Here is a 57671-nt window from a genome sequence, read left to right as displayed (position 1 = left end):
TGAGGGCTTACAGGTAACAGAGATTTCATCAGGGACAATTGTGATATTTGATAAAATTTCTCCTGAAATAACAACCTATTTCCCAGCGCATCAGGCAATTAATGTACAGCCTGTAGATAATCTTGTATTAACATTTGATGAAAAGATCTTACCTGTAACTAGTAAAAATATTGTCATAAGAAATGCTACAGATAACCAAATTGTCGAAACAATTGCTGTTACACAAGCAAATGTTTCTATCACTAATGAAACTGTGACAGTAAATCCTACATTGGATTTAGCCCATAACACCACTTACAGCATTCAAATTGACGCAGGTGCATTTACTGATGTAGCAGGTAATGCGTATAAAGGTATTACTAATAATACTTCCTGGAATTTTACGACTAGTGCACTGCAAACATATACGGTTACGTATGACAGTAACGGGTCTGATGGGGGGATAGTACCAACAGATTCAAAGCAGTATAAAAACCAGGACACTATTACAGTACTAGGCAATACGGGTAATTTAATGAAAGCAGGCTATACATTTGTAGGATGGAATACGAAGGCTGATGGAAAAGGTGTTACTTATAAAATTGGGCAAACGATTCAAATGGGGAAAGGGAATTTGATATTGTATGCTTTGTGGTCTAAAAACAATGTACCAGGAGATGGAGGATCATCAACGCCTAGTCCTACACCAACACCTGATCCTGTTGCACCAAGTAATCAGCTAAAGATAAATGTTGTAGATCAAAGTATGCCAGATGATGTGCTCCTCCAAACCGTGTTAACACGTGTATTGAGTAACGGTAGCTTTCAAGATACAGTAAACTTTACAGTTGCAAATGCAAACGAGTTTCTTCGGATATTAGGGAATAAGGAAGATAAAAGATCTCGACTTGTGATCCCTAATATGGAACCTCCAGCAAGTGAAACAAAGGTGATACTTGATAGAGATGCTGCTAAGCGATTAATAGAGGGTAAATCACATTTTAGTATAGCTATGGGAATGGTCAAAATAGATGTTCCTTTTACTTCAATGAATGATTTCAATGAAGACATTTACTTCCGAATTGTACCGATTAAGGATGCATTGCGGCAAAAAGCTATTGAGGATCAGGCTAAACAAGCTGAAATAGTTTTACAACAGGGTAATGGCGCTAATGTAAAACTCGTTGGTCAGCCAATATCTATCGACACAAATCTACAAAACCGTCAAGTAACATTGCTACTACCATTACCAGCGAATCTCACATCAGCTCAACGAGAAGATATGATGGTCTATGTAGAGCATAGTAATGGAACAGTTGAAATAATACGTGGGCGTTTTGCAGAATTTACGAGAGGGCAAACAGGTATAGTCTTTGATGTAGAGCACTTTTCTACATTTTCTCTACTTTATGTAGAACAAGCGCAGGAAGAAGTGCCACCAGAGAAAGAACCAATAGAGGTAGACAGCACATTTGCTTCCTATATTCACGGCTATACAGATGGCACTTTCCGTCCGAATGTAAATGTCACTCGTGCCCAAATGGCAGCAATGTTGGCAAGAAACCTAAGTGACAATCATGTACCAGAAGCGTCTAACCTATTTTATGCAGATACAGCTACTTCATGGGCAAAAAACGATATTGAATATATTCGTACAGAAGGAATTATGCAAGGACGTCATGATCGTTCATTCGGGCCGAATGAAATGATTACTAGAGCCCAAATGGCGGTTATTGCTGTGAGATGGATTGATAAACAATGTGTAGAAGGGGCTACAGATACCTCGTATTGCGAAATAAATACAAGTGGAGAAACATATCGTGATGTGGCGGTCACACATTGGGCAGCAAAAGAAATCAATCGCATAAGTGCGATAGGTATAATGGTTGGCTCAGGCAATGGTGAATTTAGACCTGAAGAAAAACTAACACGTGCACAGGCAGTAAAGGTACTGAATCGAATCTTTAATCGTCCAATACCAACTGAGGACACAGAACAAATCTTCAAGGATATACCTAAAGAGCATTGGGCTTACTTTGAGATTCAAGCCGCGGCAAAATAAGATTAATAGAATAAGCACGCTAGGTGGATAATGCCTAGCGTGCTTTTAATTCGTTTGAAGAAATCAATTAATTTCTTATTTAAATTACCAGATGTAGAAGTTTGAATATAAATTCGATTGCCATCAATGGTATATACAGCTGGCTTTCTCTTCCCGAACTCATGGATTCGAAGCATGCATGCTTTAAAGACGTTCTTCTGTTTGAGGATCAAAGAAATGGATCTTTTCTTCTTTCATAAATAGGAAAACCTTGTCGGATGGATGAAAATTGTTATCAGCCTGTACTCGAGCAATAAAATTCTGATTTACTAAAGAACAATAGAGATAAGTTTCTGCTCCTAGTAATTCTGCAACATCAATCGTTGCAGTGAAAGTGTAAGGGGAAATAACATCTGTCATTTGTAAATCCTCAGGTCGTATACCCATAATAATCTCTTTCCCTAAATAATTTTTTTCCTTTAACAATGGTAAATGCATGGATGGGATAGGGAAGCTTTGCTCGCCTAAAAGGATCTCGGTATCTGTTAGACGACAGTGGAAGAGGTTCATGGATGGTGAACCAATAAAGCCTGCCACAAACATGTTAAGTGGTGTATTATATACTTCTTTAGGTGTCCCAATTTGTTGTATAAGGCCATCCTTCATCACTACCAGACGGGTAGCCATCGTCATAGCCTCTGTTTGGTCATGTGTGACATAGATCGTTGTCGTTTGAATTCGTTGATGGAGCTTCTGGATTTCTGCTCGCATTTGTACACGTAATTTGGCATCCAAATTAGAAAGAGGTTCATCCATTAAAAATACCTTAGCATCTCTGACAATTGCTCTTCCCAGTGCTACACGCTGACGTTGTCCACCAGATAGAGCTTTTGGTTTTCTTTTTAAATAATCCTCTAATCCTAAAATCTTAGCAGCTTCTTTAACACGACGATCTATTTCCTTTTTATCAACCTTTCGTAGCTTTAAGCTAAATGCCATATTATCATAGACTGTCATATGTGGATATAAAGCATAGCTTTGAAATACCATTGCAATGCTACGATCTTTTGATTCCACATCATTCATGAAAACATCGTCAATGTATAGTTCTCCCTTTGATATATCCTCTAAGCCAGCAATCATACGTAAAGTTGTGGTCTTACCACAGCCAGAAGGGCCTACAAACACAATGAATTCTTTATCATGGATATGCAAATTAAAATCAGTTACGGCCTGGATATTTTTATCGTAAATCTTATAGATATGCTCTAACCGTAATTCCGCCATACATACTGCACCCCTTTACTAGTCATATTTTCATTGTAAATGACTTTAGAATAGAGTGATATGGAAAGCTTGCACAGTGTTGAAGGCATAATTTGTGCAGTTGGTCTTAAAGTGATTCTAAGAAAATAATTGCGAGATAAACTTCTAGCCGATGGGAAAATTGCCGAATATCCTTTTGCGTCATTTGTTGAAATTTTTCTAAGCGATTTTGTAAGGTATTGCGGTGCATATACATTTTTTTAGAGGCTAATGTAATGTTTCCATCGCATTCAATCAATTTCTTAATTGTATGGAGTAATTCTGGCTGAGAAGTGGCTCTTTTTAGGATAGAGGAGATAAAACTTTCTTTCGCTTGATAGGCTAGATGCTGCGTTATATAAGGCACTAAAAGCTCTTGCTGTGTGAGTACATGCTTTGGTGTATAAGTCCAAATGGATGGTAGAAGGTGAACATACCAGTTAAATCGTTCCTTGGTTGTGGTGATGTTGTGTATAATATCAGAAACAAAAATTTTAAAATGAGTCTCTAAGTCTGCCATTATGGGATTAGCATAATGAGTCAAATCTAAAAACTCCTCATTGTAGTCGATACATTCGATTATGACAAATAATTGTGGCTGAAGCGATAGCAGTATAATATCCTTCCCAAGTAAAGCTTCGAAGACTGAACGCAATAATGTAGGTGTTGAAAAGTCTTTATCAAAGTGAAGAAATAACAAACGATGCATAGGAAGATTAGTTGGAGCAATATCTGTTTTATCTGTAAAATAATCAAGCCAAATCATATCATAGTTATCGTATAAAACAGTGGGGCCTGAGAATATTCGCAATAGCTCATATTCATTTTGTGTCATTGTGTGTATGGGAATTTCGTAAAGCTGATTGTCAAAATTAAATACATAATTTCCATCAGTTTTACCTGAGAAGGGGCTTAATAATGGGAAACGTTTCTGTAATTTTTGAAGATCCATGCATGCCACTCCTTATTTAAATAGAATGTAATAAGGTCAATTTACTATAATTATATGATGAAATGCTTATAGTATTAATATAAAAAACACGGACATGAGCAAGTATGACAATCATACCTAGCTAATGTCCGTGTTATCTATTTAGGCATCTTTTTTAAATAACTTACCTGGCCAGAAAGCATATTTACCTAGTACTGTTGTGATGGCTGGTACAAGTAATGGCCTTACAATAAATGTATCGAGCAATACACCAATGGCTGTCACAACACCAAATTGAACAAGCACTTGAATCGGTAATGTTGCCAGTACCGCAAATGTACCTGCTAGGATGAGTCCAGCAGATGTAATAACGCTTCCTGTTCGGACAACACCTTCTTCTACAGCTGATAAATGGTCAGTGGTTTTACGCTTTTTCCAAATCTCTGAGATCATAAAGATATTATAATCCTCTCCGAGAGCTACTAAGAACACAAAAGCATACAATGGAATAGCTCCAGAAATTGCTTCGGCCCCCATGATATGATGTAAGATTAACCATCCAGCGCCTAATGCCCCAAAATAAGAAATTATAACAGTTGCTAATAGATAAACAGTTGCTGTAATAGAACGTAAATAGACAAATAATAATAATGCGATTAAGGCAATCATGGTTGGCATGATTACTGTTTCATCTCGCTTAGTTATTTGTTGTGTATCATATTGACTAGCTGTTTCTCCACCAAGCCAAACATGTTTTTCAGCGTTGTTGAGACCTTGTGCCTCTAGTATTTTAATAACCTCTTTTTGTAGTTCAGGAATATGAGCTAATGACTCCTGTGCATAAGGGTTGGCATTGAAATTGAGTTCATACAAGTGTATATTCTTATTTTTTTCGCCAATTTGTACATCTGCCACACTATCAATATAAGAGATAGCTTCTAGTTGTTGCTGGATATTAATATCAGTACCCTCTGTGTCTATTACTAATTGAACAGGTGCTAGTTCTCCAGGCGAAAAATTCTCTTCTATTAATGTAAATCCTTCTCTAGACGGCATATCTTTTGGGAAGGATGAAAGCAAATCAAATGTATATTGAATTCGCGGAACAAATGCCGCCAACCCTCCAAGTAAGATTACAGTTACAGCGATAACGACCCAAGGTTTATGGGTAACAAAATGACCAATTTTATGACTAACCTTATGTGAAGGCTTATGCTGTTTCTTGCCCTTTTTATTGGCCATTTCCTCCGTTCGAGGAGTGAAGGGGAAGAACGCTACTCGCCCAATAAGGACAAGAATTGCTGGTAGGACAACAAGTGCTGCGACCCCCATGACAAGCACACCAAAACTAAATGGTACAGCAAAGCGTTGAAATGCGCCATAATGGGCAAGACTAAGGGTCGCTAAACCTATAACCACTGTTAGGGCACTCATTAAAATAGCACCACCCGTTTCTTTAACAGCTAGCTTCATTGCGACCGTCTTATCCTCAACATCAAAGAGTATTTCTCTATATTTTGAAATTAAAAATAAACAATAGTCAGTACCTGCACCAAATAGTAAAACAGTCATAATGGAGACTGCCTGTGAATCTTTATCTATCCATCCCTGTTCAGCAAAAAAACCAAGTGTCGGGCTAATCACACCATAGGCAAGCCCTACAACAATTAAAGGAATAATAGCTAGCAATGGAGAACGATAAATAATAATAAGTAATACTAAAACGAGTAATACAGTTGCGATCAATAGCTTCACATCTGCTTGTGAAAATAAACTGACAGCATCAGTGGCAATTCCCACTGGTCCAGAATAGCGCACATGGAGTGCATCGCTTGATAATTTATCATCTAATTGGACTTGATAGCCTTCCATTATTTTTGACAGCTTATCTAAACTATCCTGTAGCATATCTGTTGCGACACCTTTTTCAAAAAACACAGGTGTAACAATTGTTGAACCATTTTCAGAAGCGGAAGCCATTAAAGCCTGAGGTGGCATTTGATCAAATGGTGGAACCATTGTTTGATGGGCTAAGGGCTTTGCTTGCAACTCGTTGTATACACCTTGTATAGCCGAAAAATCATCAGGTGTTAAGCCATTTTCACGATGCCACACCAACAATAGAGGTGTTCCAGCATCATTAGGAAATTGCTCTGCAATAATGGACGCAGCTTGCTCAGACATTTCGGTATTAGGTAAGTTTTTGCCTGACTCACTTTCTATACTATTGATTTGTGGCCAAGCAAATGAGAATACAACTACTAATAGCACCCAAAAAGCTAGTGCTAATAATCTTCCCTTTTTACTTGCAACCATTGAGCCCCATTGCTCAAGTGGATGTTTTTTCATCAAAAGACCCCCATTCATGTAAGTGATTTAATTATATATACTAGAAGGTTAATTAATCAATCCATAAATATTAATATGTTATAATATGTGTAAAAAGAATGCTTAATTAAGGAGGCGAACTTGTTGAAACAATCACCGCGTGTTCTCGGGAGACCTCGCCATGATGAAAATGCGAAACCTACAAAAGATATTGTCCTTGAAACGGCCACAAGACTTTTTATTAAAGAGGGCTACAAAAATATTTCAATGGATGATGTAGCAAAGGCTTGTAACGTAACAAAGGCGACTGTCTATTACTACTACCCAACTAAAGGGGATTTATATACATCTGCTTTAATCGCTATGATGGATCGTATCAAGCTATCTATTCTACAAATTTTAGAGCAGCCTAAACCATTTAAAGAACGACTCGAACAGCTCGTTGAGGTTCATTTATCAGCCACTATCGATATTGATATGAAAAATTTTATGAAAGAGGCTACCATTAATTTATCGGAATCGCAGCTGAGACAAGTTCAAGCATCCGAAAATGGTATGTATCAAACAATAGAGCAGGCTATGCAAAAAGAGATGGAAAAGGGCACAATTCGAAAAGGAAATGCAAAGTTTTTCGCTCATAACTTTATGGCATTGATGACTGTAGGGTATTTTAAAGATGGGGATGGTAAAACTTTGCTAGGCTCAGTAGATGTGACGGCAAAGGAAGTAACAAATTTCTTCTGGCTTTCTGTTGAAAAACGTTAACACAAAATAGGTTTGTAAGAGGAGCTATCTCATTCATTTGGGATACTTCTTTTTTAGTGATGTAAGTCACAGACAATTAGAGTGATTCTTCATTATAGTGGGGGTGTGGCCTAAAAAGTAGTGGAACATCGTAAATCAAAAGAACCTATAATAGCATAAAAACAGTTTAATGGAGGAATGACAATGACAATTATACCAATCCAAGCAATGCTAGAAGAAAAGTCAAAACATATTGGTAAATTAGGGAGTATCGCTGGTGCAGATATTTTGAACATTCAATTGCGTGCAGGTGAAAAAATTCCTGAGCATCGTGCGGACAATGAAGTGCTAATTATTGTTCAATTTGGTGAAGTTCGCTTTATTGTTGAAGGTGTGGAAGAAATTTTAACACAAGATACAATTTTAACTTTAAAACCATCTGAAAAGCACAGCTTAGAAGCAGTTACAGACGTTCGTGTTATTGTCATTAAACTAAATTAAAATAAAGAAAAGCTCCTATATTCTAAAATCTGCTTTGTTAGCCAAGAGTGACACATTTCTATTGACACTAACAAAAAAGATTTAGCGTCCTTATTGAATATTACTAGAGAAATCTAAAGCCGTCGTTTATCTGCTCTCCAAAGAGAAGGGGATATAGAGATGACAGGAAAAGGAATTATCAATAAAAATTATGATGCGTTGGAAAATTTATTATAGCAAGACAGTTAATAGTTGATGAAATCAATGAATTTTGAAAAGATTGTCGAAATTGTGATATAGCTCATTGAAATAATGTACAAACAGTCTTATAATGAAGGTTGTAATGTCACCAAGACAAGATAAGGATGGTATTATGATGCGCTTTTTGCGATTTAAAGTAAACATTGTAATAACAAGTCATACGAATCGCTATCCAGCCCTTGTGACTGGTGATTGTGTAAGATATACGCTGTAACGACTGTTAAGTTTTACCTTAATGGTCTTTTTTACATGTAAGCAATAAAAAATAGTACTAGTGATGGCAAAGGAGAGTTCAAAATGTCAGAAACGAATAACCAAACACAGGCTGAACAAGTAACTGTGAGTAAAGAGCAATTAGATGTACTAGATCAATTATTAAAGCCTGAAGTTCAAGAATCACTAACAACTTTAGTTGAGCAATTACCAAAGTTAACTGAAATGATGACATTATTAACGAAATCATATGAGTTTGCTCAAGCTGTTGCAACAGACGAAGTGCTTAAAAACGATACTGTTGGAGCAGTAACAGAAATCGCTGGTCCTGTAGTGGGCTCTGCGAAAAACCTTGCAGCAACTGCAATTGAAGCGAAAGACCGTGCATCTGAAAGCCATGAGGTAATTGGTTTATTCGGTCTTGTGAAAATGTTAAAAGACCCTCAAGTTCAAAATGTTTTCCGTTTTGTTAATGCTTTCTTACAAGTAAGCTCAGAACGCAAAGCCAAATAAGACTCAAGGTAAATTCAATTCGTAAGGACGGAGGATTAATTAATCATGTCAAAAGAAATCGTCATCTTAGGTGCAGGTTACGCTGGCGTTTTAACTGCATTAACAGCACGTAAGTATCTATCAGCTGATGAAGCTAAAATTACTGTAGTAAACCAATTCCCAACACACCAAATTATCACTGAGCTTCACCGTTTAGCTGGTGGTACAATTGCAGAAGGTGCTGTTGCATTACCACTTAAAAAAATCTTTAAAGGTTTAGATATCGACCTACACATTGCGAAAGTATCAAAATTTAATGTAGATACTAAAAAAGTTGATTTAGATAATGGTTATACATTAACTTATGACACACTTGTAGTATCTTTAGGTAGCCAAACTGGATTCTTTGGTATCCCAGGATTAGAAGAAAACTCTATGGTTCTTAAATCAGTAAATGATGCCAATAAAATCAACAAACATATTGAAGACCGCATTAAAGCATATGCACAATCTAAAGATGAAGCAGATGCAACAATCGTTATTGGTGGTGGCGGTTTAACAGGTGTTGAGCTTGTTGGTGAAATCGTGGACAACTTCCCGAAAATCGCTGCAAAACATGGTGTTAATTTTGCTGATCTTAAAATTAAACTTGTTGAAGCTGGTCCAAAAATCTTGCCAGTTCTTCCAGATACACTTATCCAACGCGCTACTGAAAGCTTAACTAAACGTGGCGTAGAATTTATTACAGGTACACCAGTAACAGGTGTTGACGGCAACGTTATTTCTTTAAAAGACCGTGAACCAATTGTTGCAAATACACTTGTTTGGACAGGTGGGGTAGCTCCACTTCCAATCGTAGGCGAATCAGGTCTAGCTGCTGATCGTGGAAAAGCAACTATTAATGAATTCTTACAATCTACGTCTCACGAAGATGTCTTTGTTATTGGTGATGCATCTGTTGCACTACCAGCTGATGGAGGTCGTCCACTATACGCTCCAACAGCACAAGTTGCATGGCAAATGGGTGAATGTGCTGGTTATAATGTATTTGCACAATACAAAAACCAAGACATGAAAGCATTCTCAGCTGTAAACTCTGGCACACTTGCAAGCTTAGGTCGTAAAGATGCTGTTGCTACAATTGGTGCGAGCAACACAGAGCTTAAAGGCCTTCCTGCAACATTAATGAAAGAAGCTTCTAATATTCGTTACTTAACACATATTAAAGCTTTATTTGGTTTAGCCTATTAAAAAACAAAACACTCACTACTATCACGCTATGTCGTTGTTAGTAGTGAGTGTTTGTTTTTTTCTAAAGATGTATATTAATTACTTTAAATCCAGTAAAATAAATACATATTCAATATTCTATTTTCTGAGGTGATGGCTGTGTTAACAATGTTCCAATCAAAAAAAGTAGATATAGAGCAATTTAAGGCTAAAATTGATGAACTGAATGCAAAGCTGGATAAGAAAGATCATGAATTTCAAATTTTTTTAAATGAGTTACATAAGGAAATCATTGAAACTATTGAACAACATAACAAGGTAAATGACCAGCATACTATTTTAGGAGAAATGGTCGCAGATATTGTAGGAGAGTTTAATAAAGTTGAGGATAGCACAATTCACTCCAATAAAATTTCTGAAAATGCCCTAGATAAAGGAAATTTATTAATCTCTTCCTCGGATCAAATGATGACATTATCGGTTGAAAGCAAGCATGCTGTTCAGGAAGTAGAGCATTTGATTGATGCGTTGGGAGAGCAGTCTCAAAAAACGTCTTTAAGCATGAGTAATTTAAGTGAGCGCTCAAAGCAAATAGCTGAAATTGTAAATGTTATTGGAGAAATATCAAATCAAACCAATTTACTAGCTTTGAATGCATCTATTGAGGCAGCAAGAGCAGGGGAGCATGGTAAAGGCTTTTCGGTTGTTGCCGAGGAAGTTCGCAAATTAGCTGAAAATACGAAAACAAGCACAGAAGATATTGCTAATTTAACAAAGAAAATCGAAGAACAAATTGGACTTGCTTACGAGGATAATAAAAATAACATGCAGCTAGTAACGGAAGGCATTGATAAAAGTGCTAAAACATCAGTAAAAATTGATCAATTACTGCACATTATGACAAATGTTCAAACGGGAATAAATGAGCTATTAGCTTCAATTAAAGATCAGAGGCTATCAAACGAAGATGTTATCCATAAATTTAATAGGACGACAGCCTTATTCGATGAAACAAATCGCGTTCTAACAAGCCATATTGATGAATCAGAAATTGTAACAAAAAAATTATTAGAGGCAGTTGATCAAGTAAAGCATTTCCCAACTGAAAGATAGAGATTTTAACTTCATTCTATGGAAATTTAAAAAGCAAGAACCCTGCATAGCAGCAACTTTTCAACTTCTTAGTGACTACTACAGGGTTCATTTAATTATTTCAAGTCGCCAACTTTTTCTTTTAATGCGGCTAATTGATCTGGATAGTTTTTTTCAGTTATTTCATTCCACAATTGTGCATCTTTAATTCCACATCTTTCGGGAATAAAGACTGGGTCAAGCCCCAACTTCTTTTGCTCTTCATAATCTCTTAATGTAGCTATACCTGGCTTTGTTAATAAAATAATAGCAATTAGGTTTAACCATGCAAGTGTACCTACACCGATATCAGCAAGATTCCAAGCAGTTGATGAGGAACGAATCGTTCCAAAAAAGATAGAGATAACTAGTAGTACTTTTACGACAATAGCAATAGTAGCAAAGTTTTTATTGTTTCTAAATAAGTAAGCAACATTACTTTCTGTGTATACCCCAAAAGCAAGCATAGTAGTTATTGCAAAGAAAAATACAGCGATAGCAATAAAAGGACTTCCTAAACCAGGAATGAATGAGTTAATTGCTTCTTGTGCAAATGCAGTACCTGCTTCAACTCCTGGTAGATTCTCAACTAAAAATCCCCCATTAGGATGGGCAATATTGTAACTGCCTGTGGAGATGATCATAATGGCTGTAGCTGTACAAACAAGTAGTGTATCTACATAGACCGAGAATGCTTGGACAAGCCCTTGTTTAGCAGGATGAGATACTTCTGCGGTACCAGCTGCCTGTGCCCCAGTACCTTGACCTGCTTCATTTGAATAAGCCCCTCTTTTTACTCCCCACATAATTGCATTTCCAAAAACAGCACCAAATGCAGCATTTAAATTAAAGGCAGAGCTGAAAATTAAAGCAAATATTGCAGGTACTTCTTTTATATTGATTAATAAAATAATGAATGCAAGAAGTATGTAAGCAGTTGCCATAAACGGTACAGCATATTCAGCAACTTTTCCAACCCTTTTAATACCACCAAAAATAGCAAATCCAAATATTGCAGAAACAATAATACCTGTAATTATTGGTGAAATCCCGAAGGCATTTTTTGTTGAATCAGCAATATTAAAGGCTTGAACACCTGAACCAGTGAAACCAGTTGCTATAATTGTAGCGATAGCAAATAATATAGCAAATGGCTTATTTTTTAACCCTTTCTCAATATAGTATGCTGGCCCTCCACGATACTCTCCTGCGATTTCTTGTTTCCAAACCTGGGCTAACGAGGACTCAATATAGGCAGCACCAGCTCCTAAAAAGGCTATGACCCACATCCAAAAGATAGCCCCTGGTCCTCCAAAATAAATTGCAGTAGCTACACCAGCTATATTCCCAATTCCGACACGTCCACCCAATGCCATTGCAAAGCTTTGAAAAGATGAAACGCCATTTGCCGAAGTTTTTCTATTAAATAATTGTTTAATCATATCTTTGAAGAGACGCAGCTGTGGAAACCTCATAATAAGCGAAAAGTAAACGCCAGCTCCTAAGCAAAGATAAACTAATGCGTTACTCCAGATAATCCCTGCTATTTTACCTGTTAAAGCGGCAAAATCCATATAACAACCTCTTTCTATTTTGTACTGTGTCATCTTAGATTATTAGGTAACAATTTAAATGAGAGGATATGAAAGCTATTTTGAATGAAGTTTCTTTTATTTAAAATAAACTTTTAATCAATGTATCAATCATAATAGGCATCTCTTTAAACGCACTATCCACATGCAATCGCTCTGTTTTTTGATGGGCATCCTTACCAAATGGACCGACATTTAAGACAGGACCTTGTAATGCCGCCATCTCTTTGAATGGAATATGATACGTATCGCCCCATACAGGTGTGTTCCGTTCAAATGCTAGCCACTCATTGGATGCATCTGAATAATTGACATAGCTTAAATCACAAATTCCGTTAAAGTAGTGGATCTGCTCCACCTCAATATCAAATGTTTGAGCTGTTTGCTTCATTAATTCAATCGACTGTTTCACTAATGGATGGTTGGATGAATTAATGGCTGGATAGTAAGGTGGTGCATATAACAGAACTGTGGCAGGTGCTAATTCCTGACAGCGAATCATGAGCTGATCCACAATACGAATGGATTTTTCACGATCATCCCATGCAGGATGCTGCTGAACCTGGTGCTTAATCGCTTGTACTTCCTCAGCTCCTAACTTATGGATCGCATGCTCCAATAATGCCTCGTAGCGTAAGACCTTTACCTTGCCCACACCCTGAACATTTTCGCGTGTACAAATGTCCTGATAGTGCGCATTGCAAGCAGCCATTGCCTGTAACGCAACTTCCTCAAAAATAGCCATCACCTCAGCCGCTGTACGTTTTAACAAAAAGACATTGTAAAGTGCCGCCGCACGGTATGGTGTTTGTGTAGAATACTCCATTTTTAAATCTTTTAATTGTAGAGAGACGGGTAATGGTGTGCTTTCGCCTAAATCTGTTTCACTGAAAAGGGGATTCCACTCCATATGCTGTGTCATATAGGAAGCGATAAAGGGAGCCGTCATCCCTTTTAATGGCTCACCAACATGTGTCTCTTTTCCGTAGAACAAAGCAGCAGGCATGATTTTACCAATTGTACCTGAATAAATATATTCATTCGTATCCGAAGGCCCTTGTGAAAACGATGGCTCACTATTTAAAAATAATTTATAGGTTAAGCCATGCTGTCCCCGCAGTCTCACCAGTTCCACAACAGCCGCTCTCATACCAGCAGAGTTGACTTCCTCATCAGGAACCGTAGTTAAAATTAAATTAATCGGCCATTGCTCAAAGCTTGCCTTTTCAATCAACTGCATGTGTAAGGCAAGACCCATTTTCATATCCATTGTGCCGCGTCCAAATAAATAATTCCCAGACGCCAAATCAATGCGAGCTGCCTCTGGTAAATCTTTTAGGTATTTAGGTTCCATTAGCTTTTTCGTTAGTTCTTCTGGAGAAAAGGCTAACGGCTCTAGTTCACCATATTCCTCTGTATGCACGGTATCGAAGTGACTGATTAACACAACGGTTTCAGTTGCGGTTGGATGCTTATAGAAGGCTGTCACTGCATTTCTGCCAAGTCCTGCATCATGTAATTCAATCAAGTCTGGGTGCTTCTCAAAATATGGAAGCGTTAACAATTTATCTTTTAGTCGAAAGGCAAATTTATTTTCACCCTCCGTTAATGTTCGGCTTTCCCAGCTCACAAGTTCACATAATAGGGCACGTAGTTTTTCGGGTGTATCCCACATAAAAGTATTCATGATTTTTTCTCCTTTTATAGAAAAGTTTTTTATTTTCAAGATGATATTAATAGATAATTAGTAGAGAAATACATATTTTTACCGTTATATATTTTTCACTATATGAAATTAAATCTACATAGCGGAATATAAATTCATCGTAAATGCAAAACAACAAATTGTCAATTTTAATTTTTGTGAATACTCGTAATTTTCTGCGCTAATTGAGTGGAACTATGTATATATTTCATGTAGCATCTATTTATATGCATAAAAATTAGTTAAAATAAAATGAAACTACATTTAAAAGCAGGGCTACATGTAAAAAATTGAAGGTACATAAAAATTTGATAATTTGCATGAATTTTAATTTCATAATGATCCTAGTTAAAGCTAAATGGATCTATAAAAACCTTAAGATAGTGATCATATGGGGAAATGAAAGGGAGTAATTGTAATGATTCAATCAATCGAAAGAGCAATGTTAGTTATAAATATACTGGCGAAGCATCCGAAGCGTTTTTTTACTGTGCAAGAAATTTTTAATGAAACAGACTTGCCTACTAGCACAATATACAGATTATTATATACATTAGAAAGTTTTGATTTAGTAGAGAGAAATGAGAATAAAAAAGAATTTCGATTGGGGTATACATGGCTGCAACTTGGCATGAAAATGTATCATGAGACGGATATTAGAGAAAAAGCGCATCCTCTATTAGAAAACCTTGCATATAATGTTCGAGAAACAATCTATTTAAGTATTGCTAAACAGTTTGCATCCATTATTATTGATCGAATTGATAGTCCTAAAAATGTCCGTATTATTGATATGATTGGTGAAAAAATTCCATATCCTATAGGAGCTCCAAATAAAGTATTACTTGCGTTTTCTAAAAGCGATGTACAGCAACAATTTTTCCAACAACTTGAGGAGCCTGAGAAAGAAAAATTGATAGAGAGCCTCAATGATGTAAGAGAAAAAGGCTTTGCCATAAGCGTTGGAGAAAAAACAAAGGGGACAGTATCCATAGCAGCACCTATATTTGATTCAAATAAACAAACAATTGCAGCCATTAGTGCAGAGTGCTTTGAATATGATACAGATGCTGAAAAATTAGAAAGTATAACACAGGAAGTCCTTAAAACTGCACAGCAGCTATCCTTTGAATTAGGGTATATATAAAATTGCTTATTTCGATAAAAAACCATCTAGTGTCAGTAATTAGTAGACATTAGATGGTTAATTTTTATATGAAAAGTGAGATTACTGTTGCTTGCTACTTATCAACCTTTTATAATAGTGGCTTTTCGAAGGTTTTATATTTAGCCATAGTAGAATGACAGCTACAAATGCCATCATAAAGGATGCACTAATGACAACTGAGCGTATAGTAATCCATTCAGCGAAAATCCCAAAAATAGTAGTAAAAATAATAATAAAAAGTGCTTCAAAAAATCCATAAATACTTCCTATACGACCCATGCTCTCAGAGGGAATATTATTTTGATAAAATGTATAAAATCCTGTATTCGCAAAGGCAGTTGCAAAGGATAATACAAAGCAACCTATAGCAGCTATAAGAAAGGAAAAGGATGAGGTAAATATTAAATAGCCCAGTGCTGTTACGAGAGACCCCATACCTATTAACCAAGAAGTTGGTATTTTTTCAACAATAACAGAGTTGGTTAGCGAGCCAAATAAAACACCTACCCCTGCGATACTGACTAAAATCCCATATTCTCCTTCGGATAAAGCTAATATCTGTGTTGCAAAGGCAGCCTCCAAAGAATCAGTAGCTGTCATCAAGATGATGATAGCACTAAACAACAAATAGACTACCATAACATAGGAATTTTTTAAGCTAAAGCGTATGACCATTTGCCAATCCAGAAGCAATACTCGAAAAAGGGATGCTTTTTCTGTACGATTAATAAATTTTTCAAGGGCTTCAATGTTCGGCATTTTGAACGTTATACAGGCTGATAGAAATAAAGCAATCGCGTTTAAATATATGGCCATATAGGGTGTTCCGACTGTGAACAAGAAACCTGCGATTGCTGGTCCAGTTAGAAATGCACCAGAGTCGAGTAAGCTGCGTAATGCATTAAAACGTTTCCTTTGTTCGACAGGAATTAACTTAGTGATATAAGTCATAGATGTCGGCTGATACATAGAGCTAGCTACTGTAATGAGAAAAACAAGGACATACATCCACAAGAGGCTAGAAAAGCAGGGGAGTATGACAATGAGTATAGATTGAACCAAATTTAGAAAAATCATTAGCTTTTTCTTATTAAAACGATCGATTAGGCTTCCTGACCAAAAATTAGTGAACAAGGAAGAGATCGCTCTTACAATATATAATCCAGAGACAGCCAGAGCAGATTCTGTGAGGTTTAACACAATTAAATTTAAGGCGATAAAATAAATCCATTCGCCAACACTTGAAACACCAATACTACATAATAGGATGGCAGGATAACGCCAGCTTTCTAAAGCTTTTCTCATATAAATTCCTCCTTAAGCAAAGTGACGATTTGCAAAATAAAAAACCCCACCTCCAAGACGATTAGTCTTAGGGACGAGGTTGTAGAATTTATATACTCACGTGGTGCCACCCTAGTTCACTATTATGTCACCATAATAGCCTTTTCAGTACGGCATAGAGCCTATGCTTATACTGTAACTCTATAACGGGAGTTCCCGTCGCACCATCATTCAAACAAAATCCAATGCGCTACTCCGAGGCTTGTTTCAATAATTCGTTCTTACTCGTTTTCAGCAATCCGAGCTCTCTGGGAAGAACAGCCTTATTTACTCTTCTCTTCAATGTATTTTTGCTAGTGTAGCATATGTACACGATTTTGGTAAATAGTACTATAAAAATATTACTAATTATTTTGTAGGAAGATTTTTAATTGTGTTATCAGCGATTGGCAGTGCTGTATGGATAAAACAGCATTCAAAGGAATTTCAAGTGAATGATTAAGGTCCTCAAAAACAGCAAGCTGAAGGGTAGCAAGTTGCGCTAGCTTCTCCTGTGAATAATGAGGGTCCGCTGTACCAATTGCCAAAAATGCATGTTTGTCTAATAGATTTGTCATTGTATGTTGAAGAGAAAGTAATGGGGTGAAAAGTACATAACGAGCAGGAATAGAAGGAGTCTGCTGCATATAATAATCGACAATAGGCATAGTACCTAAAGATTTTCCTAGATAAACGACTTCTCTATAAGGCTTTGATTGCAAGCTATTTTCTACAATAGGGTTGGCAACACGATAGACCATTTTTGATATGGCTTGGGAGTCCTGTTCGAATTGCTGTTGCTCAAATGTATAATTGATTTGGACGACATCATAGCCAAGTTCTAACAGTAATGCCGTAGAATAATAAAGTATAGGTTTATCATAGGTATAGCCCGTGCCAGAGAGCATAAAACATACCTTATCGCTTGTTCCATCAAAAAAATTGTAGGATATACCATTGTACATGGCGTGCTTAGGTTTGATTTTCATGAATATTCCTCCATCATTTCTATATATAGTATATAATTTTACCATAGCAAGGAGGGAGAAATTTATGAAGGCTATTATTATCAATGAATTTGGTACATCGGATGTTTTAACTTTTATTGATTGTCCAAAACCGACTATTTCTGAGGGTGAAGTCTTAATAAGGACAACCCATACAAGCGTAAATTTTGCAGATATTAAAAATCGCACAGGTAATAAAGCTAAAGCAAATTTTCCGATGGTTCTTGGTTTAGATGTTGCAGGGGTAATTGAAGAAGTTTTTAATGATAGCAGTGGTTTTCAAAAGGGTGACCAAGTTATCGCATTCCCGAAAAACGGTGCTTATGCAGAATTTGTAGTAGCAAAGGAACAACTAGTTTTTAAAATTCCTAGTGGGGTACCAATCGAGAAGGTAGCAGCTGTACCGACAGTTTTATTTTTATCATATATGTTAACACATCAAATAGCGGCCATTGGTCAGCAGGATGCCGTCTTAATTCATGCTGCTTCTGGTGGGGTAGGGACAATGCTTGTCCAAATGGCCAAAAGGCTCGGAGCTAAACAGATTATAGGTACGGTGAGTAATTTAGAAAAAGCCCCAATTGTTTATCAGCTTGGTGCGGATCATGTACTTACATATGATCAATTTAGTACAAATGTCAATGAACTTACAAAGGGTCAGGGTGTTGATATTGTGTACGATTCTATTGCAGGAGCTATCACCGAGGAGAGTTTAACTTGTTTAGCGCCTTATGGCACTCTTGTCCAATTCGGGAATAGTGGAGGAAGAGCAGGAAATATAAAAACAGCAGATTTACACAATAGCTGCCGCAATATAAAAGGATTTAGCTTAGGTACGACAAGAGCTTTGAAGCCAGAACTGTTACAACAGGTGGCGCAGGATATTTTCTCTTTAGTAAACGAAGACAGTTTTCAGGTGCCAATTGCTAAAATATTTGCCTTAGAGGAAATGAAAAAGGCTCATGAATTTATGGAAAGTCGTCAGCACCAAGGAAAAATACTTATTAAAATATAAAGCACAAAAAAGATGACACCCATATTTGGAGTGTCATCTTTTGTCGATCAACAATCTAGTTCAGTAAGTTTTTCATAAATACGTCTTTTACGATAAAGCATAATACCAGTTTCGGCTACATCCTGAATCATGCCTTTATTAGCATAGGCTCCAAAAACCATCCCTGCGATAGGGATCATTTGAAACAGCTTTTTCCAGCCTAGCTGATCACGGTATGTGTAAAATACCTCCTGCCATCCTTGAAGCTGAGAAATCATGTTATCTGAAGCCTTTTTTGAGCTATTTATAGTAGAAAGCTCCTGTAAGATTGCTTCTTTACCAACAATATCAGCAGAGGTAAATTGTAGACATTTTACAATAAAAATACGTTCCATTTTATCGTTCGGATCATAGCCATGAATAATTGCTATTTCTTGCAAAGTTTTTAGTGCAGTCCCTAAAATCATTGGAATATCAATAGCTAAAGTAAAGATGCCTCCAAAGCCAGTAGAGACTCCTTGTACAGTAGCAAATTTCACACGTTCATTTTGTAATTTGTCACTGAGGGAGATCATGTCCTCTAAAGGAATCTGACCAATATCAGATATAGTTATAATATGCTGAGTGGAAGAATGGTCACGAATTTTTTGTATCATGGCTTGTTCATTGATTAAATACTTTCCACCGGACTGAATATAATTGCCTAGTTCATCTACCAATAAAGCAATTTTATTTTGGAGAAAGGCAGGTGTCATTTTATCTAATAATTTAAATGGTATTCTACCTAATTTCTCCCAAAACCATAAATCTTTTTGATCTTTTTCCCACACTTGAATCTCTTGTAAATGCTGCTCTAATAACTCTCGATTCTCCATTATTGTCTTATCCCCTTATGTGTCCATTTAACTTTAAATACGAAAAAAACTATATAAAGTTTCGCTTTATTTAAATGAGATTTCGACAAACTAATGAATCACATGCTATTGCCAAACGGACGCAAGGAGTGCAATTCCTTCATTTATTTGCTGAAGTGTCAGTCCACCATACCCTATAATGATCATGTTTTCATTTGTTCCATTCTGATAGGAGGTAGAGCATGGATAGACTTGAACCCCTACCTCTTGAGCAAGCTGGAGCGCTCTACTCTCGGTGAGATGTTGTGGTAGCTTGATGACTATATGAAGTCCGGATTTTTCACCGATTACTTGAAATTCATTTGAAAAATGTGAAGAGATGGCGGTCAATAATGCTTGTTGTTTTTTACGATAGATTGTTCGCATTTTTGCCAAATGCTTATCGAATAGACCTTGTGCAAGAAAGTCTGCTAAGACAAGTTGGTCTACTTTGGAGACAACCGATTTTTGCTCAGAATGAAAAGTCATAAACGGCACTACTAAAGACTTTGGAAGGATCATATAACTAATGCGTAAGGATGGAAGCAATGTTTTCGAAAATGTTCCGAAATAAATGACACGCTGAAGCTGATCCATTTTTGCTAAAGACGGGATTGGTAGCCCCTTATAACGAAATTCGGAATCATAATCATCTTCAATAATAAGCCCCTCGTTCGAGTTAGCCCATTGTAACAATGCCACTCTTCTTTCTTTGGTCATAATCATGCCTAATGGAAATTGATGAGCAGGTGTTGTGTATAACATGTGAATTGGTGTTGCAGGGAGTGTAACCCCTGAATAGTCCACAGGAATCGCCTCTGTGGACAATCCACATTGCTGTAAAACGGCACGCACTCTTTTAAATCCTGGCTCCTCTAACCCAACGCGTATCGCAGACCCAAGAAAATGACAAAGAGCCTGAAGCTGGCTTTGTGTACCACTGTATATAAATACCTGTGAAGCATCACAGCTAACCCCACGAGAACGCTCTACATAGCGGGCAATCTCTGTGCGTAAAGTTGTCTCTCCCTCCCAAGGGCTTGTTGATAAGTTGTTACTATTAAAATGCTTTTTTATAAGCTTGTGCCAAGCAGCATAGGGAAAAGCCTCGTTATCCACATGTCCATTTGTAAAATCAAATTGTATATTGTTAGGGATATTGTTACTTGGAACAGATACATGCCGGGGTACTTGCTGTAGCCAATCAAATTCAAAGGGCGCAATAAAATAACCAGAACGCTCTTTACTATAAATATAGCCTTCTGCAAGTAACTGCTCATAGGCTTCCTTTATGGTGTGTACACTCACATTCAATGTTAGGGCGAGAGCTCGTTTAGAAGGCAGTTGTTCATGAGCAAGTAATTTTTTAGTAATAATCTTATGCTTTATTTCTTCATAGATTTGAATGTATTTCGCTAGATTGCCTGTAAATATAATGGAGAGCTCCAGATAATTTCCTCCTCCTCTGGTATGGTTGATTTTTTAGTAATTGGTTATATATATCATATCAATTTTACCGTTAAATAAGTAAAAAGGAGTGAAGTGTAATGGAATTTATAACATTAGAAAATGAAGTGGTTAAACTAAAGCCTTTAGAATTGAGCGATTTACCAGGAATTTTAGAGACAGGAAGTTATCCAGAAATTTGGTCACATATGTCCACAACCATAGAAAAAAAGGAAGATGTGAATAAATTTGTGGAAAACGCATTAAAGGCAAAAAACGAAAAAACAGAATTTCCATTTGTGATTGTGGATAAACAATCAGGGGACATTATCGGGTCTACACGTTTTATGGATATTGATGACAAGCATCAGCGATTAGAAATTGGCTATACATGGCTAACACCCGCATACTGGCGTACAGCTATTAATACTAATTGTAAGTATTTGCTATTACGATACTCTTTTGAGCATCTTCATTTACAACGTGTACAAATAAAAACGGATCATGAAAATATTCGTTCTCAAAAGGCAATTGAGCGAATTGGTGCTACAAAAGAGGGAATATTGCGTAACCATATGATTCGCAAAGATGGGACAACTAGGCATACCGTTATGTATAGCATTACAATAGAAGAATGGCCACAGGTGAAAAAGCATTTAGAAAGCCTATTAGTGCAATTGGGATGTTAATAGGTATAAAAAGGGATTTATATAACCCGTAAAACCCTTTTTTCTTATAAAAAGTGTCAAAAAATAAAGGGGAGGGTAGAGTAGAGTACCGAAAAATTGAAAGAGGGTAATCTACTTGAAACCTAAATACACGTTAAGACAAATTTATGGTGATAATGCTGTGTATACACCAAGAACACCGTATAGCGATAATCCGTGGATGATGGATGATCCTCATAAGCTAGATGCTTTAACCTCAAGAGAAGTTGCTATTGCTGATATCCCCGTGCTAGTACATCGAGCAACACAAACAGAAAAGGCGCAAGAGCTTCATCAATTAGCAGGATTACCATGGGTAGAACAGCCTTATAGTTATGAGACTCAAGAGGAATATCTGGCACAGATCCAAACATGGTGTAAGGAAGGGAAGACCATTGTATGTCAATATATACACGACCTGGAGCATATGGATCGTCAATGTTATTGGATGGATGCGGAGAAATTTAATGAGTTGAATACAAAAGCTTATATTGATCATTTAATCGATAGTAAATATGTGCCAAGTCGTCTAAATGTGGAGACGTATAGACTTTCAGATGCCATTAAAAATTGGCAGCCCCCTGTAGTATTAAAGCCTGGTGATGATTCGCCAACCTCGGGAGGATATGGCGTTACCATTTGTCATAATAAAGATGAATTGACGGAAGGTTTACGACAATTTCGCATGACAGGAACTGAAAGTATAATTATTGAGGAGCTTTTACAGACAAAGGACAACTATAGCTGTCAATTTGTTTACTCAGAGGAGCTAGGGATTCAATACTTAGGAGCTTCCCAGCAAATTACGGATGATAACGGCATTTACGAAGGGAATATCATTGTAGATAAAGTACCCGAAAAAGTAATTGAAGTAGGAAAGCATATTATGGAACGTGGCGTTGAGGAAGGCTTTGTAGGTGTGGCAGGCTTTGATTTAATTGTCACGGAAGCTGGTGATGTTCAAGCAATAGACTTAAATTTCCGCCAAAATGGTTCAACCTCAATGCTGATGTTTCATGATGCTTTAGGAAAGCCCATCAATAAATTTAGCTCCTATTCATCACAAAGCCCACAACAGAATGATCATTTCTATCAAACAATTAAGAAATATATAGAAAAGGGTATGTTATTTCCTTTATCTTTCTATGATGGTGATTATTTTGAGGAGTCCGTCCCTTCAAGATTTGTCGGTGTATGGTATGCAGATACGTTAGAGGAAATTGAAAAACGGGAGAAGGAATTATTACCTGAAGAAAAGAATGGTCTTTAATCGACCATTCTTTTTTTATAGATAATTGCTGCGAAAATCCAAGAAAGAAGAGACCATACAATTATCGTAATCATAGGAATAAGAACATCTGCCATAGAATACTTACCTTCTAACGCCTCTGCTAAAAGTAATAACTGTGAGCTTGGTAGCCATTCAGCTAATTTTAAGATTGGGTATGCCGAAGATAGAGCTAAGGCCAGAGGCCCAAATGAGAAGATAACCATTACAGGCAACACAATAATAGATGCTTCCATAATAGATTTAGCAAATAAACCGCATATTGTACCTAGAGCAATATAAAACACAGCAGAAAGCAATAATGCAATTGCTAAGATAAAAAGGTTTGCAGGTTCGTAGCCAACTAGAAAAATAGCCATTGTTACAGATACAATTGTAACAATTAGAACAAACAGGCTTTTACCAATTAAAATATCTCCAAGTGAGGCAGGGGAGAGCATAAGACTGCGAAGAGTGTTTTTTTCCTTTTCTTCTGCAATTAAACTACATTGTACGTAAGTAGTCACTATGGAAAATGTCATGTTAATTGGTAGAAAATACATGCTAATAGTATTTGCACCTAATCGATTATATAAAAACGCCATTATAAGTGGTAGTAATACCATAGTTGATACGGCATAGTTCCGTGAGAATTCCTTATAATCCTTCATCAATATAGCTTGAATACGTGTCATTGAAATATTCATACTAAATCACTCCCTGTTATTTGCATAAAAATGTCACCTAGTGTTGGCTCGTTTGTATAGATACGTGTAACTTGATCGGATTGCATCCATTGAAATAACTTCTCTGCATCTTGAGAACCATTTTCTATAATTTCCTGTTCACCATTTTTAAGCTCTACTGTAATAGTGTCAGAGCCAAATTCTTTTTTTAGATCTTTTGGAGCGCCGATTGCTCGGATTTTCCCTTTATGCAGGAAAGCAACACGATCACAAAGTATTTCTGCTTCGCTCATATCATGTGTTGTTAAAAAAATTGTTGTACCCATAGCATTTAATTTTCGTAAGCCATTATATATATGTTGGGTATTTACTGGGTCCAAAGCAGAAGTAGGCTCATCTAAAAATAATAATTCGGGCTTGTGCATAATTGCACGAGCAAGTGTAACACGTTGAATCATTCCTTTGGAAAGCTGACTGATCTTTTTCTTACGTTCTGCATATAAATTGACAAAGTCCAAAGCTTCTTTTACAGCAGATGGAGATAGCTGATATAAATTACTATAAAGTATTAAATTTTCTTCAATTGATAGTCTCGTATACAAGCCACTATTATCTGTTAAAATACCAAAACGTTTACGATTTTGACTTTGCTTCATTTCAGATGCATGCTGCCCAAATAATAGAACATTACCAGCCGATTTATCTGTTTGTGCGGTTAATATTTTAATTGTAGTAGTTTTACCAGAACCACTTGGGCCAAGAAAGCCGAATATTTCCCCTTTTTTAATGGTAAAGGAAACATCCTGTAATGCTGTTTCATTATGAAAAATTTTTTTCAAATGTTGCACATCAATCACTGCGTTCATGTGTAACCTCCTGTTTGTTGTTGATGTCTACACTATAAACAACAAGGGTAAGGCTCACAGTAAAAATCATGTGAATGGCAGAAAAAGGACCTTTAATGGAATTTTATTAAAGGTGACAGGAGTCGATTATTTCCTGGGAAATCTACTAAATTCCGAGTATTTCCTTTAAAGTGGCCAATTTATTTTTCGACAGTGGAACAACTGTCTTTTCTGTACTGTTGAGTGCTAAGCTATAGCTATTGCGTGTCCAAGTAATAATCTCTCGAACCTTTTGTAGGTTCACAATATAAGAACGATGGCTTCTAAAAAAGCCGAATGGTGTCAATTTTTGCTCTAACTCATTTAGCGATAGAGTACATGGATAACCTTCACCTGCTACATAAATAGATACTTCTCCTTCAACACTTTCAATATAATCAATTTCGGGTGGATTAAATAAAATAATCTTTTCATTTTTCTTTGTTGGGATTTTATCTAGTCGAATTGGTGCATCTTCAAGAGGCTTTGGAGCTTGCTCAAGGCTACCCTCTTTTACGTCTAAAGTATGTAAGTCTGCCCCATCTAATCGATGTATAGTTGTACTTGCAACCATTAAGTCTTCTAGATTATTTGATAATAAAATGATAATTTTATGCTCTTTTGCGAGATTTTTTAATAACTGTTGGATAGTTTGCTTTGAAAATTCATCTATATTTTGAAAGGGTTCTTCTAAAATTTGAATAGATGCCGGATGTAGGTACATATTCAATAGTTTTAATCGCTGTTTTTCACTATTAGAAAGCTTACTAATTCTATTGTTTTTTTGTTCAGTAAGTTTAAAAAGCTTCAATATGTTCTCTGATTCATTAGTTGGACGGTTAAAAAGCTTTAAAATGAACTGGATATACTCGCGCGCTGTGAGTCGCTCATATAACGAGCTTTCACGAAAAGAAGTATACGTATCATCTCGTTTCATAAACCATTGCATTAATGTATGTATTTTGGAAACATCTGTATAGATGCCTATAATCGTGCCAGGTTGTAGAGAAAGATGGAAGCTTGGATAAATAACATTGCCTGCTTCAATATATGGATCAACCTGAATATCAATATTTTGTTCCACGTTTATTCCTCCTATAGCTTGCTAGCTTGTAAAAAGTATTGAATGTCGTTGAGTGCTTGCGAGTGGCTCAACTGACAGTAGTTTGAGTTAGAGGCATCCATAAAGCCATGTAAGCCTTGAAATTGTTTGATTTGAACATTCGGTATGCTTACAAGAGTATCCTTCAATGATTGAATATCAAAGCTATCTTCATGGCTAGGTAAAACAACCAAAGTTGGACAAGATGGAATGTTATCAAGGTATTGGCGGATCCGTGAGCCATATACACAAATAACACGGTGTAGGGGGAGTGTAGTTAATCTCCAGGCTAAAGTTGCACCTACACTATATCCAATTAATATTACCTCGTTGTAGTTTTCACAAGCCTCCAATATTTTTGGGGAAAGCAACTCAAGAGGAGCATCAAAGCCAACTGTCTGTAAGAAAAAGTCATAGGCTTGTTTTTCCTGGTCATATGGAAAGGAAAGCCCTTCTGGATAAAGTGAAATAAGGGAAACGGCAGTGTCCTCATCGCTGTATATTTGTATTTGTTCTTCAATAAAATGATTAACTCCATAGATTTCATGTAATATAAAGATTTTTCTTTTCATTGTGCCCTCGATCTTTTTTCCAATAGTGTATCAAAAAGTAAGTAAAACGTATAATCTGCTTTTAGAATGAATAGTGCAAAAGCATAATGATGAAAATTTTTAGGGACAAATACATAAATTTATTTTTTTACTAATTACATAAATGAAAATATTAATAAAAGGTGACCACATCTGTTATTAATATCATGATTTGTTATAATTTTATTTGATAATGATTATCATTATCGTATAATGGAGTTAAGGAGGATTTTCCAAAGCAATATTTACATTTAGACATTTACGATTGAGCTGTTATGCAGTACGAGCTAGTCCAATTGTTGAGATAGTAATGACCAAATGAAAGGTGTGTTAGGAATTGTTAGAACAAGAATTGTATGATGTAACCATTATTGGTGGTGGGCCAGCGGGTTTATATTCAAGCTTTTATTGTGGTTTACGTGAAATGAAAACCAAGCTAATTGAATCACAACCACAGCTAGGCGGTAAAATTCATGTTTATCCAGAGAAAATGATTTGGGATGTGGGAGGTGTAACGCCTATATCAGGGGGGCAACTAATTAAACAATTAGTTGAGCAAGCCTTAACCTTTAATCCTTCTATTTATACAAATGAAAAAGTGCTGTCCATTGCTAAAAATGAAGATGGTATATTTGTCATCGCAGCAGAGTCAGGGAATATTCATTATTCCAAAACAGTTATCGTTGCTATTGGTGGTGGCATCCTAAATCCTCAAAAAATTGAAATTGAGGGGGCTGAACGCTTTGAAGTATCTAATTTAAATTACACAATTAAATCCTATGAAAAATTTAAAGATAAGGCAGTTATTATTTCTGGTGGTGGTAACACAGCGGTAGACTGGGCATTAGAATTAACGGAGGTAGCATCCAAGGTCTATTTAACTTATCGAAAAGATACATTGTCTGCACATGAGGCTCAAATTACAGAGCTTGCAAATAGTTCGATCGAATGCCATTTCAATTCTGAAATTACTAAGCTGATTGCAGACGATCAAGCAGGAATGATTAAAGCTATTGCTTTAACAAATCATGAAACTGGGACTGTAACAGAAATTCCTGTTGATGAAGTTGTTATTAGTCATGGGTATGTGCGTGATAAAGAATTGTTAGATAATAGTCCATTAGCCATTGAGCGCAAAAATGATTATTTTATCGCTGGTACGATTAATAGTGAATCATCGATCCCAGGCCTTTATGCTGCGGGTGATATTTTGAGCCATGATGGTAAAATTCATTTAATTGCAGCAGCCTTTCATGATGCACTTCATGCAGTGAATAGTGCGAAGAAGTATATTCAACCTGATGCTTCTGAGGGAGGTATCGTTTCCTCACATAATGATATTTTCAAACAACGTAATCGTAAGCTATTACAGGAAAGTTTAAAATAATCGATTTTAGGAGCACTAATATATTATTGGTGTTCCTTTCTTTTTGTCTTGATGTATATTTTAGAAGAAATACTTCTGATGGACTATCAATATAAAAAAGAAAACATAACGCTGATTATGGAGTATATATAAGAAAATTATACAGAGAATATGATTGTCATGGATATCGCGAAACATTTTAATAAAGAGTCTATCTATTAGAGAAAAAAATGTTCGTCAGCTCAAAAAATCTAAAATGTACCTGAGAAACTCTCATTTATCATTAAAGAATTTGCTGAAAAAATCTCCAAAACAATTCCGTAAATATATGAATTAACAAATACCTAATGAAAAAATAACTTTCATTAGGTGTTTTTCATCTAGAAATAACATAGCTTTTCCTTTTTTGGACACCCTAAACTAGAAAAAATGACATGGGGTGATGATCATGAAAATAGAAAGGTCGTCCGAGTGGGAAGAGGGCTTTATCGATCGATTAAATCATCTTGAAAAATGGGATAGCTGGACATTGTACAAGATGAACTATGATATTGTGAAAATGAAACTAATTCCTGATTTTACAGGATTGCAGGCTACAAAGTATTTACCTAATTTACAACCTTTGAAACACCAGTTAGAAGCAGCCGAAACAGTTATTGAACGTATGAATGGGAAAGCTATTTTAGCTGATGAGGTGGGGCTAGGTAAAACAATTGAAGCGGGCTTAATCTTAAAGGAATACCTTATTCGAGGTCTTGTGAAAAGAGCATTAATTTTAGCACCTGCTTCTTTAATTAATCAGTGGATTGAAGAGTTAAATATAAAATTTCATATTCCTGCCGTCGCATATAAAAAAAATTGCCCGATAGAGCGCTATGATGTCCTCATTATGAGTATGGATACGGCAAAAAAGAGTCCACATAGAGAGCGCATTTATGAGCAGGATTATGACATGATAATTATTGATGAGGCACATAAATTAAAAAATAATAAAACACAAATTTACGAGTTTGTACAAGGCTTAAAGAAAAAATTCTGCTTATTATTAACTGCCACACCTATTCAAAATGATATCTTTGAATTGTATTATTTAATCTCCTTATTAAAGCCTGGGCATCTTGGTAATTATGATGCCTTCCAATCGGCTTTCTCTGCTAGCAAGCATGATTTAGAACATGATGATTATTTAAAAGAGTTGGTTAATCAGGTAATGGTAAGAAATCGTAGGGAAGATACGGGGATTGATTGGACAAATCGTCGTGTTCAAATTGTACCGATTACATTTACGGACGAAGAAAGAGAAGTTTATGAAATGCTTGGCAACCTTCAAAACACAGGGTCATTTTCATTAATTACGTTGCAAAAAGAAATGTGTAGTAGCAAGGAAGCTACGGCATTAACATTAACGAATATGCTAGATGATCATGTACAACCACAAGAAATTGAAGCAATTATTACTAAATTAATGACCTTGGAAGTGAATTCAAAGGCGGAAAAGACATTGGAAATTGTTAAACAAGCAAATGACAAGGTTATTATTTTTACAGAATATCGTGCTACGCAAATTTATTTACAATGGTATTTACATTCTAATGGCATATCAAGTGTGCTATTTAATGGTAAGTTTAATAAAAGTAAACGAGATTATATGAAGCACCTATTTAAAGAAAGAGCACAGGTGCTCATCGCTACCGAGGCAGGTGGAGAGGGGATAAATCTTCAATTTTGTCATCATGTAATCAACTATGATCTACCTTGGAATCCAATGAAGCTAGAGCAACGTATTGGTCGTGTCCATCGTTTGGGACAGGAGCATGATGTCCATATTTATAATCTTGCCATTGAACATACAATTGAAGAGAAAATCTTGGAATTGCTTCATACAAAAATTGATGTGTTCGAGAAGGTGGTTGGCGATTTAGATGCCATTTTAACAAACTTTAAAGAATCTGTATAAGGTAGGGAGGTGCAGCTATGTATCCACAGCAAGTTCACCACTATTTAAAGGAATTTTTTATGGAGAATGACTGTGCAATTTTAGGAGAAGAGAATCATTATCTAACCGTTCAATTAACGATAGACATAGATAAAAGAATTATGAATAGGCCATTTTATTGGCAATATGTTGAAGCAACGAATAGCGAACCAAACCCAGCCCAAGTAACCTTTATTACAAATCAAACAGCAATGGCTGGTAATTTATTTGGGGAAGCTATTCATTACGGCTCTCCACGTTTAAATCAGATATTTTTAGCTACAAGGGAACTAGGAGCTTATGTTCAGTTGTTTGAAAAAGTGGATCGTGATATGGGGCAGGTTATTTTAACGCCCTGGTTAGGTGTTAACTTTAAAGTTTCGTATTGCTGTGATCGTACAAAAGAAATGCTTTACTCATTTGGCATTAATTTATTGACGGGCGTCATCAAGGAGGGTTTTCATGAAAGGATTTGTTCTTCGGACTTTAACATAGAACCTGAAGAAAATGTATTTCATGTGCAATATATTATTAAGCCTGCCAGAGCACTGGAAAGATTGAAAGCTACAATTGAGTCAATTATTGAGCAGGATGACCATTCCTGGGCAACGGAAGCACAAAAACGATGGCAACGTGATCAACGTGTGTTGGATTATTTTTATGAGGATATAGAGGATAAACCAGAGTGTTATGAAATTGAAAGAAAAGCATTAGAGGAGCAATATGAAGCAAAAATTAAAATAGAAGTCATTAATGGAGGATTATTTTATCTCTTTTAAATGAGGAGCTGTCTGACAAAAAGACAGCTCTTTTTCTGCTTTAATGATCTTCAACCATGCTTTGAAGCTGAGCCAATTTATTATCCCAAAATAAATGAAAGTATTGGAGCCAATCTTCAATCTCCTTTAAACGCTCCCTATGCAACGTATAGATTTTTTCACGACCTTTTTTTTGAGCAGAGATTAGCTCCGCCTGTTCCAATATTTTTAAATGCTTTACAACAGCCGTTCGACTAATCGTAAAATGCTCGGAAATATTGGAAATAGGTCTGTCACTTGCTGCAAGGAGCTGTAAAACACTTCTTCTTGTGGGATCAGCAATTGCTTGAAAAACATCATACTTTATGGCTGCTTCAGTCATTAGAATTCAGCAGCCTCTTTTAATTTATGATTAATAATCATTGTCCATCCGTTATCCATATTAGTACGTACGGCTTCAGTAGCAGTGTTTGCTTTAGGAATAATATGTGAAGCTTCCTTCCAGCCACCATGTGTTAAAGTAAATTCAGTATGCTCGCCTACTTCTTTTAACTCAAAAGTTACGAACCAGCCATCTTGATCCCAAGCAAATCGTAGAAAGTGCGGTGCATCTACACGTTCTACTTTACAGGGTGATGGGCCGAACGGTGATTGAATAGTGAATTCGTATCCTTCGATAGGTTGAAAATCATTTGGCATAAACCAAGCAGCTATTTTGTCAGCTGTTGCGACAGTCTCCCAAACTTTTTCGATAGGGGCATTTAATGTAATTGTTTTGACAATATCCTGTAATTTTTCAGTCATGTTCTATTACTCCTTTTTCAACGTTATTAAGTCCACTAGCAGAGGAATCTGTATAAAATATAACCATAGGGTGTTATGAATATATAACACCCTATGGTTATATGTCAACGTAAAAATTTTGTATCTTTCTGTTGGACTTGGCGTATGTTACAATTACTTTTATAATTTTCTGACAGAAAGGGTGGGCGTAATATGGTCAATATATCTGTATTCTTAGTTATGTGCATTTTACTTATTATTTTACCTGGCCCTGATACAGCGATTGCAACAAAAAACACACTGACTGTAAGTAGAAAGGGCGGTTTACAAACAATCATAGGTTCTTGTTGCGGTTTATTAATTCATACTTGTGCGGCTGTTATTGGACTTTCGGCGATTATTGTAAAATCCGCCTATATATTTGCTGTTTTAAAATATGTTGGTGCGGTTTATTTATGTTATTTAGGAATCAAGACCTTGTGGACACTTCGAACAATTCGAACACAATCTCCAGTTGTAGACGATGTAGGAAGTATAGAACACAAATATTCCCACCAATCTTGCTTTAAACAAGGGTTTCTCACAAATGTGACAAATCCAAAGGTCGCAGTATTTTTCCTAACATTTCTCCCTCAATTTGTAGATGGAAATAGTGGAACATTTTTTCCTTTTTTAATAATGGGTCTAATTTACACAGCATTAACAATGCTATGGTTTATCTTCTACGTGTACCTTTTAGATCGAATTAGTGCATTTATGAAAAAGCCATCAACTAAGGCAGTAATTGAAGGATTAACAGGTGCAATATTAATTGCATTTGGCATTAAATTAGCATTAGAAAAAGCTCACTAAAAAATACACCACCTTATTAGAGTTATTTTTTACTATAAAGGTGGTGTATTTTTTGTTGGCACTTAATAAGATAAGGTCATTTCTCTTTGAAAAATTTTTATTTAGGTTGGCTTATATTTGTCAGTAGAAGGTTTTTAAGTCTTTCTTGTAAAAATTTTTTCTTTTCTGCCCGCTTTTTATAGAGAGAAAAAGATTTTATAACAAATAAAGCTACTAGTATGATGACAATCAATGAAATAAATGAAAATAACATCGTAAAATCCTCTATCCAATTAGTTACATAGAAAGTTCGTTAGTAACAAAAATTTTATTCGTAATAACAAACGTTAATAATATATTTAAAGCAATTAATTTTGGTATGCCTTGTTGCTGAATAATAATGTGAGAAAACTTTAAATTAGCTATACGGTTAGCTAATGTATACTCCTCGGCTCCTGTTACTTGTCTACCATCGGGTGTACACCCTAAAACAAAATGCCCAGCATAAGAATTCTTGAGCACATAGGGATGCATGGATTGATAATGAACTTCCATGATCGTATCTGCTTCAATCATATAATGATGAGTTACTAGGAATTTTTTTAATGCGCCTTTTAGGTCAATGGCAATGGCAGTATCAGCTAGAATTGTCCGGAAATAAACAGGCACGATGTTGGCATGTTTAATATAAGGTTTCACTTCAATGCAAATTTCACCAGAATGTTGTACAAATAGCTGAACAATTGCTTGATGAATTCCATCTGTTAAAGTGACCATGGTATTTCCGAAATGAGCACTTTTAAAGAAAATACTGTCATCAGCAATATAGCCAACAGCAATATGACGATTCTCAATATGTAGCGATTTAGCTTTCACTCCTAAAACTTCCTCACAGTTCTTTAATTCATAAACATGTTGCTGAAATGTAAGACCTAAATAATGCCTATTAACTATTCGATTTTCAAGCAATTGCTTCAACATCTGTTACATCTCCAATCTTTGATAAATTATGACAATATTTATAATTGATTGTAGGTCATATAACTCTCAAAAAACTCTCCAAAAGTCGAAAAGATACGTATAATGGCAGGGGTGAAAATATCTAAATTTTATAGTTCAACACATTGCAAAGGATTAAAAAGAAAGGATGGAGAATTTATTGCTAAAGGGTAGTACTTGTAGATGCTTTTATAACAAATACGAATAAATGGAGAAGATAGTGATGGAATTAAGAGATTTAAAAGCCTTTATGGCTGTTGTTGAGCATAGGAGTTTTACAAAGGCTGCACATGATTCCTTTGTATCTCAGCCTTCATTAAGCAAAAGTATCAAAAAATTAGAAGAATCATTACAAGTTGAATTGTTGAACAGATCAACGCGTAATGTAGAACTTACTGATGCAGGTAGTATTGTTTATCATCAAGGACAAAAAATAATGCAGGCTGTCCAAGAACTACATATTTTGCTAGACGATTTATTAAATATTAAGACAGGTGCTATCAAATTAGGGATTCCACCTTTAATTGGAACTTTATTTTTCCCTGAAATCGCTAGGGGATTTCATCAGCTATATCCTGAAGTGCATTTAGCGCTTATCGAACGTGGTGCAAAAATGGTAGAAATGCTAGTTGAAAATGGTGATGTTGATATGGGCATCGTTGTATTACCAGTAGACGAAAGGAAGTTTGCTGTTCAATCCTTTATAGAAGACCAGTTTTATGTCTTTATGAATGAATCTCACCCCTATGCACACCAGGAATCCATAGCTTTACAAGATTTAGAAAATGAAACGTTCATTATCTTTGCAGAGGAGTTCACGCTTCACGACTATATAATTAAATCCTGTGAAAGTGTTGGCTTTACACCTACAATCGGCTATAAAAGTTCACAGTGGGACTTGATTGTAGAGTTAGTATCCTCCAATTTAGGGGTTACATTGTTACCCCACTCCATTGCAGCTAAGCAAACAAATACCAATGTGAAAATAATTCCATTAAATGATTTTGAAATGCCGTGGCGTTTAGGGATTATTACGAAGAAAAATGCCTATCAATCTTATGCATTAAAACAGTTACTTGAAATGATAGGTAGGAATGGTGAAAATAGATTTATTCGATATAGGAATAAGTAGTATTCTAATTAATTCCTTTACTTGTAAAATAGCAATGATGTAGAATTTTCCTTAATAAACGAGCAATTTAGGGAGGTTTCGAGATGGGGAATGGCAAGGTATGGAGTTCGTTTGAAGAGGCGATTGTGGATATTAAGGATGGAGATACATTAGCTGTAGGTGGCTTCGGGCTATGTGGTATACCCGAAAAATCAATCGCAGCATTAGTGCAGCAGGGAACTAAGGATTTAACCGTTGTCAGTAACAACTGTGGTGTAGATGACTGGGGATTGGGTCTACTATTAGCAAACAAGCAAATAAAAAAAATGGTTGCTTCTTATGTAGGAGAAAATAAGATTTTTGAACAACAATTTTTAAGTGGTGAGCTAGAAGTAGAGTTGACACCGCAAGGAACTCTTGCAGAACGTTTGCGTGCAGGTGGAGCGGGAATTCCTGGTTTTTATACAGCGACAGGGGTTGGCACACCAATTGCTGAAGGAAAAGAAGTGAAGGTTTTTGATGGCAAAGAATATATTTTGGAAGAAGGTATCGTTGCTGACTTTGCGCTGGTCAAAGCATGGAAAGCCGATAAGCTAGGAAATTTAGTTTACAGAAAAACATCACGCAATTTTAATCCATTAGCTGCTATGTCAGGGAAAATTACAATAGCTGAAGTGGAGGAAATTGTAGAAGTAGGCGAGCTAGATCCTGATCATATTCATACACCAGGGGTTTTTGTACAACGTGTATTATTAGGTGAAAATTACGAGAAGCGTATTGAGCGTTTAACGGTGAAGAAGGGGGAAGCATGATGGATACAAGACAAAAAATTGTTAACCGAGCAGTAAAAGAAATAGCCAACGGTATGAATGTCAATTTAGGCATAGGTATTCCAACACTTGTGGCGAATGCGATCCCAACCGATTATGACGTACTCTTACAATCCGAAAACGGACTTCTCGGTATTGGTCCTTATCCAGTAGAAGATGCAGTAGATCCTGATTTAATCAATGCAGGTAAAGAAACAGTTACGGCAGTTCCAGGGGCATCCTTCTTTGACAGTGCAGAATCATTTGCAATGATTCGAGGTGGACATATTGACCTTGCCATCTTAGGAGGTATGGAGGTATCTGAAACAGGAGACCTTGCTAACTGGATGATTCCGGGGAAAATGGTGAAGGGCATGGGTGGCGCAATGGACCTTGTCGTTGGTGCAAAGAGAGTGATTGTCGTCATGGAGCATGTGAATAAAAATGGTGAATCTAAAATAAAAAAACAATGTGAACTGCCACTAACGGGTAAAGGTGTCGTACATCGATTAATTACAGATTTGGCTGTATTTGATTTTACGAAAGAGGGCATGCAACTGATAGAATTAGCAGATGGTGTTTCTTTAGAGGAAGTAAAAGAGAAAACAGCTGCTTCTTTTAGCGTTGCTCTTATCCAATAACTTCAGACTTAGGACTGTTTCCAGCGTTATGGTCTCATTTTACAATAGTCTAAAAAGGGGATTTCATAACAATGGAACAGCAATGGACAAATGAATTAGCAGTCGCACAGGTGCGTGTGGCAAGACCAACCGATCAGCTAAAGGAAGTAGAACGATTTTACTGTGAAGGTGTCGGATTAAAGAAAATTGGTTCGTTTACAGAACATCGTGGCTATAATGGTTTAATGATTGGTCTTCCAGATGCAGGTTATCACTTAGAATTTACTGAGCATAGTGACGGTAGCCCTTGTCCAGCACCAAGTAAGGACAATCTTCTCGTACTTTATATCCCAAACAGAGATACCATTCGTCATATTGCCGAACGTCTTGCGCTCATGGGATATCCCGAAGTTGAGCCTGAAAATCCATATTGGGCTGAGAAAGGGGTAACCATTGAAGACCCTGATGGCTGGCGTCTAGTATTCATGAATACGGAAGGCATTTAAATAGAAAATTTTAAGCACGAGCACGTATGTAGTCTCGTGTTTTTTTGCAACCTAAAATACCCCTTGTAGTATATACTCTTTTTAGGGGGTTACTAAATGCAACGAATAAAGACATTAAACAAATGGTGCGAGGTTTTAGAGCAATCGAAGTTCAAACCTTGTATTGTGTTAAAAATTAGCATGACATGTATAAGTAGTATTTCAGCATTAAAGGAATATAAAGAATTACAAACGGAATTGCCTAAATATCTTGTCATTGTACAAATGGATCGGGTAATTTCAAATGCTATTGCCTGTGATCTTCAAGTGAAGCACGAATCTCCTCAACTAATAATCCTGCAGGGTGGGAAAGGAATTTGGCAAGCAACTCACTACAAAATAAAGCACTCTCTTTTAGAAAAAGCTATAGAACAATATGTAAAAAAAGATACTCCACAATAGGCTGTGGGGTATCTTTATGTGATTAATCTTCTAAAGCCTCATCTTCATGATAATTTGTAGCGCTAGACTCGATATCGACCTGTAGATAATTGGCCCAGTCTATTTTGTGAAAATCCTCTTCACTAAAATAAATATTCAAAACCTCGGTCATTGTTTTGTCCCCATCAGGTTCAGTGAGAGGAGCATACCAAGTAATAGCAGGTGTCTTCACATTTTTTAATTTGGACAAATCAGCGAAAATTTTAGTAGAATCCTTTAGCATCTGGCTTTTCGATCCTTCTGTTACATCTGTATCTTGAATGGAAATTGTGACAACACCGTCTTTCGATTCATCAACAGAGAATTCGTTTTTCACAATCGCGCCTACAATATCTTCAACATTCGTATTTTGATCGACTGCCACTTCCTTTGGTTCAGCGCTCTTTCCACAAGCTACTAACAGTAGTGAAATAAAAACCAATAGATAAATTATTTTCTTCAATGTCATAACCTCCCTTGTTACTCCATCTATGCGCAAAATGGGAGGGAATTATACAAAATACAAGAAGGTTGTCCTTACTTTTTATGAATGGTTAGGAAGTGATTGAATAAGGAGAAGAGGAGAATAGGTTGAATATAAAAAAGCACCTTAACCTAAATAGCTAAGGTGCTGTATCAATCATGTATAAAAAGCCGCGTATGCCGTAATTATTATAGAAAGTTTTAAACCACCACTCCTCAAAGTGGGTGTTCGCAGAAGTTTTCCTGCTTATCCTCATGCACCGTAGTGTGAGGCCCGTCATTCCAACTCCAATAATAAAACTCCCTTTTACAGCTTAAAGGTTAAAACTTAATATTATACGAACAATGCAGCCTTTATGGATATAATAAAGCATGATTGATAAACATGCAAGTAAGATGATAATGGCAAATTAGTCAATGGGCAAGTGTTCCAAATAGCGTTATAAACATCTTGTACTACCTTCAAAAAGGTGCTGATGTTTCATATTTTTTTCACAAATGCGAACGGAAAATACGAACAACCTTTGCTAAATAAGGTCGACTATGTAAAGATAGGAGCATAAAGAGGATTTTCCTAGTAAAAATATAAAAGGAGGAAGCAAAAATGGCAGCTTATCCAAATTGTCCAAAATGTCATTCAGAATATACATATGAGGATGGAGCAAATTATGTATGTCCAGAATGTGCGCATGAATGGAGTATGGACGCAACTGAACAGGAATCAGATGCACTTATTGTAAAAGATGCAAATGGTAATCTGTTAGCTGACGGCGATTCAGTTACTGTTATTAAGGATTTAAAGGTGAAGGGCAGTTCTTCCACTTTAAAAATTGGGACAAAGGTAAAAAGTATTCGTCTAGTGGAAGGCGATCATAATATCGACTGTAAAATTGATGGCTTTGGTGCCATGAAATTAAAATCAGAATTTGTGAAAAAGGCCTAACAAACAAAATGCACCTCAACTTTGGTAAAAAAGTTCAAAGGTGCTTTTTTGTTTATTGAAAAACCCTACGTAATAGAATGGCAAAAGCTGCGCCAATTAAAGCGAAAATGGTATGTAAAAGTGCGATGTAGCCAGCTCCAATCACAAGCGCCCCTATTTCAGTTAAAGAAAAGATTGTAATATAGAGCTCATTATTAAGATTATTAATGATAGCCCAAACGAATACAGGCAAAGAGCTTATGATAAAAACAATCCAGATGTTTTTATAGAAAAGGTAAGAAAGACAGCCGAAAAGAGCATATGAGATGACAAAGCCCTTTTGATTGCCAAGTAAGGACGAGTTAATGGCAAACATAAAGGATAATACAATAAATATGATATGAAAAAAGGATACTGTTCTTTTCATGGGTAAGTATGCGTTCTGAGTTGATGAATTGGCTACAAACTGCTGACATTGCTGACAAGTTGTTAGATGCTTTTCGACAAATTCTATTGTTGATGCTTGAAGCAGTTGTTTTTTATAAAGAGGTATTAAATCCTCTATAATTGAGCATTCCTGTGACAATACTTTCCCTCCATTCAATCTCTCCTCATTATACGACTTTTTGCGGAAAATAAAAAAAGCCTTCCGTGAATTTTTCAATCGGAAAACTTGTACATGCACCCTATTAGTTTGATGTTAATACTTCATTTGTTAATGCTTGAATATCGATATGTGTTTTTTCCTTTACTGCATCCTTTAAAATTTCTGTGCGGAAATAGTGGACGGTCGCTTCAAGTGGAATTGCCAACAGTTTTGAAAGGGCTGATTGATACATATAGACAAATTCTTTGTCAGTATTACCACGCTTTAATTCTGCGAAAGCCTCATAAAACTGGTCGAGTTTATCCGCAAATTCAAGTAGCCGACCCTCTAAAGTCTGATCCTTTCCTTCTTTCATCCGTTCAAAGAAAATAGCCTGAAATTCTTGAGGGATTTCATTGATAATGAATTTTTCCATCATCTTTTCTTCCACATGTGCGAGCATTTGCTTTAACTCTGGGCTAGCATGTTTTACTGGTGTCTTAATGTCACCAATAAACACTTCCGCAAAGTCATGATTGATTGTCTTTTCATATAAAGATTTCCAATCAACTGTTGCACCGTGCATTTCTTCTAACGTTGCGAAAAACATCGCATATTGTGACACTTTCCAAGAATGGGCTGCCACGTTGTGCTCTTCAAATTTGAAGCGACCTGGGCAACGAATAATACGCTCTAAATCATTAAGGCTTGTAAAAAATTGGTGAATACCTATAAAAATCACTCCTTTTTGTTCTATAAGTGCATGTTACTATAAACAATACCCTCTTTATACGTTTTTCAAACAATTTAACAATGATTCAGGCTGTGTTTACAAAGGATTCACAATTGCTGATAAAGTAAATTCAGCTTGAATGCTATAATGAAGGGGACTGATGAAAAGGGGAGTACACAGTATGTTTTCCATTTATACACTTCTTCTTTATATACATATTTTAAGTGCTATTCTTTCGATTGGGCCTTTGTTCGTTGTGCTAACCATTGTAAAAAAAATGCGCATAGCTTCCATGGATGACATGCCACCATATATAGAAGCCTTTAAGGGGTCCATTACGCTGGTCAAACATTCAGGGCATGTACTAGTAGCCTCTGGTATTTTGTTAATGTGGCATGCGGGCTATCATTGGAATACCTCGTGGATTGTATTAACCTTCCTCGTGATGTTTGCATCGATCGTATTTCTAGCAAGGGCGTTTAAACCGACGTTGCGTACTTTTAACACACCAGCATTTAATCATCTACAATTTGTTTCACTGTTGCATCGTAAAACCTGGATGTATATAGTATTATTGCTTATTATGCTATGGCTGATGGTAGCAAAGCCCGTTCTTTGGTAAAAAAGATAATGTCATCTGCAGAAACAGACCTTTTCACAAGGCTGAGGTTGATTTGCGTTCCGCCAGTGTCCTTTCCAGGGGGCGTCCGATGAGCCGCTTCACTCACTTACGTTCGCTCCAAGGTCTCATCTGCGACGCTAAATCCCCTAGGAGTGACGCTGGCTTCTATCCAATCAACCATTCTACAGAAGTGTTTTTCCCTTAGCGGCAGTAGCGATCAAATAGCCCATTATTTGAATTAGGGCTTTTATTTTCAATGGGGAGAAGTGATGAGTGACGACACTCCACACTAAAATGAGTAGTTAACACCTTCACTTTTTTTGAAAAACTTTGTTAAAAGCCTTTCATAAAGATTCTATTAATTGGTTTGTTTTTCAACACTATGAAAAAATCGCCCCCCTTAAGGAGTGCGATTTTTTAGCTTACTAAGCGTTTAAAATAACTTTTTCGAATTAATACATAGCTAATGAGGAAAAGCACAAAGAAACAACAAGAGCTAGCTATGGAAACTTGTAAAAATGCTGTAGAAACCATTGTTTGTATAGCCAAAAGTGTAATTAGCAAGAGTGTAATAGCTATGGTGAATGGTACAAAAATAAGAATCGCCAATTCTTTAGTGATAATGGTAGCTAATTCATTTCTAGAAAGTCCTAACTTACGTATACCAATATACTTTTCCTTCTCTTGTTGTAATGTTGTTTGTAAATAGAAGTACAATATACTCATGGCTGCACTTAAGAAAATTAGACTTAACATGGAGCCGATAAAGAACATGACACTTTTAACAAACATCTCTGTGTTATATAAATCAATTTTGGATGTTACATAACGTTCTCCAGGTAAAGAGGGTAAGTCACTGGTAATAATTTTTGCCAAATCTGTGTGGGCTGTCCAATCTTCCAGTTCATAGATATACGTTTTATAAACAGGGTAGTCAATGGTTTTGTAAATGTCATCAGGTACAATGAAATAACTTTGTTGGAAGCCAGTAGATAGCAGATTTTGCTCATGGGTGCTGGCTAGTTTTAAAGATTTTATATACAGATCGCTGGCATTGTTTGTTGTAGGCGCTACATCTCGACTGCCAGCGACGGCAATAAATTCATCTTTACTTAGTTTGTTGTCCTGATGCTGGATCAGGTTATAATCCGATAACGCCATATAGCCAATGCGTTGATCTTCCTTTGATTTAAATTCAATAAAATACTTGTGGGCTTGAACCGTTGATAAAGTATCTTCAAGATAATCAAGATCAGCCTTTACCATGTTGTCATCAGCTTTTGGATCAGCAATATATTGAAAGCTATATGGATAATTTTCTTCACTAGTCTTTTTTACATTGTAATAAGAGCTAAATAAAATACTTGTACATAGAAAGACACCGCTTAATAGGATAGTAATTAGAAACAGCATATTTGCATGTGATTTCATTTTTGCATTTAAATTGGACGCCAAAAGCATATTTGTTTTTTGAAGATAGGCAGGAGACTTTTCATATATTTTTAAAAACAAACGAAATCCTTGTGTAATAACTAAATAAATCGTACTAAGAATGCTAATAAAAAATAACAGATAATAAAGGACACTTAAAGTGTCTACAATGGAATGCTCGATTTTTAGCAAGTAAGCTAAAGTGGCAGACATCAAAATACTTAGTATTAATAACACATAATGAGGCTTAATAGATTTCTCGATAACTGTATCGCTTTTTAAAAGTTGGATAGACGCTTCTTTATTAATGAACCTCGTAACAACTGTCGATATTACAACAAATAAAATCAGAAATAATCCTATGGTTATGCTGATTGCTTGAAGAGGGATGTACATACCAAATGTTTCTGCCTTTAAAATGACTTTTGCACCCATTAAGAAAAGAGGTGTAATAACAAGGCCGAGAACGATAGCCGCCAGAATAGCTAAAATGCCAATCAACAGATTTTCACGGAAGCCCAGCTTACGAATCTGCTTCATGGAAGCCCCAGTAATCATAAATATTCCTAAGGTCTTGGTCTTCTTACGTAAAAATGCTGTGATTGAATAGGTAATGTAAATAAAAGAGAATAAATAAACGAGCATACTAGCTAGCATTAAAGAAATTCCAAGTGTAGAGTTTGGATCTAGGCTTTTCAGATTTGGATGAAAGACGATAACAGAAAATAGAAAGAAAATAATAATAGAAAACATACTACTCAAGAAGTAAGAAACATACGTCCATTTGTCACGTAAAATATTTTGAATCACAATATGATTAAAGCTCATGCTGTCCACCACCTAGAAAAGCAAGCGTGTCCATAATTTCCTGATAAAAATGCTTACGGTTGTTGCCTCGATGTATTTCGTTATATAATTTCCCATCTTTAATAAAAATAATGCGATTGGCAAAGCTTGCTACATAAGGATCATGTGTCACCATGAGAATAGCCGTATCAAGCTCTTGATTAATTGAGGAAAATAAGTTCATGACATCATTGACAGCCTTTGAATCCAAGTTTCCAGTAGGCTCGTCTGCTAACAATAAACTTGGCCCATGTATAACGGCACGAGCGATAGCTACTCGTTGTTTTTGTCCACCTGAAATTTCATAAATACGTTTCGACAATAGTTCCTCGATACCAAGAAATTGAGCGACATCCTTTAAACGTTGAAGCATTTTTGAAGCAGGTATGCTATCTAATGTTAATGGCAATAAAATATTTTCTTTCACTGTTAATGTATGCACAAGATTAAAATCCTGAAATACAAAACCTAGTTCAGAGCGTCTAAATTTGGCGAGCTCCTCATCATTTAATGCGTAAGGATTATGATTGTTTATGAAGATATCGCCAGCGGTAGGACGATCAATAGTGGATACACTATTTAAAAATGTTGTTTTCCCACTACCTGAAGGTCCCATGACAGCTACAAATTCCTGTTGCTGTAGCTGAAAATCGATACCGTTTAACGCTTTATAGGTGATCTCACCGATGTATTCCTTGTGCAAATTGGTTACTTGTAGTATTGTGTTACCCAAATTAAAACAACTCCTTTATGCTCATTAGATAACTTTAGTATAGAAAAGGAGCGGCACATAACCTATTTCTCTTGATGACGTGAAGATGACAACTTTGTCATCTTCATTTTTTAAGACTATTTGAAAAATTAATGGAAAAAGTAGTGACATGCTCAGAAGATTGTAAAGTGAAGGGGTGCTCTAGTGTAGTTAAAATCTTTTTCACTAAATATAAGCCTATACCTGTTGCTTCACCACTCGTTCGCCCCTTCATACCTGTATAAAATAAATCAAAGACTCGTGCTATTTCACTAGTAGGGATCGTCTCACCAAGATTTTTTATGTGCAAAGCCGTGTTGTCATAATGGATATGAATGGTGCTTGCCATTTCACTATATTTAATGGCGTTATTTAATACTTGATAAAGTACAATTTTTAACCACTTTCGATCTGAATAAATGATTTGGTCTTCAGCGAACGTCAGCTTTGGAAAAACTTCTCTTATGATAAAGAAATCCTTCAAATCATTGATGACTTCTTGCACGAGTCCTTTTAAAATAATAGGTTCAATTTTTAAATCAGCTACTAAATGAGATGTGCGCTCATACGTTAATAACTGATTGAGGGTAAATGTCAATTTATTGCACTCTTTATTGATGGTATACCATTGCTGCAATTCGTCAGTGGTCTTGTTGGGTGTAGCTTGAACGATTAATTGAATAACAGATAAAGGTGTCTTCATTTGATGTGCAAAATGTGATAGAACTAGTTGCTTCTCATGTGCTTGTTCTTCCAATCTTTGCTGTTGGGTTAAAAATAAATACTGTATTTGCCTTAGTTTTTCACTATAGTATTGCTCAATAGCTGCACGTGGTTCAAATAAATGAAGATCATCCTGTGTGTTGATATTTTTTTGTAAATGATGATAAAACTTTCTTCTTCGATAATAACGACCAAGCAGCCACAGAATAAATAGAAAGCTGACAAGAAAAATAAAGTAGGCATAGTGTGAGGATAGGTCATCTAATACATGAATTATCCAAGGTAATAGGAGGAAGCTTATGCTATAGAGAATAATGATACTAAGATGATCTCGAAAGAATAGCTTCATTCACTTTCCTCCACTAATTGATATCCAAGACCACGGATCGTTTTAATCTCAAGTTTAGAGTGTACGGCTTCCAATTTTCTACGTAATCGACCAATATTCACAGACAAAGTATTTTCCTCAACAAAGGTTTCATCATCCCAAATAGCACTTAAAAGCTTTTGACGCGGCACTACATTAGGGTAAGCTTCGAATAATAACTTACTAAGCTGCATTTCTTTTAGCGTTAACAGGCTCTCTTTGGCTTTTGTTTGAAGACGAACTGTATCTGGATTTAATGTAGTATTGGCTATAGTTATGGTTGTTGTCTCGGTAAAAGCATATTCACCATAGGTACGCCGAAGTAGTCCATTTACTTTTGCCATGAGGACATCCAATGAAAAGGGCTTTGTGATAAAATCATCGGCACCATTTTCAATTCCATATACTTGATCAATATCATTTACTCTGGCAGAGACAATGATGATGGGACATGTTGAGAGTTGACGGATTTTCCGTGACCAAAAATAGCCATCGTAAGTCGGGAGATTGATATCCATAATGACCAGGTGTGGTTGTATAGTATTAAATTCTTCAATAATGTGTGGAAATTGTTGTACAGTAAAACATTCAAACTGATACTTAGCTAAGTGCTCGACAATCAGTGAAGCTATATTTGCATCGTCTTCTATTATGTATATTTTGTACATACCTATCGATCCTTCCTTTATTCTATATGTATACTGTACCCTCATTTCGAAAAATCTATATGTAATTGGAAACTTGAGAAAAGAGTCACTACAAAAATGGCGTTGTAATGACTCCGATTTTTAATCTTTAGGTATATGGAAAGTAACATTTGTACCTTGGTTTATAGTACTTTGAATTTGTAATTGTTGGCCATAAATTCTTTTAAGTCGTAGATTTGTATTTCTTATTCCTATACCAGAGCTTGTCCCTTTGTAATCTTCTTGCAATTCCTCTAATAGAGTGGGGCTAATTCCCACACCATCATCTATTACGCTAATGGATACATAAGTTGTGAAATCTTTAATACGAATACAAACAGTACCGCCTTCTTCTTTCTTTAATATACCGTGTCGAATGGCATTTTCAACTAACGTTTGTAAAGAAATTGGAGGAATTTCAATTTGTATCGTTTCATCAATATCCCATTCAATCTGAATTAATTCACCAAATCGCTGCTGTTTAATGTAAAGATACGAACGAACTAAATCGAGCTCATGCTGTAGTGGTACTACTCTTTGAAGATTTCTGACATCGAAGCTGGCATGTAAATATTCACCAAAGTGATGCATTAAATCGATCATTCTATCTGTATCAATAGTACTAAGTGAGGCAATGGTATTAAGTGTATTAAATAAGAAGTGTGGTTGGATTTGAGATTGCAGCCAAGCACTTTCTAAATGTAGACGTTGTTGAATACTATATTTTAAATCAATTAAAGCTCGACTTCTTACTTTTAGCTCTAATGCATTAATAGGTTTTGTTACATAATCATTAGCACCATAGGCAAAGCCTGTATAAACATCTTCAGGGTGCTTTCTTATCGTCAATAATAAGATAGGTAATTCCAGCAATGAGTATTGTTTTCGTATTTTTTGAATTACAGCATAGCCTGAAATATACGGAAGCATTGCATCAACAATTACTAAATCCCATGATTCTTGCTGAATCAGAGCTAGAGCTTTCTCACTGGTTGTAACAGTAGTAATTTCGTATTCAGAGATCGAAAATATACTTTTCATCGTTGCTAAATTCATAGGGTCATCATCAATCATTAAGATCCTGAAATGCTTATCTGACACCATGGATAACTCTTGTTCATTTGTGGATAGCTGAGTTTTAGCTTGTGCATTAAAGGTTGCGTATTCCTTTTGTCTACTTTCATCTGCAAGAGGTAATGTAAAATAAACATTCGAACCTTTGTTAGGAATAGATTGTATATTTAACGTACCTCCATGTAATTCAATCAGTTTTTTTGAAATAAGTAGGCCAATACCAATGCCTTCATCATATTCTTGGCCCTGTTCATAGGGCGAATACAAAAGACTTTGTACAAAATTGTCCATGCCTTGTCCAGTATCACGAATGTGGATAATAGCCATATGCTGTTCTTCACGAGCAATAATTTCTATAGAGCCTTCACCTGTATACTTTAGGGCATTATGCAAAATGTTAAATAGGATTTGAATAAGGCGATTTTCGTCGGCTAATACATTTGGGAAACTTGGAGGTACTAAAGATACCATATGTATTTGTTTACCATTTGCAATAAAGCGGAGGATATCGAAAACTCCATAAACAGCACCTTGAAGATTTACACTTTGTGTATGGAGATGTAAATCTCCTTCTTTTAAACGAGTAAAATCCAGTATGTTGTTTAACGTAAAGGACATACTTCTACCTATATCGATAAGGTGTTTAAGATTTTTTTCATCTTCAGTAACAAGTTTGTTATGTGGGTTGTCATAAATGGATTGACCTAGGGTAATCATCCTATTCATTGGACTCCAAAGTTTTTCTGCATTACTTGTAAGGAATTCATCTTTTAAAGCATCCTCGTGTTGTAGTTTAGTCACTAAGTTTTGAATTTGCTGAGAGTTCTCATGAAAACGTTTGAACCAATAGCTAGAAAAACCAAGCATGATAAATAAATAATCGAATGGATAAACGGGAATATCGAATACGTAAACAGATTTAATGAAACCCCATATAATACCATTTGTGGTGCCGATAGCTGTTAGTGCAATAAAAGCAGAGCTCCTTTTTTGGTTTTCTAAATACTCTCTAAGAGCCAGTACCACTACGTAAAGAAAGGATACTAGATAAAGTACGAAGAAAATATTCTTCGTAGGTATCAGCCATGTCATTGGTAAAACAATCGTGAGTATTGCATTTAAAACATAACAAGCAAAAATCCATTGAAATGTTTTAGTGTTGTGATATTTGACTAAGAGGACTCTCATAAACTGAACAAAGAAAAAGGAGGCTCCTAGAAAAATAATAGAAGAAAGCTTATAGGACCATACATAATTCAGATGCAACCAATCCAGTAGGGAGCGATCAAACGTAATTAATTCATCTGCTAAAGGCAAAAGAAAACCAAATGTGAAAAGTAAAACGATAGATTTTCGATAGATGAACAAATATACAAGTATGCTAAAAAGAGAGAATATGATTAGCATAACTACAATAGTTGAAAGAGATAGCCCTACAATTAATTGATGATGCGTCATCGCTGACGCAGTGCCAAATAAAATCCTTTTATTAATAATAGGACTTGTAGGTGTATCAAAATTAGATACATGAAGTATGAGATTAATTTCAGATTGTGTATTAGTAAAATAAACAGTATAAGGTGAAGCTTGACCTTCATGGTCTTCTGCATTATCTGCTACTTTGCCTGATTTTCCTACTAGCTTTCCATTTATATATAAGGTTGATGCAGTTGAGATAGCAGGTATACGAATGGCATATCGATCATTATCTAAATTGTTTGGTAGCAGAATTTTTAACTGATAAGTGCCATAGGGTTGAGTCGTTCGCTCATCTTTTGACGCAGGAATATTTTGGGTATTATACGTATTGCTATGACTCTCTTTGTTACCTCCCTTATTTTCAGAATTCACAAATTGTCCAGGATAATAAATCCATCCTCCATCCAAGGAAATAACTTCTTCTTCCGATGTAGTCAAATTGTTTATGTGGACCACACCATCTTTGGCACTAGGTTGATGTGTAGAGGGGAGGAAATAGTTTAACCATAATAACCTTAGAAAAGTAAGGACTATAAAAATGGCAATTATAATAAGTAGATGTTGGGTAGAAGCTTTTCTCAACACAGCAATTTTTCCCTCCTAATAATCTCTATCTACCATGCCACGAAATTGGAAAAAAGAAAATATAATGGATAATAAAAGAATGCTTTAAGCCTATATAAATAGAACAATTTGGAGTTAGTAGTACTATCGATTTTTTCCTTTTAAATTGAAGGAGGAAAAAATCATTAGTGTTTAAGTTTTCTTTAAGAGGTTTGACGTATGATGATTGAATAAGTATATCAAAATTTAAACATAGATAAGATTAACGAAAAAACATCTCAATGGGAGAAATGATCTATTGTGGGTAAATTCAAGTTAAAGTTATCGTTTCTTATTATTAGTATGACAACTATTGTTGTCCTCATGACATCTAGTATTAGTATTTGGATTAGCTATCGTAATTTCAATGAAATTTTGAAGGAACATAAAACAAATATACAAGAAACTTATGTAATGGAAGTCTCGACAATTACGGAAAGCTATTTACAAGATGCTAAGACAGATGACCATTCATTAAAGCTGTATACGCAACAAATGGTTGATACTTTACTTGATGAAAGAATAGTGTCCTTCAATTTGTTTTTTAAAAAAGTCCTAGGGCCAATCATAATAGTTATAGCGACTATAATGGGATTTGCTATTTGGTTTGCTATTAAAATTACACAGCCTCTCAAAGAGCTATCGAAAAGAATTGAAGTAGATGAAGGAGCACAAGGGATTGAGGAAATTGCTGATTGGTATAATGAGGTAAATTTATTGAAAAAGAATATTCAAAATATGATGATCTGTTCGGAAAGTAAAATCCATGACTTAACAGAGCAGTTGAACTTAGATTCATTAACAGGGATTCTTAATCGCAGAAGAATGGATCAAATTTTACACAAATTAATTATTGATAAGGTTCCTCATGCCATTATCTTAATAGATCTAGATGATTTTAAAAGTATAAATGATACATATGGTCATACTGTAGGAGATGAAGTTTTAAAAGCCTTTGCGATTACTATGCAGAGCAGTGTCGGGGAACAGGGGTTATGCTTTAGATTTGGCGGCGAAGAATTTATGGTCATCTTACCTTCGATGAATATAGAGGATGCAGTCCAATTAGCGGAAAGTCTCCGAATTAAACAAGCTTTACAAGAAACTGTGTGTGGAAGACCTGTGACAATGTCTGCTGGAATTACGGCTTTTACACCAAATGTCCAAAGTCCCAATCAACTGATAGAAATTGCAGATCATGCTTTGTATAAGGCTAAAAAATCTGGAAGAAACTGTTTGTGTGTTGTAAGTAATATGAGACAAATGATTGTTAAATAATTAAACTATATAAGCATGCTAGCACTGGACGCTAGCATGTTTTTCATGTCTTTAGGGGTAAACGCTTGTTTCATGCTCTTTTTCATGTGCATGTAAGACGTTTTGAAAAAGTTCTGTGGTTTCCTGAGATGGTGACACATTTAATTCTGTTAATAGAAGGCTATTAAAAGAATGGTATATTTTTATAGCTTCTGCGCGATTTCCAATTTCAGTATAATGTTGGATTAATTGTTGCACGATTTTGTCGGAATACGGATTAAACTCTAAAGCAAATAACAATGAACGCTCTCTGTTTTTAAGGTTCTGATTTTTAGAGTAATAAAGTATCAATTCATCAAGTAGTTGACTAAATTGTTTATTCATCAAATTTGTTTTACTAGTAGTCCATGCATAGTCCATTGTTGCCATAAATTCACCATGGTAATTTTGGATGAGTTCCTCAGCTTTTTCAATATTTAATCGTCCTGTTTCAGCTTTGGTATTTAAGATATCCTCCAAATCAAAGGCATCACATTGAAAATCGTTTAGTTTCAAAATATAGCAGCCATTTGCATATTCAATGACATCCGTGTAGCCATAAGATGAAAGTGTTGTACGTAAGTAGGAGACAGTAGTATGCAATTGTACTCTGGCTTTTTTTACATCCGTATCACTCCAAAGTGAATCTAAAATGTTATCACGAGGTACGGGCATATGAAGCTGTAAAAATAGAAAGGCAAACAATTCTTTGCTTTTAATTGTTCTCCAATGAATTACTTTTTCATCAAAAGAAACGACAAACTCTCCAAAGCATCTGATTTGAAGCATAGGCTTTTGATGCGTTCGAGTTTTCTCCGATGATAGATTTTTTTGGAATAGCTTTTGTATTCTGTTAATGGTTATCTCTAAACGAGATTTTGAAACTGGCTTTAATAAATAATCAAGTGATTGTACATCAAATGCCTGAACAGCATAGTCTCGATAGGCAGTTACAAAAATGATACAGATATTTTTATCCCATGTTTTTAACAGTTGTGCTACTTCTAATCCGCTCATACCTGGCATTTCAACGTCTAAAAATGCTACTTGAAAGTCTAAGGTAGGTCCTTCTTTCAATACATCCTTTGCAGTAGTAAAAGTTCGAATGACCTCTATGTTATCAAATTCATTTAAATGTTTTTTCATACTAACCAGAGCTAATGGCTCATCGTCCACGATAATTACCCGAATCACATAAGGAACCTCCTTTAGATAAATATGGCTGTATGATCAGATTGAGATATCTATTATGGATCCTTTATATGGGTGAGTAGGAGCTGTTTGTTGCTGAGGTAGTTCTTTCAGTAATTCAATTGCAGTAGTTGTGTTTAAATTAAGAGCATTTTGCATGACACTCATCTGTACTGTTTGTTGGAGTTCCATCAGCTGGGATGACATAAGTGAATTAACTTCCATTTTTATTCCCTCCTTTTCTTTTTTTATCGGCTAAATATAGCAAATATCTAATATAAAAAAGTCCTAAACAGACCTACTAAATTATAGTTTATACGCAATAAATTGATTAAATTACTAAAAAATTAATTGAAATTGTATATTTTTCCGTTTTTATAGTAATAATTCCTAATATCAGGTAGCTAGTCCTGAGTTATTAATTTGCAAACTTATGGTTGCTTACATATATAGAGCTTTTAACTCTAGTGTGCTAGCAACAGATTTGCAACAAATAATAAAATGATGGAGGTATTACTAAACATGAAGAAAAGAGCATTAGCTTTAGCGGTAGTATTGACATTTGGTGTGAGTCTCTATGCTAGTCCTTCCTTTGCTAAGGACAAGTCGCCAGGCAATATACTATGGGCACTCCCGCAAATTTATAATTTAACAGTTGGTGAGTTCCAGCAATTAAATGAAAAGGATTCATTATGGTTTTACCCAGAGCAAGACTTAGTGAAAGACACGTCAAAAGCAGAAGAACCATCGGGGGATGAATATGTCATCAAAGGTGGGGATACTTTATTTTCAATAGCTCGTATTAATAATGTAACTGTAGATGATTTGAAGAAATGGAATCACCTTGCGTCAGATTTGATTTTAGCTGGTGAATCGATAGCTATTAAAGCTTCAGCTGCAAAACCAAAACCAAAAACTTCCGAGGGGATTGCAACAGCTGCTAAGCCTGCTGCACCTGCCAAAACAAAACCAGCAAGTGCTCCAGCAACTGTCTCTGGTAAAACATTAACAATGCGTGCGACTGCGTATACAGCCTATTGTGAAGGCTGTTCAGGAATTACAGCAAATGGAACAGATATAAGGTCGAATCCTAATTTAAAGGTAATCGCTGTAGATCCACGGGTTATTCCACTTGGTACGAAGGTTTGGGTGGAAGGTTATGGTGAAGCAATCGCTGCTGATACAGGTGGAGCTATTAAAGGAAATAAAATCGATGTATTTATTCCTACTGAAGGACAAGCACTTCAGTGGGGTGTCAAAACAGTAACGGTAAAAATCTTAAATTAATTATGAAAGGGGTTTCTCGAACTTTGGGAAATCCCTTTTACTTTGGTTGAGTTTCCTATTCAAGCTCAAATGAAATAGGAGCCATTATAGAATCGTAAATGATTAATTTTGCATAAGTACTGAAGAAATTGGAAATCATCAGAAAGAGAGGAGGTATTTTTATGAAAAAAATAAGCTTAATGAGTCTTTCTTTACTAATTTTTGTTGCGGGTTGCAGTTTTTTCGATAAGAAAGAGGAGAAAGTAGCTGTCAATGCATCTACCCCTTTAACAGCTACTGCAAAAGTAATTGGTGCAAATAATGAAAGCTATGGCAATGCATATCTTCAAGAGGAAGATAATGGGGTTATGATGACGCTCGCATTAACAGGCTTACCACCAGGCACACATGGTATCCATATTCATGAAGTAGGAAAGTGTGAACCACCTAAATTTGAATCAGCTGGTGCCCACTTTAATCCAACAAACAAGGAACATGGTAAACTAAATCCTAATGGTTATCATTTAGGGGACTTACCAAATTTGGAAATTGGTGAAGATGGCAATGTGGATCTTAATTTTTTAGCTGAGGGGTTAACTTTACAAAAAGATCAACCAAATTCGCTATTAGATAGTGATGGAAGTGCTATTGTCATTCATGAATCAGCGGATGATTATAAAACAGATCCTGCTGGTAATTCAGGAGCTAGAATAGCCTGTGGAGCCATTCAATAGAATGAAAAGTGAGACTGTATCTGAATGTCAAAAGATGCAGTTTTTATTTTGTAAATAAATAGAAAAAATACGATAGTTCAATCTAAAAATGAGATAGGTTTTATAGTTATAATGCATAATGTATATAATTTATTGCAATTTACTAAAAATCTATTGTATAATCCTTTTATCAGAAAATTCAATTAATAAGGAGTGGTACAATGGGGAAGTTGTTAAATTCAAAGTTTGAAACGTATTTAATGGATCAAGAATTCGATTTACGTGAAGAAGAAGAGAAAAATGAGGAGCAAATGGTGAATATTCAGTATGAAGAGTATCCAGAAGGGTTTTTTACAAGTTTATAATGAAAATTTGATGGGCTATGTTGAAAGTATACTAACTTTTAGCATAGCCCATTGTATATTATACCTCTATTGATAAATGGCTTTTCCAGTGCATATGAATGTAATATATGATTAAAATAAGTGTATTAGGTCTGAAGACATATGTACTTTTCTGAAAAAAATTCATGTATAATGGGAAACAAAAATGCGTATAGAGGTGTAGTTATGTCGAAAGCTTTAACAGTAGAAGAAACGATTTATCAATGGTTTGATCATTTTCATCAATATCCCGAAGTAAGTTGGAAAGAGTTTGAGACTACTAAAAAAATTGCTTCCATACTGGATGAATTGCATGTTAGTTATCGTTTATTAGGTGATATACCAGGATTAATAGCTGAAATTGGGACTGGTAATGAAATTGTTGCAGTACGTGCTGATATTGATGCCTTATGGCAGGAAGTTGATGGGAAGTGGCAAGCAAATCATTCGTGTGGACATGATGCGAATATCTCCATGGTTCTTGGTGCATTATTACTACTGAAAGATCGCACCTTACAACATCGTATTCGTTTCATCTTCCAACCTGCTGAAGAACTAGGAAATGGCGCATGTGCAACGTTTGATAGAGGCGCGGTTGATGGAGTATCACATTTATTTGGTGTTCATTTAAGACCAATAGAAGAATTACCACTTGGCAAAGTTTCGCCTGCGATTCATCATGGCGCTGCTTATTTTTTAGAGGGATCTATTCAAGGTATAGATGCACATGGTGCTAGACCACATCAAGGTAAAAATGCCATTGATGTTATTATGGCCGTGCAACAAATGCTACACAGCATTCATTTATCACCATTTGAACCACATTCTGCTAAGTTAACAAAAATCATTGCGGATGGTGGTAGTACAAATATTATTCCAGGTAATGCTAGTTTCTCAATGGATGTTCGCGCACAGCATAATCAACAACTTGAATTGTTGCGCAGTAAAATTGAATCTGGCCTGAAATCAATACAGCAACAATTTGAAATTGATATGAGTTGGAAGTGGATAGATTTCACACCAGGTGCTGAAGTTTCCCCAACTGCTGCGAACATGGCCAAGAATGCCATCATTGAGGCTTTGGGAGAAGGGCATTTAGCAGATGAAATAACTACACCAGGTAGTGATGATTTCCATTTCTATACAGTTAAAAAGCCAGAATTAAAAGCGGCAATGATTGGAATTGGTGCAAATTTAACACCAGGATTACACCACCCTAAAATGACATTTGATCGTAGTGCCTTAATTGATGCTGCGAAAGTACTTGCATGTGTATTAGAAAAAAAGCCTGAATAAAAAAATATTAAAAGCTATATGAAAAAATGTAACTTTTTTTTCATATAGCTTTTTTGCATGAACATTTTTAATGATGCATGGATATTCAAGGGTTTGCATTGTTTTTTATTGCTACTTGAAAGCGTTTTATTACGCTAAAATAAAGGGATTTGCTAGGGAAGCATAAATTTTTTGCGTTGACTTTTAATTTTTTGAATATTAAGCTAAAAAACGTAAAAAATTATTTGCGTCTTGAAAAAACCGAAAAGGGATTTGGTGCAAAAAAAGGGGATGGAAAAATGAAAAAGGATATTAATGCGGGCTGGGCACTACTAACTTTTGCAATTATGATTATTACTATGTTGATTACAGTAGTTGTTTTAGAGCAAAGTCCTCACGTACCTCTTCTTGTTGGCACAACTGTAGCAGCAATTGTTGCCAAAATGCATGGATATAAATGGGCAGAAATTGAAGAGATGATGTATAAAGGGATACGTCTGGCATTACCTGCCATTGTTATTATTATTTTAGTAGGTTTGACAATTGGGGCATGGATTGGCGGCGGTGTCGTAGCAACAATGATTTTCTACGGTCTAAAGTTAATTTCTCCAGCGTGGTTCCTTGTGACAATCATGTTGTTATGTTCAATTGTGTCATTAGCTATTGGTAGTTCATGGTCTACAATGGCTACAATTGGTGTCGCGGGTATGGGTATTGGTTTAAGTATGGGTATTCCAGCGGCTATGATTGCTGGTGCTGTTATTTCGGGTTCATACTTTGGAGATAAGATGTCACCATTATCAGATACAACAAATCTAGCAGCAGGATTAACTGGTACAGATCTGTTTGCACATATTAAGCATATGCTTTATACAACGATTCCAGCGTTGATTATTTCACTTGTTGTTTTTGGATTCATGGGTAGAAAATTTGCAGAAGTTTCAATGCAATCTGAAGAAATATTAACAACTTTAAAAGTGATGGAAGAAAGCTTCGTTATTTCTCCTTTACTATTACTTGTTCCTGTGGGGGTTATTGTATTAGTAGCTAAGAAAGTACCAGCAATTCCAGCTTTAATTATAGGGATTGTTTCAGGTTTCTTACTACAGATTTTTGTACAAGGTGGTTCAGCTGCAAGTGCTGTACAAGCATTACAGGCAGGCTTTGAAATCTCAACAGGTAATCACATGGTGGATGATTTATTTAACCGTGGTGGTCTAGACTCGATGATGAATACGGTTTCAATGACGATTGTAGCGATGACATTTGGTGGTATTTTAGAGTATTCAGGAATGTTAAAGGCATTGATGAATGTAATTGTGAAGTTTGCTAAATCTACTGGAAGTCTTATTGCTTCAACGATTGCAGCTTGTGTAACAACCAACGCAACATGTTCTGAGCAATATATCTCAATTGTTGTTCCTTCACGTATGTTCGCGGGTGTCTATCAACAACGTGGTTTACATTCTAAAAACCTCTCTCGTGCATTAGAGGATGGGGGAACATTAACATCTGTTTTCTTCCCTTGGAATACTTGTGGTGTGTTTATTTTAGCTACTTTAGGTGTAAGTGCAATGGAATATGCACCATATGCAATTCTTAACTTTACTGTACCGATTATTTCTATTATCTATGGATATATTGGATTTGCTATTGTTAAATTAACGCCAGAAGAAATAGCAGAAGCTGAGAAGCGTAAAAAGGCGCAAGAAGCTGAAAATACGGATAATTTGGTAATGGTTGACTAAAATAAAAATTCTCGTAGATTCATGTGTATCTACGAGAATTCTTTTATGAGGCAGTTTAGTAAGTTGCAAAATTCAATTGATAAATTTTACGAGGACGTCCTTGTTGATGGGTCATTTCTTCACCAACAATATTTACATAGCCATTATCAACTAATTTTTTAATAATACGCTCTGTAGTACGTCGTGTTACTTGGAGGTATTCAGAAAGATTTTGAGATGTAAATTGAGCTGACTGTCGTTCGTTACTAAAATTGATTATTTTAGAAATATTTAATGGACTTAAACTTGTAAGCTTAGCCATTTGTAAAACATAAGGATCATCGGTTTTTAAAGAAATTTTACCTTCTGTATTAGGGAAAGGCCCTAATAAGTTTTTATGTTCATCAAGAATATAAATCTCAAAAGGTTTAGTAAATGTTAAAGCATGCTGAGCATTTTGTGTGGCCTCCAAAATGGAATAGCCATAGCCAAATGCTAGCTTAAAAGGTTGTTCAACTTGCTGTATGAGCTGCTCTAAGTTTTCCTTTTCGAGAGCATTTTGAAGATGTCCAGCAGTTGTGTATAGCTCAAAGGAATGCGTTGAAATTTGCTTAAAAGTTGAAAAGGTAGCTTTCGCAATTTGACTTAAAACAGTTGATTCAATGGAAGTATTTTTAGGGATTTCTAAGAGACCCACTACAGCCTTGAAAGCTTCTGACTTGGTTAATAGTGATTTTGATTTTGTTTCTTCAAGGCATTGAATAATAGATTTGGTAGCATCTAACATACGCATTGACGGTATTTGAAGTGCTTGTAATTCATCAAATACACTATGAATACTGGTAATGACAAAATCAATACTTTTTGAATTCCACAGGGCGATATGGCGTTTTAAAATATTCTCAGTTGGCTCAGTAATCGAAATATGCTGAACATGTGGCTTTTGACCATGAAATTCTATTTCTGCTAAAACATTATCAACGAATGCAGGATTCATTACATCAATGGATATCCTGTCGATAGCTACAGCATGTTTGGCTACTAATGATAATAATGTTGTAGAAATGGTTGTTTCATCTTGCTTAATATAATTCCAAGGTATTGGAACTTCTGAAAGTAATGATTGAGTGTGTAGATAAGGTAACGTTCCTCCGAATAATATTGCATCACACGGTTTTATTTGCTTCATTAAAGTAGGCGCTTCAGAGGGGTGGCTGTAAAGATAAAATTCTAATTGAATATCCGTTATGTTTTGTGCGATACTAATAATACGTTTCATAAATGCTTTTGAACATATAATCGCTATTTTGGTAGACATGGACATCACTCCTTTTCTATTTTTTTAAACATTTAGCGACGTATTAGCGACAACTTTAACGACAGAGGAGACTGATTACGATGAAAATTAAACAAGTAGAAATTTTTGCTATACATTTACCGCTAATTGATCCATTCATCATTAGTTATGCTACATATGATACAATGCCTTCCATTATTTTAAAAGTAACTACCGATACAGGTGTGGTAGGGTATGGTGAAGCTGTTCCTGATGAACATGTAACAGGTGAATCATGGGAAAGTACATATGCTGTACTAAAACATCAGCTAGTCCCAGCTATTATTGGAGAAAGTCCAATGGCCTTTGAAAAACTACACGATAAAATGAATAAAGTTGTGAAAGATGTACCAGCAGCAAAAGCAGCGATCGATATTGCTTGCTTCGATATTGCTGGAAAAGCCTTAGGTGTGCCTGTATACCAACTTTTAGGTGGACGTTATCATGAAAAATTCCCAATCA

At 35.8% G+C, this 57671-nt stretch carries 56 protein-coding genes, 1 other RNA gene and 1 other annotated feature (2 of these 58 only partly in view); of the genes, 29 read left to right on the top strand and 28 right to left on the bottom strand.

The annotated features are described in order from the left end of the window. A protein-coding gene (locus ACHZEU_RS12015) for an S-layer homology domain-containing protein (RefSeq protein ID WP_279493724.1) crosses the window boundary here: on the top strand, positions 1-2041 show its 3' portion. Its footprint begins 2906 nt before the window's first position; the window shows 2041 of its 4947 coding nt (coding positions 2907-4947); its start codon lies beyond the left edge, outside the window; its stop codon occupies positions 2039-2041. A gap of 183 nt (positions 2042-2224) precedes the next feature. Here ACHZEU_RS12015 and ACHZEU_RS12010 read toward each other — a convergent pair whose 3' ends face one another. From ACHZEU_RS12010 to ACHZEU_RS12000, 3 genes are all read right to left on the bottom strand, one after another. Beyond that, a complete protein-coding gene (locus ACHZEU_RS12010; RefSeq protein WP_066038392.1) occupies positions 2225-3307 on the bottom strand; it encodes an ABC transporter ATP-binding protein in 1083 nt (360 codons plus the stop codon). Between the two features lie 106 nt (positions 3308-3413). Beyond that, entirely contained in the window at positions 3414-4277 is an 864-nt protein-coding gene (locus ACHZEU_RS12005; RefSeq protein ID WP_279493727.1) for a CdaR family transcriptional regulator, read from the bottom strand. A 141-nt stretch (positions 4278-4418) separates the two neighbouring features. Beyond that, positions 4419-6605, bottom strand: a complete 2187-nt coding sequence (locus ACHZEU_RS12000) for an MMPL family transporter (RefSeq protein WP_066038394.1) — start codon at positions 6603-6605, stop codon at positions 4419-4421. 123 nt (positions 6606-6728) lie between these two features. On the opposite strand from ACHZEU_RS12000, the gene ACHZEU_RS11995 reads away from it, so the two are divergent. The 6 genes from ACHZEU_RS11995 (at position 6729) to ACHZEU_RS11970 (ending at position 11117) form a co-directional block, all read left to right on the top strand. Next, on the top strand, positions 6729-7349 hold the full coding sequence (locus ACHZEU_RS11995) for a TetR/AcrR family transcriptional regulator (RefSeq protein ID WP_016993441.1): 621 nt from the start codon (positions 6729-6731) through the stop codon (positions 7347-7349). A 183-nt stretch (positions 7350-7532) separates the two neighbouring features. Continuing rightward, positions 7533-7829 carry a cupin domain-containing protein gene (locus ACHZEU_RS11990; RefSeq protein WP_066038395.1) on the top strand — a complete coding sequence of 99 codons (297 nt, stop codon included), beginning with the start codon at positions 7533-7535 and terminating at the stop codon, positions 7827-7829. A gap of 322 nt (positions 7830-8151) precedes the next feature. Then, on the top strand, positions 8152-8283 hold the full coding sequence (locus ACHZEU_RS11985) for a hypothetical protein (RefSeq protein ID WP_255349861.1): 132 nt from the start codon (positions 8152-8154) through the stop codon (positions 8281-8283). An 83-nt stretch (positions 8284-8366) separates the two neighbouring features. Continuing rightward, positions 8367-8795, top strand: coding sequence for a DUF1641 domain-containing protein (locus tag ACHZEU_RS11980; protein ID WP_004227758.1), 429 nt, complete (start codon positions 8367-8369; stop codon positions 8793-8795). A 45-nt stretch (positions 8796-8840) separates the two neighbouring features. Then, the gene (locus tag ACHZEU_RS11975; protein WP_004227760.1) at positions 8841-10025 is read left to right on the top strand and encodes an NAD(P)/FAD-dependent oxidoreductase; all 1185 of its coding nucleotides are present in this window, start codon (positions 8841-8843) and stop codon (positions 10023-10025) included. A gap of 147 nt (positions 10026-10172) precedes the next feature. Then, complete coding sequence (locus tag ACHZEU_RS11970) at positions 10173-11117, top strand: methyl-accepting chemotaxis protein (RefSeq protein ID WP_404803446.1); 945 nt, start codon at positions 10173-10175, stop codon at positions 11115-11117. Between the two features lie 95 nt (positions 11118-11212). Here ACHZEU_RS11970 and ACHZEU_RS11965 read toward each other — a convergent pair whose 3' ends face one another. Continuing rightward, the gene (locus tag ACHZEU_RS11965; protein WP_066038397.1) at positions 11213-12709 is read right to left on the bottom strand and encodes a sodium:alanine symporter family protein; all 1497 of its coding nucleotides are present in this window, start codon (positions 12707-12709) and stop codon (positions 11213-11215) included. Between the two features lie 100 nt (positions 12710-12809). Then, a complete protein-coding gene (locus ACHZEU_RS11960; RefSeq protein WP_279493733.1) occupies positions 12810-14414 on the bottom strand; it encodes a M20/M25/M40 family metallo-hydrolase in 1605 nt (534 codons plus the stop codon). A 436-nt stretch (positions 14415-14850) separates the two neighbouring features. On the opposite strand from ACHZEU_RS11960, the gene ACHZEU_RS11955 reads away from it, so the two are divergent. Then, a complete protein-coding gene (locus ACHZEU_RS11955) occupies positions 14851-15579 on the top strand; it encodes an IclR family transcriptional regulator (RefSeq protein WP_066038399.1) in 729 nt (242 codons plus the stop codon). An 81-nt stretch (positions 15580-15660) separates the two neighbouring features. Here ACHZEU_RS11955 and ACHZEU_RS11950 read toward each other — a convergent pair whose 3' ends face one another. Together ACHZEU_RS11950 and ACHZEU_RS11945 are read right to left on the bottom strand one after the other, a co-directional pair. Then, the gene (locus tag ACHZEU_RS11950) at positions 15661-16905 is read right to left on the bottom strand and encodes an MFS transporter (protein WP_048393177.1); all 1245 of its coding nucleotides are present in this window, start codon (positions 16903-16905) and stop codon (positions 15661-15663) included. Between the two features lie 66 nt (positions 16906-16971). Continuing rightward, positions 16972-17236: a binding site (T-box leader), on the bottom strand. 52 nt (positions 17237-17288) lie between these two features. Beyond that, positions 17289-17912, bottom strand: coding sequence for an alpha/beta hydrolase (locus ACHZEU_RS11945; RefSeq protein ID WP_048393179.1), 624 nt, complete (start codon positions 17910-17912; stop codon positions 17289-17291). Positions 17913-17976: 64 nt separating this feature from the next. Between ACHZEU_RS11945 and ACHZEU_RS11940 the strand changes: the two genes are divergently transcribed. After that, a complete protein-coding gene (locus ACHZEU_RS11940; protein WP_103117341.1) occupies positions 17977-18945 on the top strand; it encodes a zinc-binding dehydrogenase in 969 nt (322 codons plus the stop codon). Positions 18946-18992: 47 nt separating this feature from the next. On the opposite strand, the gene ACHZEU_RS11935 is transcribed toward ACHZEU_RS11940, so the two are convergent. Together ACHZEU_RS11935 and ACHZEU_RS11930 are read right to left on the bottom strand one after the other, a co-directional pair. Next, on the bottom strand, positions 18993-19799 hold the full coding sequence (locus ACHZEU_RS11935) for an EcsC family protein (RefSeq protein WP_279493734.1): 807 nt from the start codon (positions 19797-19799) through the stop codon (positions 18993-18995). A gap of 105 nt (positions 19800-19904) precedes the next feature. Continuing rightward, positions 19905-21266, bottom strand: a complete 1362-nt coding sequence (locus ACHZEU_RS11930; protein WP_279496413.1) for a PLP-dependent aminotransferase family protein — start codon at positions 21264-21266, stop codon at positions 19905-19907. Between the two features lie 98 nt (positions 21267-21364). Between ACHZEU_RS11930 and ACHZEU_RS11925 the strand changes: the two genes are divergently transcribed. Both ACHZEU_RS11925 and ACHZEU_RS11920 read left to right on the top strand, forming a co-directional pair. Continuing rightward, complete coding sequence (locus tag ACHZEU_RS11925) at positions 21365-21952, top strand: GNAT family N-acetyltransferase (RefSeq protein ID WP_009373719.1); 588 nt, start codon at positions 21365-21367, stop codon at positions 21950-21952. A 115-nt stretch (positions 21953-22067) separates the two neighbouring features. Beyond that, positions 22068-23240 carry an ATP-grasp domain-containing protein gene (locus ACHZEU_RS11920; protein WP_016991600.1) on the top strand — a complete coding sequence of 391 codons (1173 nt, stop codon included), beginning with the start codon at positions 22068-22070 and terminating at the stop codon, positions 23238-23240. Here the strand turns inward: ACHZEU_RS11920 and ACHZEU_RS11915 are convergent. From ACHZEU_RS11915 to ACHZEU_RS11900, 4 genes are all read right to left on the bottom strand, one after another. Further along, complete coding sequence (locus ACHZEU_RS11915) at positions 23237-23944, bottom strand: ABC transporter permease (RefSeq protein ID WP_036078002.1); 708 nt, start codon at positions 23942-23944, stop codon at positions 23237-23239. The two genes, ACHZEU_RS11920 and ACHZEU_RS11915, sit on opposite strands and share 4 nt — an antisense overlap. Beyond that, on the bottom strand, positions 23941-24789 hold the full coding sequence (locus tag ACHZEU_RS11910; RefSeq protein WP_259949204.1) for an ABC transporter ATP-binding protein: 849 nt from the start codon (positions 24787-24789) through the stop codon (positions 23941-23943). The genes ACHZEU_RS11915 and ACHZEU_RS11910 overlap by 4 nt, the downstream gene beginning before the upstream one ends. Positions 24790-24934: 145 nt before the next feature. After that, the gene (locus ACHZEU_RS11905; protein WP_259949206.1) at positions 24935-25891 is read right to left on the bottom strand and encodes a LytTR family transcriptional regulator DNA-binding domain-containing protein; all 957 of its coding nucleotides are present in this window, start codon (positions 25889-25891) and stop codon (positions 24935-24937) included. Positions 25892-25902: 11 nt separating this feature from the next. Then, positions 25903-26481: a dienelactone hydrolase family protein gene (locus ACHZEU_RS11900; RefSeq protein WP_115673880.1), complete on the bottom strand. Its 579-nt coding sequence runs from the start codon at positions 26479-26481 to the stop codon at positions 25903-25905. A 355-nt stretch (positions 26482-26836) separates the two neighbouring features. On the opposite strand from ACHZEU_RS11900, the gene ACHZEU_RS11895 reads away from it, so the two are divergent. From ACHZEU_RS11895 to ACHZEU_RS11885, 3 genes are all read left to right on the top strand, one after another. Then, positions 26837-27886 carry an NAD(P)/FAD-dependent oxidoreductase gene (locus tag ACHZEU_RS11895; RefSeq protein WP_066038409.1) on the top strand — a complete coding sequence of 350 codons (1050 nt, stop codon included), beginning with the start codon at positions 26837-26839 and terminating at the stop codon, positions 27884-27886. Between the two features lie 421 nt (positions 27887-28307). Continuing rightward, complete coding sequence (locus tag ACHZEU_RS11890; protein WP_048393198.1) at positions 28308-29822, top strand: DEAD/DEAH box helicase; 1515 nt, start codon at positions 28308-28310, stop codon at positions 29820-29822. 17 nt (positions 29823-29839) lie between these two features. After that, positions 29840-30619 carry a YqhG family protein gene (locus ACHZEU_RS11885; RefSeq protein WP_048393200.1) on the top strand — a complete coding sequence of 260 codons (780 nt, stop codon included), beginning with the start codon at positions 29840-29842 and terminating at the stop codon, positions 30617-30619. A 40-nt stretch (positions 30620-30659) separates the two neighbouring features. Here the strand turns inward: ACHZEU_RS11885 and ACHZEU_RS11880 are convergent, their stop codons facing one another. Together ACHZEU_RS11880 and ACHZEU_RS11875 are read right to left on the bottom strand one after the other, a co-directional pair. Further along, positions 30660-30980: a helix-turn-helix transcriptional regulator gene (locus ACHZEU_RS11880; protein ID WP_048393202.1), complete on the bottom strand. Its 321-nt coding sequence runs from the start codon at positions 30978-30980 to the stop codon at positions 30660-30662. Then, positions 30980-31402 (bottom strand): SRPBCC domain-containing protein, encoded by a 423-nt coding sequence (locus ACHZEU_RS11875; RefSeq protein ID WP_048393204.1) that lies wholly within the window; start codon positions 31400-31402, stop codon positions 30980-30982. Before ACHZEU_RS11875 ends, ACHZEU_RS11880 begins: the two co-directional genes overlap by 1 nt. A gap of 192 nt (positions 31403-31594) precedes the next feature. On the opposite strand from ACHZEU_RS11875, the gene ACHZEU_RS11870 reads away from it, so the two are divergent. Next, complete coding sequence (locus tag ACHZEU_RS11870) at positions 31595-32233, top strand: LysE family translocator (protein WP_066038411.1); 639 nt, start codon at positions 31595-31597, stop codon at positions 32231-32233. Positions 32234-32509: 276 nt separating this feature from the next. Here ACHZEU_RS11870 and ACHZEU_RS11865 read toward each other — a convergent pair whose 3' ends face one another. Beyond that, positions 32510-33193, bottom strand: coding sequence for a hypothetical protein (locus tag ACHZEU_RS11865; protein ID WP_054549044.1), 684 nt, complete (start codon positions 33191-33193; stop codon positions 32510-32512). A 241-nt stretch (positions 33194-33434) separates the two neighbouring features. On the opposite strand from ACHZEU_RS11865, the gene ACHZEU_RS11860 reads away from it, so the two are divergent. The 5 genes from ACHZEU_RS11860 (at position 33435) to ytxJ (ending at position 36698) form a co-directional block, all read left to right on the top strand. Further along, the gene (locus tag ACHZEU_RS11860) at positions 33435-34343 is read left to right on the top strand and encodes a LysR family transcriptional regulator (protein ID WP_279493739.1); all 909 of its coding nucleotides are present in this window, start codon (positions 33435-33437) and stop codon (positions 34341-34343) included. 83 nt (positions 34344-34426) lie between these two features. Continuing rightward, positions 34427-35134: a CoA transferase subunit A gene (locus ACHZEU_RS11855; RefSeq protein ID WP_054549046.1), complete on the top strand. Its 708-nt coding sequence runs from the start codon at positions 34427-34429 to the stop codon at positions 35132-35134. Then, on the top strand, positions 35131-35772 hold the full coding sequence (locus ACHZEU_RS11850; RefSeq protein WP_279493741.1) for a 3-oxoacid CoA-transferase subunit B: 642 nt from the start codon (positions 35131-35133) through the stop codon (positions 35770-35772). Before ACHZEU_RS11855 ends, ACHZEU_RS11850 begins: the two co-directional genes overlap by 4 nt. Before the next feature lie 71 nt (positions 35773-35843). Next, complete coding sequence (locus ACHZEU_RS11845) at positions 35844-36257, top strand: VOC family protein (RefSeq protein ID WP_054549048.1); 414 nt, start codon at positions 35844-35846, stop codon at positions 36255-36257. Between the two features lie 96 nt (positions 36258-36353). Further along, positions 36354-36698, top strand: coding sequence for a bacillithiol system redox-active protein YtxJ (gene ytxJ / locus ACHZEU_RS11840; protein ID WP_279493742.1), 345 nt, complete (start codon positions 36354-36356; stop codon positions 36696-36698). Positions 36699-36720: 22 nt separating this feature from the next. Here ytxJ and ACHZEU_RS11835 read toward each other — a convergent pair whose 3' ends face one another. Both ACHZEU_RS11835 and ssrS read right to left on the bottom strand, forming a co-directional pair. Next, positions 36721-37185 (bottom strand): hypothetical protein, encoded by a 465-nt coding sequence (locus ACHZEU_RS11835; protein ID WP_259949224.1) that lies wholly within the window; start codon positions 37183-37185, stop codon positions 36721-36723. A 178-nt stretch (positions 37186-37363) separates the two neighbouring features. Then, a non-coding RNA gene (ssrS, locus tag ACHZEU_RS11830) (6S RNA) lies at positions 37364-37556 on the bottom strand. Between the two features lie 247 nt (positions 37557-37803). Between ssrS and ACHZEU_RS11825 the strand changes: the two genes are divergently transcribed. Then, positions 37804-38142: a zinc ribbon domain-containing protein YjdM gene (locus tag ACHZEU_RS11825; protein WP_048393229.1), complete on the top strand. Its 339-nt coding sequence runs from the start codon at positions 37804-37806 to the stop codon at positions 38140-38142. A 52-nt stretch (positions 38143-38194) separates the two neighbouring features. On the opposite strand, the gene ACHZEU_RS11820 is transcribed toward ACHZEU_RS11825, so the two are convergent. Next, on the bottom strand, positions 38195-38707 hold the full coding sequence (locus ACHZEU_RS11820; protein WP_259949233.1) for a zf-HC2 domain-containing protein: 513 nt from the start codon (positions 38705-38707) through the stop codon (positions 38195-38197). A gap of 103 nt (positions 38708-38810) precedes the next feature. Next, positions 38811-39449 carry a YfbR-like 5'-deoxynucleotidase gene (locus ACHZEU_RS11815; protein ID WP_081010946.1) on the bottom strand — a complete coding sequence of 213 codons (639 nt, stop codon included), beginning with the start codon at positions 39447-39449 and terminating at the stop codon, positions 38811-38813. Between the two features lie 172 nt (positions 39450-39621). On the opposite strand from ACHZEU_RS11815, the gene ACHZEU_RS11810 reads away from it, so the two are divergent. Continuing rightward, positions 39622-40062 (top strand): hypothetical protein, encoded by a 441-nt coding sequence (locus ACHZEU_RS11810; RefSeq protein ID WP_112117181.1) that lies wholly within the window; start codon positions 39622-39624, stop codon positions 40060-40062. Between the two features lie 417 nt (positions 40063-40479). On the opposite strand, the gene ACHZEU_RS11805 is transcribed toward ACHZEU_RS11810, so the two are convergent. The 5 genes from ACHZEU_RS11805 to ACHZEU_RS11785 form a co-directional block, all read right to left on the bottom strand. Beyond that, positions 40480-42321, bottom strand: coding sequence for an FtsX-like permease family protein (locus tag ACHZEU_RS11805; RefSeq protein ID WP_279493745.1), 1842 nt, complete (start codon positions 42319-42321; stop codon positions 40480-40482). Beyond that, complete coding sequence (locus ACHZEU_RS11800) at positions 42311-43072, bottom strand: ABC transporter ATP-binding protein (RefSeq protein WP_054549053.1); 762 nt, start codon at positions 43070-43072, stop codon at positions 42311-42313. Before ACHZEU_RS11800 ends, ACHZEU_RS11805 begins: the two co-directional genes overlap by 11 nt. A 103-nt stretch (positions 43073-43175) precedes the next feature. Then, on the bottom strand, positions 43176-44162 hold the full coding sequence (locus tag ACHZEU_RS11795; RefSeq protein WP_054549054.1) for a HAMP domain-containing sensor histidine kinase: 987 nt from the start codon (positions 44160-44162) through the stop codon (positions 43176-43178). Further along, on the bottom strand, positions 44159-44848 hold the full coding sequence (locus tag ACHZEU_RS11790) for a response regulator transcription factor (protein ID WP_259949243.1): 690 nt from the start codon (positions 44846-44848) through the stop codon (positions 44159-44161). The genes ACHZEU_RS11795 and ACHZEU_RS11790 overlap by 4 nt, the downstream gene beginning before the upstream one ends. Before the next feature lie 120 nt (positions 44849-44968). Beyond that, a complete protein-coding gene (locus ACHZEU_RS11785) occupies positions 44969-47791 on the bottom strand; it encodes an ATP-binding protein (protein ID WP_404803445.1) in 2823 nt (940 codons plus the stop codon). 492 nt (positions 47792-48283) lie between these two features. Between ACHZEU_RS11785 and ACHZEU_RS11780 the strand changes: the two genes are divergently transcribed. Continuing rightward, positions 48284-49300, top strand: coding sequence for a GGDEF domain-containing protein (locus tag ACHZEU_RS11780; RefSeq protein ID WP_279493747.1), 1017 nt, complete (start codon positions 48284-48286; stop codon positions 49298-49300). Between the two features lie 51 nt (positions 49301-49351). Here ACHZEU_RS11780 and ACHZEU_RS11775 read toward each other — a convergent pair whose 3' ends face one another. After that, on the bottom strand, positions 49352-50512 hold the full coding sequence (locus tag ACHZEU_RS11775; protein WP_279493749.1) for a response regulator: 1161 nt from the start codon (positions 50510-50512) through the stop codon (positions 49352-49354). 36 nt (positions 50513-50548) lie between these two features. Then, positions 50549-50734, bottom strand: a complete 186-nt coding sequence (locus ACHZEU_RS11770; RefSeq protein ID WP_004229797.1) for a putative motility protein — start codon at positions 50732-50734, stop codon at positions 50549-50551. A gap of 297 nt (positions 50735-51031) precedes the next feature. Between ACHZEU_RS11770 and ACHZEU_RS11765 the strand changes: the two genes are divergently transcribed. The 5 genes from ACHZEU_RS11765 (at position 51032) to nhaC (ending at position 55894) form a co-directional block, all read left to right on the top strand. Further along, positions 51032-51796: a 3D domain-containing protein gene (locus ACHZEU_RS11765; RefSeq protein WP_279493750.1), complete on the top strand. Its 765-nt coding sequence runs from the start codon at positions 51032-51034 to the stop codon at positions 51794-51796. Between the two features lie 161 nt (positions 51797-51957). Beyond that, positions 51958-52509 (top strand): superoxide dismutase family protein, encoded by a 552-nt coding sequence (locus ACHZEU_RS11760; protein ID WP_054549059.1) that lies wholly within the window; start codon positions 51958-51960, stop codon positions 52507-52509. Positions 52510-52709: 200 nt separating this feature from the next. Next, positions 52710-52853, top strand: coding sequence for a hypothetical protein (locus ACHZEU_RS11755; protein ID WP_167444843.1), 144 nt, complete (start codon positions 52710-52712; stop codon positions 52851-52853). Between the two features lie 204 nt (positions 52854-53057). After that, complete coding sequence (locus ACHZEU_RS11750; RefSeq protein ID WP_054549062.1) at positions 53058-54167, top strand: amidohydrolase; 1110 nt, start codon at positions 53058-53060, stop codon at positions 54165-54167. Positions 54168-54445: 278 nt separating this feature from the next. Beyond that, positions 54446-55894, top strand: coding sequence for a Na+/H+ antiporter NhaC (gene nhaC, locus ACHZEU_RS11745; RefSeq protein ID WP_048393453.1), 1449 nt, complete (start codon positions 54446-54448; stop codon positions 55892-55894). A 55-nt stretch (positions 55895-55949) separates the two neighbouring features. Here the strand turns inward: nhaC and ACHZEU_RS11740 are convergent, their stop codons facing one another. Further along, positions 55950-57191, bottom strand: coding sequence for a hypothetical protein (locus ACHZEU_RS11740; RefSeq protein WP_048393260.1), 1242 nt, complete (start codon positions 57189-57191; stop codon positions 55950-55952). A gap of 80 nt (positions 57192-57271) precedes the next feature. Between ACHZEU_RS11740 and ACHZEU_RS11735 the strand changes: the two genes are divergently transcribed. Further along, on the top strand, positions 57272-57671 hold the 5' end (the start) of the coding sequence (locus ACHZEU_RS11735) for a mandelate racemase/muconate lactonizing enzyme family protein (protein ID WP_004229770.1). Its footprint extends 713 nt past the window's final position; the window shows 400 of its 1113 coding nt (coding positions 1-400); the start codon lies at positions 57272-57274; its stop codon lies off the right edge, out of view.

The organism is Lysinibacillus sp. S1, from assembly GCF_044986265.1.
In the GTDB taxonomy this organism is placed as follows: Bacteria; Bacillota; Bacilli; order Bacillales_A; family Planococcaceae; genus Lysinibacillus; species Lysinibacillus capsici.
Note: the sequence above shows the minus strand (reverse complement) of the source record. Positions and strands in the feature narration are given on the sequence as shown.

Bases quoted from the DNA above. Each gene is read 5' to 3' on its own strand.
- ACHZEU_RS11990 (WP_066038395.1), top strand. From the start codon at position 7,533: ATGACAATTATACCAATCCAAGCAATGCTAGAAGAAAAGTCAAAACAT.
- ACHZEU_RS11750 (WP_054549062.1), top strand. From the start codon at position 53,058: ATGTCGAAAGCTTTAACAGTAGAAGAAACGATTTATCAATGGTTTGAT.
- ACHZEU_RS11760 (WP_054549059.1), top strand. From the start codon at position 51,958: ATGAAAAAAATAAGCTTAATGAGTCTTTCTTTACTAATTTTTGTTGCG.
- ACHZEU_RS11965 (WP_066038397.1), bottom strand. From the start codon at position 12,709: ATGGATTTTGCCGCTTTAACAGGTAAAATAGCAGGGATTATCTGGAGT.
- ACHZEU_RS12005 (WP_279493727.1), bottom strand. From the start codon at position 4,277: ATGGATCTTCAAAAATTACAGAAACGTTTCCCATTATTAAGCCCCTTC.
- ACHZEU_RS11755 (WP_167444843.1), top strand. From the start codon at position 52,710: ATGGGGAAGTTGTTAAATTCAAAGTTTGAAACGTATTTAATGGATCAA.
- ACHZEU_RS11765 (WP_279493750.1), top strand. From the start codon at position 51,032: ATGAAGAAAAGAGCATTAGCTTTAGCGGTAGTATTGACATTTGGTGTG.
- ACHZEU_RS11955 (WP_066038399.1), top strand. From the start codon at position 14,851: ATGATTCAATCAATCGAAAGAGCAATGTTAGTTATAAATATACTGGCG.
- ytxJ (WP_279493742.1), top strand. From the start codon at position 36,354: ATGCAACGAATAAAGACATTAAACAAATGGTGCGAGGTTTTAGAGCAA.
- ACHZEU_RS11935 (WP_279493734.1), bottom strand. From the start codon at position 19,799: ATGGAGAATCGAGAGTTATTAGAGCAGCATTTACAAGAGATTCAAGTG.
- ACHZEU_RS11885 (WP_048393200.1), top strand. From the start codon at position 29,840: ATGTATCCACAGCAAGTTCACCACTATTTAAAGGAATTTTTTATGGAG.
- ACHZEU_RS11915 (WP_036078002.1), bottom strand. From the start codon at position 23,944: ATGAATATTTCAATGACACGTATTCAAGCTATATTGATGAAGGATTAT.
- ACHZEU_RS11970 (WP_404803446.1), top strand. From the start codon at position 10,173: ATGTTCCAATCAAAAAAAGTAGATATAGAGCAATTTAAGGCTAAAATT.
- ACHZEU_RS11900 (WP_115673880.1), bottom strand. From the start codon at position 26,481: ATGAAAAGAAAAATCTTTATATTACATGAAATCTATGGAGTTAATCAT.
- ACHZEU_RS11865 (WP_054549044.1), bottom strand. From the start codon at position 33,193: ATGTTGAAGCAATTGCTTGAAAATCGAATAGTTAATAGGCATTATTTA.
- ACHZEU_RS11860 (WP_279493739.1), top strand. From the start codon at position 33,435: ATGGAATTAAGAGATTTAAAAGCCTTTATGGCTGTTGTTGAGCATAGG.
- ACHZEU_RS11940 (WP_103117341.1), top strand. From the start codon at position 17,977: ATGAAGGCTATTATTATCAATGAATTTGGTACATCGGATGTTTTAACT.
- ACHZEU_RS11805 (WP_279493745.1), bottom strand. From the start codon at position 42,321: ATGAGCTTTAATCATATTGTGATTCAAAATATTTTACGTGACAAATGG.
- ACHZEU_RS11855 (WP_054549046.1), top strand. From the start codon at position 34,427: ATGGGGAATGGCAAGGTATGGAGTTCGTTTGAAGAGGCGATTGTGGAT.
- ACHZEU_RS11950 (WP_048393177.1), bottom strand. From the start codon at position 16,905: ATGAGAAAAGCTTTAGAAAGCTGGCGTTATCCTGCCATCCTATTATGT.
- ACHZEU_RS11795 (WP_054549054.1), bottom strand. From the start codon at position 44,162: ATGAAGCTATTCTTTCGAGATCATCTTAGTATCATTATTCTCTATAGC.
- nhaC (WP_048393453.1), top strand. From the start codon at position 54,446: ATGAAAAAGGATATTAATGCGGGCTGGGCACTACTAACTTTTGCAATT.
- ACHZEU_RS11825 (WP_048393229.1), top strand. From the start codon at position 37,804: ATGGCAGCTTATCCAAATTGTCCAAAATGTCATTCAGAATATACATAT.
- ACHZEU_RS11845 (WP_054549048.1), top strand. From the start codon at position 35,844: ATGGAACAGCAATGGACAAATGAATTAGCAGTCGCACAGGTGCGTGTG.
- ACHZEU_RS11835 (WP_259949224.1), bottom strand. From the start codon at position 37,185: ATGACATTGAAGAAAATAATTTATCTATTGGTTTTTATTTCACTACTG.
- ACHZEU_RS11925 (WP_009373719.1), top strand. From the start codon at position 21,365: ATGGAATTTATAACATTAGAAAATGAAGTGGTTAAACTAAAGCCTTTA.
- ACHZEU_RS11985 (WP_255349861.1), top strand. From the start codon at position 8,152: ATGTCACCAAGACAAGATAAGGATGGTATTATGATGCGCTTTTTGCGA.
- ACHZEU_RS11850 (WP_279493741.1), top strand. From the start codon at position 35,131: ATGATGGATACAAGACAAAAAATTGTTAACCGAGCAGTAAAAGAAATA.
- ACHZEU_RS11875 (WP_048393204.1), bottom strand. From the start codon at position 31,402: ATGACTGAAAAATTACAGGATATTGTCAAAACAATTACATTAAATGCC.
- ACHZEU_RS11910 (WP_259949204.1), bottom strand. From the start codon at position 24,789: ATGAACGCAGTGATTGATGTGCAACATTTGAAAAAAATTTTTCATAAT.
- ACHZEU_RS11880 (WP_048393202.1), bottom strand. From the start codon at position 30,980: ATGACTGAAGCAGCCATAAAGTATGATGTTTTTCAAGCAATTGCTGAT.
- ACHZEU_RS12010 (WP_066038392.1), bottom strand. From the start codon at position 3,307: ATGGCGGAATTACGGTTAGAGCATATCTATAAGATTTACGATAAAAAT.
- ACHZEU_RS11960 (WP_279493733.1), bottom strand. From the start codon at position 14,414: ATGAATACTTTTATGTGGGATACACCCGAAAAACTACGTGCCCTATTA.
- ACHZEU_RS11810 (WP_112117181.1), top strand. From the start codon at position 39,622: ATGTTTTCCATTTATACACTTCTTCTTTATATACATATTTTAAGTGCT.
- ACHZEU_RS11980 (WP_004227758.1), top strand. From the start codon at position 8,367: ATGTCAGAAACGAATAACCAAACACAGGCTGAACAAGTAACTGTGAGT.
- ACHZEU_RS11975 (WP_004227760.1), top strand. From the start codon at position 8,841: ATGTCAAAAGAAATCGTCATCTTAGGTGCAGGTTACGCTGGCGTTTTA.
- ACHZEU_RS11740 (WP_048393260.1), bottom strand. From the start codon at position 57,191: ATGTCTACCAAAATAGCGATTATATGTTCAAAAGCATTTATGAAACGT.
- ACHZEU_RS11790 (WP_259949243.1), bottom strand. From the start codon at position 44,848: ATGTACAAAATATACATAATAGAAGACGATGCAAATATAGCTTCACTG.
- ACHZEU_RS11770 (WP_004229797.1), bottom strand. From the start codon at position 50,734: ATGGAAGTTAATTCACTTATGTCATCCCAGCTGATGGAACTCCAACAA.
- ACHZEU_RS11945 (WP_048393179.1), bottom strand. From the start codon at position 17,912: ATGAAAATCAAACCTAAGCACGCCATGTACAATGGTATATCCTACAAT.
- ACHZEU_RS11870 (WP_066038411.1), top strand. From the start codon at position 31,595: ATGGTCAATATATCTGTATTCTTAGTTATGTGCATTTTACTTATTATT.
- ACHZEU_RS11890 (WP_048393198.1), top strand. From the start codon at position 28,308: ATGATCATGAAAATAGAAAGGTCGTCCGAGTGGGAAGAGGGCTTTATC.
- ACHZEU_RS12000 (WP_066038394.1), bottom strand. From the start codon at position 6,605: ATGAAAAAACATCCACTTGAGCAATGGGGCTCAATGGTTGCAAGTAAA.